We start from the raw sequence: 57671 nt of genomic DNA, 5'->3' as shown, positions 1-57671 counted from the left end.
ACATCCTTCCGAGGACAGGCACTGTGTATTAGCGCACTTGAATTAATTCTGAATTTTTATCTAAGACGTACTCGGAAAATAGCCTAACAATATCTAGCCACTTCAATTTTGAATTTCTTAGCAAGCCGTAATAGAGCTTGTAACCATCAAATAAATAGTAGTTTTGATAATTTTCCCATTCCAGAAAAGACAAAACCACCCGAAGGTGGTCTGTCGCCCAAAAAGCAATCGGATATACCGAACGGTTATTGGGTGAGTCGTGACGTGATTATACGTCTTTTGAAGACCGATTAATTCACCCAAAAATTGAATGGATTAGGCAATCATCGAGTTCAGCAATAGATCTTCAAGATGCTGCGATTCTTAATCAATACCTAATCCTTGGGATTGATCGATTAAGTCCTGCAAGGCTCGATCTTGAAACTCACTCATTCTCAGTTTGTCCGTCACGAACTCCTCATGGCTTTCTCTTTGATTGGAGGCAACGATTTCTACTGCTAGAGCATGTTCTAAATTTTTATTTATCAATTCGTTTACCCCCCCACCCCTCAAGATCATCAATTACAGGCTATTGACTACTTTAGCCTCAGCTCTAAACTGGCATTCCCCCGATTCAGTAGACACTTTTCATAACGCACTTTGACGTTGTTCGAACGCCATTGGGCTTAATTGGGCAAGATGCTTGTGACGTCTCACCCGGTTATAGAACTCTTCGATGTATTCAAAGATTTCTGATTTTGCTACCGATCTACTTGGATAGATCTTTTTCTTAATAAGCTCGCTCTTTAAACTGCTAAAAAACGATTCTGCTACGGCATTGTCCCAACAGTTACCTCGCCGACTCATGCTGGGGCTTAAGCGATTCTCTTTGCACCACCGAGCAAACTCATCACTTCCGAACTGACTGCCTTGATCTGAGTGGATGATGGGGCTGTTCTTGGGCTTTCTGCGCCATACGGCCATGGTCAAGGCGTCGAGCACCAGACGAGTTTCCATGCGGGCTTGCATGCTCCAGCCAACCACTAATCTGGAGTGCAGATCAATCACAACCGCTAAGTAAAGCCAGCCTTCATAGGTACGGATATGGGTGATATCAGTCACCCAAGCCTGATCAGGAGCATCGTAGGTAAATTGACGCTGCAATTGATTGGGTGACACCAAGGCGGGTCGACCTACGCGGTAGCGGGGACGCTTATAACCCCGAATTGAACAGAGTTGTGAAGCCTTCATAAGTCTTGCTACTCGATTCTCACCACAGATAATCCCTGCTTCTTTAAGATCGTGATAAATCCGTGGGCTGCCATAAATCCCCATACTTTGATCATAGTAGTAACGGATCTGTTCTGCTAGCTTAGCGTTCTCAAGAGCGCGAGGTGATTGAGGTTCCTTTAACCAAGCGTAATAGCCACTGCGGTGCACCTTCAATACTCGACACATGCTGCTGAGTCGAAACTCACTCCGATGCTCTTTGATAAACGCGTACTTCACTCGGACACTTTGGCAAAGTACGCGGCGGCCTTTTTTAGGATATCGCGCTCTTCGGTAGTTCGTCTGAGTTCTGCTTTGAGCTTATTCATCTCAGCTTGCAGAGCTTTGACATCTTCCAACGGCGGCTCATCTGGACCTTTGAGCTTGCGGGTCCAGGTATAAAGTAAACCTACAGGAACGCCTAAACGACTGGAAACCTCTGTGGCTGAATGACCTTTTTCAATAATTTGTTTGACAGCTTCTAATTTGAACTCAGCTGTGTATTTGGTTCTCTTCATAAACACTCCTTCGATTCATTGTTGACAATATTAACTGTCTACTGAATCGGGGAAATGCCAAACCTTACCTGATTTGAATCAAATAAGGGGAATAACTCTAATTAAGATATGGTTATCCTCATGACTACAAAGTGGCCGTCGACCAGAAAAAAGAGCTATCTTAAATTTTTAATTTGGCTGACGGAAGCTCAATCCATCTATATAGATAGTTAGATGCAATCACACTTGTAATTACTACGAGAATCATCAAACTAATGGCCATCATGGCGTGAGCATGAACATACAAACCGGTGGCAATGTAAATTGTGTTTGCCAGCAAGATAAAAGCAAAGTGAATCAAGAAGGCACAATAGGATCTAGGGCTTGCCCAGGCAATTGCTTGTAAGGTAATTTTCTTGAAGATTGAGTCATCCGCCCGTATTGCTGGATAAGTTGTATTACCCCAAATGTATAAAACTAAAGCCACACACCATGCCAAGACATTGCGAGCCCACAACTCTTGAAAAGAAGAAACTGCAATCACTACTCCCAGCCCAAATAATAATAATTTAGCCAAATTCTTAACCTGATGATCTGAGTAGTTTTTTGCCAGATAGGCCAGCATTCCAAGACTGTAAGCCCCCAAGAAATAAATAAAGTAAGCCTCATACTGACTAGAGCGATTGAAATACAGTAATGAACTAATAGAAACAATACTGAGCAACCAAACTAAGGCTTGATAAGAACTGAAAGACATTAGCAAGATGGCCAATACAGAATAGAGTTGCCAATCAATCGCCACATACCAAACACCTGCAGAAATAGAATCTAAACCTAAAATCCCCTGCAAGAAAAATAGATGCGCTACAAATTGCGCCAGTGTCTCTTGCTCGCCCACGAATTCATCATTGACCCAAAAGCGAGCAATCCAAGCACATGCGATCGTGAAAACTAGCGCCACCGAATAGGGGGCAAACAGACGTAAGTAGCGATTGATAATGATGCGTAAAGCAAGATTGGCATTAAATTGATTATTAGGCAATTGCATCAGTGATTGGGTAGCGAGATAGCCTGCCATTACTAAAAAAATTTGTACTGCATAGCGGCCGTACTCATACAAATACTCCATGAGCATTGGTAAAGCCAATTTTGCATCTACCGCTATCTGCCCATAACTCGATAGGTGATGCAGAATGATCAGTAAAGCTGCACTCACTTTTAGTAAATCAATCAGAAAAAGTGAATTATCTTTTTTCAATGAAGTAACTCAATCAATCTGACTCATTCAATTGGGTTAGATGGTAAATAGTAGATAGCCGATCGTAAAAGTCACTGATTTATTTTGACTTTGACTTGGTCTTGTTCATTAAAGAAGCAAGCAATGGATTAGTGCTAGCCAGCTCTTTTTTAGTCTTGGCAACATCTTCAGCCACCCCTGGTTTAGGAACCTTAGCAGCATTTTTCATGCGCTGAGCTGTGGTGAGGGCTAGGTTCTTATAGAGATCAGTCTTTTTCATTGCCATGGCAGGAACCCCTTAAAACTATTCCAAATTAATTAGTCAAAGAACGCGCAGCCAATCCCAAGAACAGTAAAGACCATCCTTGCAATAAGAGCTCAATAGCAATGAGTAAACCAGGCAACCACAGACTACTCTCTGGATAACCACTCATGATGAGTACGCCCATCAAAATAGAGATAGCAGATGAGAGTACCAACCAAATCCACTCATTAAAGTGGCGGTGCTGAAACGCTGAAATCAAACGCAGCACACCAGTTACAAAGAAGATCGCTGCCAACCATAGAGTGATTGCTTCTAATGCCGGAATTGGAAAAGCCCAAGTATATAAACCAGCCGCAATGTATAAAACAGCCAATACCACCTGAATCGATACACTCCTCCAACCAGTGGATTTAAGGGCATGAGCAAACTGCAATACACCACCCAAAATCAAGAATGCACCCAGCACATTAATCGAAATAAATGAAAATAAACTTTGACCCGCAATACCAATCATTCCCAGCACAATAAACAAAATCCCCATACCAATCAGAGTGCCCGGCACTTTAGCGGCCGCCCCTAAAACAGCAGCTCGGATTTCTTTTATTTGGGCAGTAGACAACTCAGTCATGTAGGCAGCTTTCTAAAGGTGAAAAATAGAGAATGCAGATAAAGGAAAGTTCAAATACAAATAAAGACTAACCACTCTATTATCTCAGGGTTTAATTGCTAATATCTGAATATCTTTTTAAGAGTTTCCCAGAGCCCAAAAGCTTATAAAGTGAATATGCAATAACAATGGCATAGGTGCTAAAGTACATAATTGACCACCGATACAAACTCACTTGAGGCACCCGTCACAAATAGTCATTCACCAAGCGCCACTAACAATCTACCCAAATGACCGATCTTCTTAATCAATCCTGGTTTATTGCTTTAATGGCAATCACCCTCATTGGGGCAGTACTATCAGCCGTTCATCATGCTGAGGTGATTGCCCATAAAACGGGTGAGCCTTATGGAACTCTAGTACTTGCGATTAGCGTGACCATTATTGAAGCTTCACTCATTATCGCGATGATGTTTGCTGGCCACGAGGGTGCGCAGTTTATTGCCCGAGATGCAGTCTTTGCTACGGTCATGATTGTCATGAATGGCGTTATCGGCTTATGCATCTTTATGGGTGGCTTTAAACATCATGAGATGTCCTTTCGTAATGAAGGCACTAATTCTGCGTTGGCAGTACTTACCGCACTAGCCACTTTCATCCTCGTCATGCCCATGGTCACTGTAAGCACCCCTGGGCCAGACTTTACTAGAGGCCAACTAGCATTTGCTGGCATTGCCTCCTTTGCTTTATATGGTGCCTTTCTATTCTTCCAAACAGTGAGCCATCGTGATTACTATCTCCCAAAGGCTGAAGATCAAAAAACTGATAGCGGCGTCCATGCAGAAAAGCCTAGCAATCTTAAGACTGCTGCAAGCCTTCTGTTATTGCTCATTTCTCTAGCTGCCGTAGTAGGACTTGCTGAAGCCCTAAACCCCGCCATTGAAGCAGGAGTCAAAGCTGCCGGCGCACCCAAAACAGTGGTTGGTATTGCGATTGCCATGTTGGTACTGCTACCAGAAGGCTTTGCCGCGGTAAGAGCCGCTAGGGCCAATCGCTTACAAAGCAGTTTGAACTTGGCGCTAGGTTCTGCCTTAGCTAGTATTGGATTGACTATTCCGACGGTAGCAGCCTTTGCCATTCTTTTTGATCTGCCACTCAGTTTAGGAATTAGCAGTCTAAATATGACCCTGATGTATCTATCGTTCTTTATTGGGGCATTAACTCTGGCGATTGGTAGAACCACCCTCCTGCAAGGCGTTGTGCATTTGATTATCTTTTTTGAGTTTTTGTTCTTGAGTTTGGTGCCTTAGCAAATAGATAGCGATTGGAATAAGGCCACAAATTTAGAATTGACACACTTTATAGAGTATCTGTTAATTGAAACAAATAGGCTCTCAGCCTATATGACGCATTATAACTTATTGGAAAAAAGTTAAAGCTTATAACCTGCCTCAACGGCATCCTTATAAAACATCTTTACCGTATCCAAAGAATACTCATCCAAGTCGTATCCAACTAGTGATAACTTTTTAAGAATATCATTAGTAACGGTAATGACATGACAACCGATATCATCTGCCTGAAAAATATTCAATAACTCTCTTGGGCTAGCCCAAATTAGTTCTGCAGCAGGAACCGCCTTTAGCATTTCAACCGCCCTAGCCATTACCGGCACTGGATCAACCCCCGTATCCGCTACACGACCAGCAAATACAGAGACATAACTCGAGATATTTGGATTTAATGAGGCTACAACGTCACGCACCTGATCAAGCGTCATCAAGGCGGTTACATTTAATTTAACCTTTTGATCTGCGAGCTTTTTTACTAGCGCATAACAAGTCTCTTGTTTGGTATTAGTCACCGGAATCTTGACGTATACGTTTTCACCCCAGCTAGCAATCTCTAAAGCCTGACGCTCCATCTCCGCAAAATCGTCCGAAAAAACCTCAAAAGAGAGTGGCTTATCCTTAATCGAGGTTAGGATGTCTTTGCAAAAAGCTCGGTAATCCATTATCCCAGCCTTCTTCATTAAAGTAGGATTAGTGGTTAATCCTTTAATAAAAGGTTTTGCGTACATCTCAAGCATGCCAACTTTATCAGCGCCATCCGCAAAAATCTTAACTTTTAAATCTTCTACTTTTTTCATTTAAAACTCTCCACAGATAATTTGTTGCGCCTCTAATAATGAAGAGACGATAAAGTCAGGTGATTCAGGCTGTTTTTCAGCATAACGATAATTAATAAAAAAGGTTTTGCAGCCAGCAAATTGACCAGCTTCAATATCGCGCCAGCGATCACCCACCATAAAGCTTTTTGATAAATTAATTTGATATTCTCTGGCAGCATCAATCAATGCCCCCGGCAAAGGCTTTCGGCACCGACAACCATCCGCATGGTCGTGATAGCAAGTCTTGATATCATCCAATGGTAATTGTGAAAGTAAGTAATTATTTATTTTCTCAACATCTGATTTTTGAGTTACTCCACGAGCCACATCAGGTTGATTGGTTACCACTATCAAAAGGTAATTTTCTTCATGCAATTTTTGAAGGGCTTGAGATACTCCCGGCAAAATTACTAACTCACTAATATTTGCTGGCGGATAAGGGGTGCCATTACGAACCACCGCCTGATTGATAACACCATCGCGATCTAAGAAAACTGCTCGTCTCACTGAAAGTATTTCTCGAGCTATTTACTCGTAGACTCCCACTTAGTTTGATTGGCCTTAAGCTTTGGATGAGAAACCAGTAAGTGCCAAACTACACCCTGAAATGCCTCTGAGTGAGGAGTGATATTGTCAGAATTGACTGTTGGGACAATAACGCAAGCGTCTGCAACTTGCGCTGTATATCCACCATCACGACCGACAACACCAATTACTTTTGACCCAACCTCTTTTGCCAACTTTAGTGCTTCTACTAAATTCGGACTAATATTTTTTTCTAAATTGCCGCCGCCAACTGAAAAAATAAATATCATATCTTTCGATGAAAGCTTGCTTGTTTTTAACCACTCAACAAAAATGGTTGCCCAACCCTCATCATTAGTGCGAGCAGTTAATTCAGAAACATTATCTATTGGAGCATAAGATTCAATGCCTACGATTTTGCGAAAATCATTTACCGCATGAGAACAATTTCCGGCGCTACCACCAACCCCCAAGAAAAAAATTCTTCCACCATCGGCCTTAACCTGGGCTAATAAATCAGCCATTTTCTCAATCGCATCTACATCTATCTTTTGAATGATTTCAATTGATTCATTTAGATGTTTTTGGGCGTAACTCATAAACCGTCCTTTATTTTTTTCGCATTAAGTAGTTTTGGGTATCGGCAATACCCTGATGTGAGCCTATCTCATAAAAACGCTCAAAGACTTCATAGCCTGCAAGCTGTTTTTGTAAGGACAATTCATTATAAACTCTCGAAAGATCTAAAGCCTGTCCAGAGGGATAATTATTCAGAGCTTTAGACTCAAGCACCCCCAGCCCATAATCAATATAGTGCATCTGAGTTGTAACCACTTCCTTGTTGTATTCAATAAGCTCTTCATTCTCGAACCACACGTTACTACGATCCCACAGATTTTGGTTTCTTAAAACCGTCATTAGCGCAAGCCGACCGCTACCAAGAAAAGCGGTTTGCACCCGTGCAAAATCAATTGGAAGATAAGAGTCGCCATACAAAACAAAGAATTGCTCTCCCAGCATCGGTAACGCCTGTTTTAAAGCTCCTCCGGTACCAAGTAATTTAGGCCCATCAGGTGAATATTGCACATGAATCCCCCAGCGTGATCCATCTCCCACAATCTCTTGGATCATCTCCCCCAAATAGCCAATACATAAAACGACAGAAGTAATGCCCTGAGTGCGAAGATATTCAAGCTGATGGTCTATAAAAGGCTTCCCTGCAACCTCAATTAGGGCTTTGGGAATAGTTTGGGTGATAGGACGCAGTCGCGTAGCCAAGCCCCCGGCTAGAATTGCAACAGGAAACATCAAGACGACATCATCACTTTAGCGCCTTCAAAGTCAAATTTAAATCGTACCTCTTCAAGGCCGGCGCCATTCATTGCCTGACGCAACTGACTTCGATTTTTTGCCATAAACATTAAAAAACCGCCCCCACCTGCTCCTACTAATTTTCCGCCAATAGCGCCATTATTCATAGCTAGCTGATACCAATCATCTATTTGGGGATTGCTCATACCTCCTGAGCGACGCTTTTTGTGCTCCCAATGTTCATGCATCAACTCTCCAAATAAAGCTATATTCCCATTTTCTAAAGCAGCTTTACTACGCAGGCCAAGATCTTTGACGTAATGTAAGTTAGCAATCATATCTGCATCATTTTGCTGAGACTTTACCTTTTGATCTCGCAAAATACCGCTTGCACTTCTAGAAAAACCTGTAAAAAAGAGTAGCAAGTTGTCTTCCAACTCAAACATCGTCTGCATACTAATTTTTAGCGGTTCGGCAGTAACTTTTCCATCTTTATGAAAAGTAAAACATGTTAATCCGCCTATGGCCGCAATATATTGATCTTGCTTGCCAATAGGCTCACCCAACCGATCAATTTCAATATGACAAGCCAACTCTGCCAATTCATCTTGATGAATATGGCGCTTGCGGTGGGTGTATAAGGCCTTAAGCAAGGCAGTGGTGAAGCTACCTGAAGATCCCAAACCTGTTCCAGCAGGTATATCAGCTAAGGTTGTTATCTCCACTTGAGGCGTACGAAAACCCATTAAATTCAATGCCTCTCGAATAATAGGATGTTGCACCTGCTCAACTTTTTCAACCTGCTCTAACTGCGAGTACTTGAGATAGATTCCCTCTGTAAAAGGACGCATTACTGTGACATAAACGTACTTATCAATAGCTGCTGCTATTAAAAAACCTTCATGCTCTTCATAATAAGAGGCTAGATCTGTGCCGCCACCGCCCAAGGTAATACGAAGAGGACTACGCGAGATGATCATAACCAGAATCCTTATAAATTTGATCGATAATCTTTAATGCCTGATATGCATCATGTAGACCGGCAGCGGGTTCTCGATTTTCATGAATATCCTGATAAAACTCTGCCATCTCTAGAGCCCATGAATCATCAGCCATTGGATATTCCCAGGAAATAGTTTCGGGAGGGCCCATTTGAGGCAGCATCTTATAGTAAGTTAACTTTTCCAATCCGTAGCTTCCGCCTAATCCCGACAAATCCAACTTACCATCTTTTCCATAAATCTCCATAGAGAATAGATTTTTCCACTCTGTACAGGAAGCGTGCAGAAAAGCAACCTGCTGCTTAGCCGTCTTCAGCAACATAAAACCGTTATCGTCAACTGGCATATCCCAATAATATGTGTGAGCAAAACCCTGAACCTCAGAAAAATCACCAATAAACCACCGTGATAGGTCAATCAAGTGAGGACCTTGATCAATAAGCTCACCACCACCAGATAATTGCGGGTTCGCTCGCCACTCCTTATCGTATCCCAATCTAGCACCATGTCCATATCGAGCGCGGATAAACATCAAATCCCCTAACACGCCAGAGTCAACAATCGATTTGGCCTTCTGCAAACTTCGGTGATAGCGATGATTGAAACCAACGCGGACTTTGATGTTGTTGGTTTTAGCTGCCGCGATTACTGGTTCTAGTTCACTGGCTGAACGAGCAGCAGGTTTTTCTACAAGCACATGTTTACCGGCAGCAATAGCAGCCAATGTAATTTCGGCAAGCGAATCATGTAAGGTAGCAATAATGACAATATCTATTTGAGGGAGCGCTAAGAGCTCACGCCAACTTGAAAAAGCTTGCGCCCTAAACGGTAGAGCCAATTGCTCTGCTCGGGGTAAATTGACGTCAGCGCACGCCACTAAATTTCCACCAGGGCCTAAATTAGACGCCCTCTTTTGACCAATCAAGCCACAACCAATAATGCCAACACCCAACACTTTGCATACCTTATCTTTGATTTCTATTTGATTCGCGCTCATACATCACCCCATTCCATTCCACGATCGCGACCAGAAATTCTCCTCAGAGTATACGTATCGCTTGCTGCCAGTTGCTCAATATGTTTTGGCCACTCTTGCCATTTATCCCATACTGCGCTTACTAACTTGCCAGTAATCCCCAGGCTGGCATCACTTGCCAAAAATAACACCAAATCTGCAACCTTATTCATCGAGGCACCGCCTTGAGCAAAAACGTTCTCCGCAATCTCAAACTCGCGAGGGCCGGCAACCGATTTTCCAGAGACAACAACTTCTTCCAGAAGACTGGTCTTCATCGCACCTGGGGCAACGCAATTAACCCGAATCTGTCGAGATTCCACCTCCTGTGCCAGTGTTTCAGAAAAACGCACTAAGGCGGCCTTGGCACTTGCATACGCTGTAAAGTTGGCTCTAGGGCCAGTAGCGCCGCCGCCAGATAAATTGATGATGGTGCCACTACCAGACTCACCAATGAAGTCAAGTAAACCATGGCATAAAGCCACAGGGGACATTAGGTTAACCTGTATTGCTTTATTCCAAAGAGTGAGATCGTTTTCTACCAGAGGGCCAATAGGCCCATGAATGGCTGCATTGTTAATTAATGCGTCCAGGCGTGGCAACTGATCTTTAATTTTTTCAACCAATAAGCTTACCTCTACTGGTTGAGCAAGGTCACATGGAAATATGGTGGCCTTTTGATTCGGTCTTTCGGGTAAGTTCTTGCAAACCCCCAATAAATCATCTTGGTTGCGAGCGACTAACGCAATATTCCAACCCGCACTCCAAAATGCGTTTGCCAGATGCGCCCCAAGCCCTCGCGAACTCCCTGTAATGACTGCCCAAGAATTACCCATTAGCGCGCCTTAAATACCCATTCATTTTCACGTAGATATTGCACAGTCTTAATCACGCCCTCATTAATAGTAAATCGAGGCTTCCAACCTAATGCTTGAATCTTCTGGGTATCTAGAAAAATAAATGGATTATCACCAATCCAACCACGATCACCGCCCGCATAATCCAATCTAGGCTTCACGCCTAATTCATCACAAATCCACCCAATCGAATCATTGACCTCACAATAGCCATCTACGCCCAAGTTAAAGATATTGACTTTTTCTGTAGCCCGATCCATTGCCAACAAAATTGCATCAATACAATCTTGAACATACAAATAAGATTTACGCTGTTTCCCATTGCCTAATACTGGCAGACAAGTCGGGTCAGCTTTGAGCTTTTGATAGAAATCAAAAACATGCCCATGTGTATAGCGCTCCCCTAAGATGGAGACAAAACGAAAGATCCAGGATTGGAAACCAAAACCCTCGCAATAGGCGGAAATTAGCCCTTCGCAGGCGGCCTTTGAGGCTCCGTACAACGATGTTTGAATTGGAAAAGGACCGTTTTCAGGAGTGGGCACAACCGGAGCCTCTCCGTAGACCGATCCAGTAGATGAAAAAGCAATTCTTTTGATGCCATTTGCACGCATAGCTTCAAGTACGTTGTATGTAGCGATGGTGTTTTGCTCAAGATCGCGACGGGGATAATCGGTACCAAAACGAACGTCAGCGTTGGCGGCCAAATGAAACACTGCCTCACCACCAGTAAATGCATCTTTCAATGCATCTAAGTCTAAAAGATCAGTTTTAAACAGTGTGAAATTTGGATTCAGTAAAGCGCCTTCAAGAAAACGGCGCTGACCCGTGGAAAAGTTATCCACCCCTATGACCGAATGACCATCTGATAGCAGGCGATCAACCAATGTACTACCAATAAATCCAGCACATCCTGTAACTATGAATTTCATGAGCAGACCTTAATAGTGCAAAAAATACAATCAAATACCAGTAAGCATTATGTTGAAATGCATTGGGTAAATACAACCGAGATTAATTGAGTTAATTATCTCAAACTCTATAAATTTGGTGAAAGATGTTAATTGATAACTTCGTCGACTAATCGCCCTTAATCCAAGCATCTGCAAAAATGTGTGCTAAGGGGTATTAGCGTTCTTACCTCTTCTTTACTTATAAAAATTCATCGATTTTTTAGTGCCATTTTTAGTCTAAAAATGATGAGTTTTCTTACGCCTTAAGGCGACAATAAACTAGTGAAAAATAGAAATTATTGAACAACAAGAACAGGCTTTGCGGCAACCTAATTAAGAATGAGTCCGTTTTGTAAAAACGGTATTTACCTGAAATTTTGCCTCAATTATCCTTTTCTAGCGCTTGATATTTTTGGGCGCTAACTTCACCGAAATATCAATTACTTCTTGCTTTTTGCGCCACTCAATTTGCCGACGCAGCTCATCTAAAGTTTTAAAGTACGAGCGATCTAAATCATCCGCCACCCTTTGCGAGCGATTGAGATTTAAATATTCCACCAATCTCTTATCCCGAATTTGCTGGCGCACTTTGAGTAAGCACTCTTGATTCTGAATCGCCCAAATCTCACCTTGCAATTGTTCCATCAATTTATCGGCCATATCTTCAATGGGCCGTGTTTCCGCTCCATGGTGGTAACGTGTACCAACCATTCCTGGGATAGTTAAATCTTTAACACCAAGCGAACTTAATAAATCTTGCAAGCGCTTAAATATTACTGGCGAGTCTTTTTTGAATGATTGCATTTCATCTAAATCGAAACGACATTTTTTAAGCACAGCTAGAGCCCAATATCCGCCCTGAGTTTGCTCTAAATTTAATGATGAAATGAGTTCTGGATTATTCACCCATTCCTGAGCTGCAATTGGATAATCATCAAAACCCACAGCACTGAACTCAGAATGCTTCGGGAAACGATTCAATAGATCATGAATGTAGCGTGACTCTAACTTTTCAAGGCGGAGTTTCTTCCAAATAATCACCGTTAATGAATGTACTGATGCTCTCTCGGAAATTCCAACCGGAACAAACTCATCAATAAAAAGTTGTTCTAGCTCGTGAAACTCTTGCTCGCTCTCGCCTGGTAATAAAGCTTGCACTGCATAAGCACCGGTCTTGATAGCGTTACGAGATGCTGTCAGCTTACCCTCGGCTGTTTTAGGCCCACCTGAGCGAGCCTTGCGCTGAGTTTTTGGTAAAGCTGGCATTTTATTTTTTTGACGAAACTAGACGAACGCCAGGTCGATCTTCAGGGGTGCCGATGAACTCCACACCTCCAGCTTCAAGCGCAGCTTTTAACGCCTGAAGCACTTTAATGCTAGCACTCTCCAAAAGCCCATCGCAGGCCTCCACCCTTCTGATTGTGGAAATAGCAACTCCAGCCTCCTCCGCTAGACGGGTCCCAGACCAATCCAACAGGGCTTTTCCTGCTCTTACTTGCGCTCCAGTTATCATATATGAAATTATTTGTACTATATAAAGTACTAATTAGTTTTTTTAAAGGATATTAAGGCCATGTGTAAGCATACCGCAAAAGAATTGCTAAACAGAACCATTATCAAAATCGAGGGTGCCTATGCGCCATCCACAATTAGAGCCTACAGAGCTAACTTTGAGAGATTTATTCAATTTTGCGAAAAGCACAGTATCGACGCACTCCCGGCAAACCCTCTAGATGTCGCCCTATATATAGCCCATCTAACAAAGAGTGGCCTGAAATCATCTGGCATCCGAATTGCAGTGGCTAGTATTTCTAGCATTCACAAACTTAATCACCTTAGTGACCCAACTAAACATCCCGACGTCAAAATTGAATTGAGACGTATGCACCGCACACTTGGAAGATCATCCAAACAAGCCTTCGGAATTACAGCTCCAATACTAGACAAATTACTTAGTGCAACAAGTAATAATTTAAGAGGAGTTCGAGACCAAGCTCTATTGTTGCTTGCTTATGACAGTATGTGCCGACGTAGCGAGCTTGTCTCATTAAGAATCATAGACATACACATAGATGAACTAGAAAATTATAAGCAAACGAAATTGCGACTACGTAAAAGCAAAACTGATCAAGAACTCCAAGGTAGGTGGATATTTTTAACAGAAAGATCTGCTGCGGCTCTTTCTCTATGGCTAAACCAAGCGAAGCTAAAAGATGACTTTCTGTTTAGGGGGATTAATAATGCAATTGACATCACCCAAGAATTAAAGAGCAGTCAGATAAACCGCATTTATAAACGTTTAGCAAAAGACGCGAAACTTCCTAAACATATAATTGATCATATCAGCGGACATTCTATGCGCGTTGGAGCGGCACAGGATCTCTTAAAATCAGGAGCCAGCATGACCATGATTATGAATAACGGGCGTTGGTCTAAGATAGATACGGTGATGCGATATTTAGAGCAGGCAAATTAAATTGATAGTGAATTTAATTTGGCGGGAATACCCCAAAACTCAAAGGGCTCGTATTCAGGCAAAGGAAAATGCCCTAAATTTAAATGAATATCAGAACCGCGCTCTTGGCACCTCCTTCGCACCAAGTCAAGCACAGAAATTGGCGACCCACTTGAACAATTGATAACACCATTAATCGTAGGATTTTCTAGGGCAGTGCATATTCTTTCAGAAATAGCCTCTATTGGCAAATAATCCCTAAGCTGAGTTCCTATCGACATATCAAAAGACTGTCTTTTTTCATCAATAGCCATATCCAGTTGAGACAAGAGACTTTTAGGATTTTGCCCCTCTCCATACATATAGAAGAGCCGCATCCATTGCAAGGTAAAACCATATTCCTTCTGGTAAAACTGCAAGGATTTTCGTAATGAATCCTTTGCAAAACCATATGGAGTAATAGGATTCGTACCCATATCTTCCGTAAGAGCGCCGGATTGCAAACCATACTCGAGGCATGTGCCAGCTACCACCAGATGAGATATACCTGATTCAATGGAGGCCTTAAGAAAAACTAGATCCGATTTAAGATTCTGAAAAATATGGAAGTTACCTTGGTAATTAGGTAGCCCAGGCCATGCAAGATGAATTAATGCATCACCGCCATCCAGCCCTTCAATCGCAGGACCATAATTAAGGTGCAAATCGGCCTGAATAAAGTCGACTACATCAAACCACTCAAATTCCTTGGCACGATTTAGATTCCGAGCAACTGCGATAACTTGATGCCCATTTTGCAGCAATTTTCTTACCAAGTGCTGACCAATGAAACCAGTAGCACCCGTAACTATAACCTTCAATTCAAAACCTTTAACTCGGGCACCGCCACAACAAACTTACCACCCCAAATCGCGATATTTTCTTGCTCTTCGACCTCTTTTGCAATATTCCAAGGAAAAATCACCACCCAATCTGGCTTACGATTAGCAAGCGCTGAAGGATGGAGAATTGGCAAATGACTGCCCGGCATATATTTATTTTGCTTAGATGGTGCAGCGTCACAAACAAAGTCAATTAAGTCATTCTTAATGCCAGCATAATTCATCAAAGTATTTCCTTTTGCTGCTGCGCCATAACCTGCTATTGATTTCCCCAATCGTTTTTGATCGATCAAAAATGAAAGGAAATCATTTTTCACTTTATTCGCCTTAGCTTGAAATTCTTGATACACGCCCAAAGACTTCAAGCCAAACTTTTCCTCATAGGCAAGCAAATCAATCACCGCGTTTGTAGTTGGCCTTACATCATTAGCGTGACATCCATAAATACGCAGACTACCGCCATGAGTTGATAATTCCTCAACATCAAATATTCTTAAGCTAACCGAAGAAAAAATTTCCACTACAGTACTTAATGAGAGGTAAGAAAAGTGCTCATGATAAACAGTATCAAATTGATTATTTTCGATTAAACGCATTAAATGCGGAAATTCGAGATTAATAACTCCACCCTCCTTTAAGGCAATTTTTAAACCTTCAGTAAAGTCATTAATATCCGGAACATGCGCATAAACATTGTTGCCACAAATTAAATCAGCCCTCTTGCTTGATGAGGCCAATTCTCTTGCAACATCAGCGCCAAAGAACTTTCGTAGTACAGGCACCCCAATTTTTTCAGCAGCATCGGCAGTGCTATCCGTAGGTTCAATTCCCAAACAAGGTACCCCAGATTTCACGAAATTTTTCAATAAATAACCATCATTTGATGCGATTTCAATTACAAAACTATTCCTAGATAACTTTAGATCATTACTAATTTTCTCCACATATCTCGCTGAATGATCAAGCCAACTTTTAGATGTTGACGAAAAGTAAGCATAATCTTTCGAAAATAATTCGCTCGCCCGTGAATAATCCTCAGTCTGCACAAGCCAACAACTATCGCAAACATATAGCTTTAGGGGAAATATTTTTTCAGGGGCATGCAAATCATCCTCACTAAGATAATCATTTGATGGAGGGGCAAATCCTAAATCTAAAAATACGTGCTGTAAGTTATTTTTGCAATGTCGGCATTTCATCATTAAATTCCTTTAAATTCATAATCCCTCAACATAGTATGGGCAGAATCTCGAATCGAAATGGCACTTATGTGTAGCGGCCAATTTATACCCAAAGATGGATCAACTGGATTGAGTGCGCCCTCTGCATCCGGAACGTGAGGGGATGAATGCAAGTATAATAACTCACATTTATCAGACAAAGTCTGAAATCCGTGAGCAAATCCTTCGGGTATAAAGAGTGCTCTATTATTTTTTGCAGAGAGTTCTACAGCACACCATTTTAGAAAATTAGGGGAATAGGATCGAATATCAACAACCACATCCCAAATACTACCCCGCAAGCAATTAACAAGCTTCATTTCTGAATGAGGGGGATACTGAAAGTGCAGCCCCCTTACTGTGCCAGATTTTTCTGTGAACGTTTGATTAATTTGAGAAACAGGTTTTCGCCAACCAAGTTCTGCTAGCTCAACTTCACAGAAAATTCGGCATAAAAATCCTCGTTCATCGCCAATAGGCTTTCTTTCAATTATTTTGGGCCCGGGTAGAGGTAAATCATGTATTGAAAAACGAATCAAAGAAAATCCTTACTCAGATTATTGGTCCAACGTAAATTTTGATCTAGCATCCCATGCTGCATATGCTTTCGTAAAGTGTTAAGTCGCATATACGGGGAGTCACGAAAATTTTTATTAGAAAATAACATCCGATCAAAACCAGATCTAAGTCGCTCAATAGAATCCTCAAGACTTACTACTGGCAAATATTCGGCAGCAAGCGATTGAAATAGAGAAAAATCAACCATATATGAGCGTAAATCAGGAGGGGCATCAGCATTGATGCTTACCTCAACCCCCGGAATAAGCTTTGAAACCGTCATTGCCAAATCTTTTACCTGGTAATTATTTTCATTTCGTCCAGCATTAACAGCTAAATATCGACCCCCTTGATGCTCAGAACGATGAATTGCCCAGTCTATTGCGCGAGACATATCCTCAACGTCAATCAGCGGCCTCCAAGGTGATCCATCACTCAAAACAGTGATTTTTTGGGAGGTTACAGCGCATGCAACAAAGTCATTGAGCACCAAATCCAATCTGAGACGATCCGACATTCCACAAGCCGTGGCAAAACGCAAACAAGTTACAACCATCTGCTTTAAATTGAGTTGTTTGATATCAGATTCTGTCCCAATTTTTGATTTTGCGTAAGCAGTTAGTGGATTTGTGGGATCAGATTCAGATCGAGGACCACCTGCAGATTGGCCATACATTGAGCAGCTGGATGCAAATACAAAATTCTTAACGCCGGCCTCAATTGCTAGCTTTACTAAACGCAAACTTGACTTGTGATTTATTTGATTTGTAATTGCTTCAAATTCATTTCCCATCGGATCATTCGAGACGGCCGCCAAGTGAACCACTGCATCCACGCCATTTAGGTGACTTATGCCAATATCTCGAATATCCCCCATAAACTGACACTCATAGAACAATTCCGGCAAATACTCTGTACCAGTTAAGCAGTGCCCAAAAAAACCCGTGTCATACCCCACCAAAGTAATTCTCGGATAATTTTTCTTTAAATATTTTGCCAATACTGGACCGATGTAGCCCATGTTTCCTGTAATCAAAATGCGCATTCTGACTTTCTCTGTTAGTTATAAAACGAGTCTTATACAGCCCAAGTTTTCCACGGCGCAGCATCCCTCAACCACAATTCTTCTAGGTGATTTTTATCCCGCAAAGTATCCATTGGCTGCCAAAAACCATCGTGATGAAATGCCATTAATTGATCATTTTTTGAAAGATTTAATAGTGGATCCACCTCCCACGTTGTTAAATCACCATCGATATAATCAATACACCGTGGAGAGAGCACAAAAAATCCGCCATTAATCAAACCTCCATCACCACGAGGTTTTTCAGCAAATCCTGTGACTTGATTGCCTTCGAGCTGTAAAGCCCCGTACCTTCCTGGAGGCGATACAGCTGTTACTGTGGCCAACCTTCCATGCTGACGATGAAAGTCAAGTAAAGCTGCAATATTTATGTCACTAACCCCATCACCGTAAGTAAAACAAAATTCTTTTTCATCCTTAATATATTCAGAGACTCGTTTTAAACGCCCTCCAGTTAATGTTTTCTCACCCGTATCAACCAGGGTCACTCTCCAAGGTTCAGCATGTCGCCGGTGAACCTCCATCTGGTTGCGACTGATATCAAATGTGACATCGGACATATGAATAAAATAATTAGAAAAATATTCTTTGATTACGTAACCCTTATAGCCGAGGCAAATAATAAAATCATTAATTCCATAATGAGAATACATTTTCATTATGTGCCAAAGAATAGGTTTTCCACCAATCTCAATCATAGGTTTTGGCCTTAAATGAGATTCCTCACTTATCCTAGTACCTAAGCCACCGGCTAAAATCACAGCTTTCATAACATTAAACACCAATAAATTAAGGCTTAAAATAATCCATCAAAAAGGATAACCCAATAATGCCCAATAATCTAGCCAATCAAAATACATACACAGCTGCAGCAGTACTTTTTGAAACAAATAGACCTCTTCAAATTCTGAGCAATCTTAGATTACCAGATCTTAAATCCGGCCAAGTTCTAGTTAAGCTATTTTATAGCGGCGTGTGTCATAGCCAAATTATGGAGACTCGGGGGCGACGAGGCGAGGATGCATGGTTGCCACATCTTTTAGGTCACGAAGGGTCAGGACAGGTAATTGCCATTGGAGATGACGTAACAAAAGTAAAATGTGGGCAGGATGTTATCCTAACTTGGATTAAATGTAATGGAATCGATGCTGGAGGAGCGCAATATACACATGGGCCATCCTGCGTAATTAATGCAGGCGCAGTAACCACATTTAATCAATACGCAGTTGTTTCTGAAAATAGACTAGTACCATCACCCGAAGGCCTGCCACTTGACATAGCAGCTCTTTATGGCTGCGCGATCCCAACAGGGGCCGGGATCATAATCAATGAGTTAAAGCCCGAAAATAAAAAAGATTTTGTTTTTGTAGGTATCGGGGGCATAGGATTAAGCGCTTTAATGACTTCGTGCATTTACTCACCTAACTTAATCATCGCCGTAGATATTTCTCAAGAGAAACTGAATTTAGCAAAAGCACTTGGCGCAACCCATACCGTAAATGCCTCCTTGGTTGATCCAAATGAGGCAATTAAAGGAATTGCACCCAATGGTGTTGACTATGGAATAGACGCCTCAGGAACTACAAAAGGGATTGAACTCGCATTCAATTCAATAAAGCGGAATGGAGGAATTTGCACTTTCGCATCCCATCCAAGGCATGGCGACATGATTACCCTTGATCCATACGAGCTTATTTGCGGCAAACAACTTCGCGGAAGCTGGGGTGGCAGCGTTGAGCCCGATAGAGATATTCCATTATTTTCTAAGTTATTTAAAGAAAATAACATCCCTATAGAAAAATTAATCTCTAGAAGATATTCATTAAATGAGATTAATCAAGCATTGGATGACTTAGAAAGCGGAGCAGCGACCCGCCCTTTAATCTATTTTTAGGAATACGTCAAAGAAATAAATGGTTATGTTTTTGAACAAACGCCTTGCCAATAGAGCCCCCGGCACCATACCCATAATTATTTTTTTTAAATAGGGTGGAATAAAGTCTTTTTAATCTCTCTTCTAATTCTGTCGATTCTACAAAATCAAAAATTCGTTCATGCATCTCCTTGACTAAGTCTAAAATTTCATCCGGTGTATTCGCAACAGGCATTACGCCTGCGTCCTCGTACTGAATGGGATCTCGATAGTCAGCCATCTGTTGTGAAAATATATATGGGTACTTCAAATAATTTCCAGATGAAATTTCTCTTAGCAACTTAGGGATACTAAGATCAAATGGTGAATACCCGAGTGTAGATACTGGGATCATATTCGCCAAGGCGCATGGTACCCCGAAAATACTAGAAAGAATCCAAATACCAGAAGAGTTGCCCACGAAATACTTAGCTCCAGCAGCCAAAACTACGTCGCCTCTGGGTGATCGCAGATAAGAGTGGGCATAATCAACCACCCCCTTGATTTCAGGGCCTTGAGACATAGATGGGTCACCCATTCGGACACACCATCCGCCACTCTCAATCACATACTGCATTGCTGGAACCATATCCTCAATAGCCGTATTGCGATGCGAATGAATAATTTCATCTATAGGAGAATATCCTGCCTCGCGATTATGAAAGCATACATACCAACCACCCTCAGGAATGCCAAGTTCCCTCAATAATTCTTCTAAATAATTTCTATCAGATTCCCTTAAAGACAATACGGGCTTCTGAACGCCCCACGCAGAATTAATTTGATAGTATCTAGCGGCTCCACTATTAGTCAAAATAAAGTCATCTATGCAGTAGACCATAAAGTATCTAAGACTAAGAATCCTCAAGAAGCCACATAAAGCAGGATTCACAAATATTTGGAAATGCTCTTGCCAATAGGACAGAAGATGGCAATTAGCCACTCTTTTTTTGGGGGCCAAAAAGAACCACCTCCTCTTAGGCAATAACCCCAGCAACTTCATTTTCTTAAAGCAATCAAATTCTGCTGCAAGATGTCCAATTCTGTCGGTGAAGACTGTTACACGCCTAAAACCAATTAAATGTCCAGAGATAGCTATAGGGGAGAGCAAAGCCCAAAAAATATTTATAAAAATTATTTTCAATCCCTTTAGAATGAACAGATAAAATCCATAGGATCGATATTTCATTAAGGCAATTTGAAAGTAAGAGTAGTAAACATTTCTCATTAATTAGAATCCACACCAGTTCCACGAAAACTGTTAATTTTATTTGCGAACATTTCCCATTTACTTTTATCAAGCTTCAACAGCTCTCATTATATAAAAATGAATAAAACCCCAGAATTAATATCCGATATTGACAGGGCAGTATTAGAAATACGGTCAAAAATAACCTCTGACGCGAAAATTTCCTTAGTGACTGGCAACTTTAACGTTATTCACCCAGGACACCTAAGGCTCTTAAATTTTGCAGCGGACTGCTCAGACTTTCTTGTGGTCGGGATACATGAAGATGGACATGATGGCGTGTTTATCCCCATAAATCTACGCCTAGAGGGAATGCGGGCCTTATCATCTGTCGTAAATCAAGTAATTCCTATTAATAATAATATTACAGAACTAGTCCAAAAACTAAAACCGAATTTTATAATTAAAGGCAAAGAGCACGAAAATAAATTTAATGAGGAATTCGAAGCTGCTAATACTTATGGCGGAAAATTACTTTTTTGCTCTGGAGAGATGCGGTTTTCATCACTTGATCTTTTGCGGAAAGAATTGCGAAAATCAAGTAACTCGAACATTGAAAAACCTTCGGACTTTCCTGAGAGGCACGGATTTACTCCATCAAACCTATCGAGATACGTTGAGAATTTTCAGGCATTGAAAGTAATTGTAATTGGGGACTTAATAATTGATGAATATATCTCTTGCGATACACTTGGACTCTCTCAAGAAGACCCTACTATCGTAGTCACCCCCCTCAAAAGGGATCTTTTTATTGGAGGCGCAGGAATTGTAGCTGCACACGCTCAGAGCTTGGGCGCGGAAGTTGAATTATTTAGCATTACCGGCGACGATGATGCCGCCAAGTTTGCCAACAAAGTATTGCAATCAATGAAAGTCTCTCCCAATTTATTTATTGACTCTAGCAGGCCAACGACTCTCAAGCAGCGATACAGAGTACAAAATAAAACTCTTCTTAGAGTAAGCCATCTCAAGCAGCACGATATAGCCACATCCTTATCTACTAAAATCTTTGACAAGATTAAGATAGCCATGAGAAATGCTGACTTACTTGTCTTCTCAGACTTCAATTATGGCTGCTTACCTCAGGGCCTTGTAAATTCAATAGTAAATGAAGGCCAATCTTTGGGCTTATTTATGGTTGCAGATAGCCAATCCTCATCGCAAATGGGGGATATTTCTAGATTTCAAAACATGCAACTCATCACGCCAACAGAGCATGAAGCTCGCCTAGCTCTTCATGGATCAAAGATTGGCCTTACAGTGCTAGCCGAAAAACTTCATGAAAAAACAAACGCAAGACATTTAGTTATAACTCTTGGTGCCGAGGGGCTGCTAATTCACTCCCCAGAAAGCGCAAGCAAGAATTTAAAAACAGACCTATTGCCAGCATTTAACTCTAGTCCTAAAGATGTTTCTGGGGCCGGAGACTCTTTCCTAATTTGCAGCTCTATGGCTCTATCGCTAGGGGCAAATATTTGGGAAAGCGCATATCTTGGGTCGATAGCCTCTGCATGCCAAGTATCGAGAGTTGGAAACACGCCCCTAAGAAATGATGAAATTCTTAATGAGTTAACCCAAAAATGAATGCACTCCTTTTAGCTGGCGGATTTGGGAGTCGCCTCAAGCCAATAACAAATACAATACCCAAATGCATGGTGCCAATCAATGGGCGACCACTGATAGATTACTGGCTCGAAATTCTTTTTGAATACCCCGAAAACCCAATTAACAGGGCCTTAATTAATACCCACTACTTACCAGAAATTGTTACTACATATATTCAAAACTGTAAATGGCGCTCGCTTATTTCAATCTCATATGAAGAGAGATTGCTTGGAACGGCAGGGACTATATCAAAAAATAGGGATTTTTTTGAAGGGAAATCATTTCTTGTGGCCCATGCAGATAATTTATCAAAATTTAATCTTGACTCATTTATTCACGCTCATGCTGCAAGGATGCCTAAAGTAGAAATTACGGCAATGTCTTTCATCACTGATGCGCCACATTCATGTGGAATCCTAGAGATTGATGAAAATAATCTTATTACATCTTATACAGAAAAGCCCGAACACCCATCAAGCAATCTTGCAAATGGCGCTGTCTACATATTCGAACCCTCAGTAATCGCATTTATCGACTCATTTCAAAAACATGAAGTCGACATTGGAAGGGATATATTGCCCCACTATGCCGGAAAGATGCAGGCTTACCACAATAGCATTTATCACAGAGATATCGGCACACCCGAAAGCTTAAGACTGGCAAGAAGAGACTTCAACTCTAATCTTTAAACTCCACCACCATCTTCCTGTCATATAACCACACTTCACCGCCTTGGGTTGCACCCCTCAAAGGCCGATTTTTTAATTCTTTGCCGTACCCTAAAAATATTCTCTTATCTTCTACATTGGTAAAATTAAAACCAAAACTCTTATAATCCTCGTCGGTAGGAATCCCAATGAAATATTTTTGTAAAATATTATGCACATAATCATCTAGCTCCATGTTCATGAATTGCTTGCAGGCATTGTATGAATAAAGCCATCCCCCAGTAAATTTCATAAGAAATTGACAGTAATAATGTAGCTGGCCCTCCGACATCTCCTGAAATGAGTTTTGGTTAATTGACAAATCAAAACTCATATTTCTTCTTAAGTTTTCAATCTTAAAGTTTGGGATTAGAATGAACTTGTACTCTTCAGAGATCTTAACCAAATCAATATCGACATCATCAACGGTTGGTATATAGATTTTATCTGCATCGTTATTTATACTTAAAAATGTGGCCGACCAAAACAATGTTTCTGGATAATCAATGCATATAAATGTTGTATTGTTATCCATAATTCTTGATAGTTGGTAGATAAGCTGACCATATCCCGGCCCAATTTCTAAAACATATTTTCTTTTTTTACCTTCATTTAGAAGGCCCAAAGAATGTAAATTGTGGATGCACGCCTGCTCTTTAACAATATCAGAGTTTACAAGCTTTCCTTTGTATCTAATGCCAATTTGCGAAACCACTTCGTTAGTCTCGGGCTCACTGCACCAAAATTTTTCAGGGAGCACAGAAATGTATTTTTCATACTTTTGAATTATTGGGATTTCAAGTGCCTCGGCATCCGTTAAAGCCAAATGGCCACTATAAAAATCTTTGTTCCACGGATTTCCAATAAAAAACCCCATGCCAATATGACATCTAATTTTTTCAAGCTCATTAGCAGGAAGATCTCTAATATAGCTGAGGAACTTGTTTATATTTTTCCAAAATTCGCTTGGTAAGAAAATGTTGCCTACATCACTCTCGTCCCTGAATTTAATTAAGGAAGTTATATTTTTTCTTATTTGCTCTATTTTTTTTATATTTTTTGACATTAATTTTTATCTAACCATTTTTTTAAAATTAGAGAGACAATCATTCTTAATCGATGAACGGTATTATGAATGAATGTCATAGTATTAAGTTTAAATTTTCTTTTAAATTCTTGAATTTTATATAAATACTTATTTCTAATATTGAAGATTAATGATGGACTCTTCCAAATAAAATATGCCAAAATAAATCTATAGCATTGGATATTCGAACGCATAAATTTATAAATATTTGGGGATAATGCCGATAAAATAACTGGATAGTTCAAAAAGTCAGTTTTTAAATCCTTGTTATTTTTTTCATTTAGCACCCTAAATAACTCTTTATAAACCTCATTCTGTCTGTTTAAGTTATTTATACCTTGTGCGGAATACGATGTTTTCAGAACCCTCAATGCTGCAAGAGGTTCTGGAATTACACAAAGCCCCCGCCTCAAAGCAATAGCCTGATTAGCAAACCAGTCCGCATGCCACTCCAATTTTTTGTTATAACCGCCCATCCGCATGATTTCATCCCTTCTTACAAGGGCGCCATTTGTAGAAAGCCATACTATTTCCTCCTTTAACCACTCTTTATAGCGCCATGGCGAAAAATATGCCGGCATTCTTCCATAGTTAAAAACCTCGGCAACTTCTTTCTGTGGATGAAATTTACCAAAATCTTCATAAAACAAAGCATATTCAGATTGCACGACACCCACCCCAGGGAAATTCTTAATCATTTCCTCTGACTTCCTCAAAAATTCAGGCGCCATTCGATCATCGGCTGCTACCCAATTTATATAATCTCCTCGAGCCAGGCCCAATGCCAATTCTATACTTTCCAATTGCCCTTTATTTATATTATTTTTAACTAAGGTAATAAATTTGTACCTTTTGCAGTATTCTTCCAAAATGGAAATACTTTCATCTGTTGAGCCATCATCTACTATGATTAATTCATTTGGGAGGCGGGACTGGGAGCAAATCGCGGAGAGCGATTCCCTCAAATACTTAGCATGATTATAGTTAGCCATTATCACGCTGATGGTTGGGCTTTTTATATGACCCTCAATAAGTGCACCGTCTTTGCCGGATAAATTTTGCTGCTCAATGCGTTTATTTTTTATATAAGCTTTCGCCAATTTATCAGCATGAAGCGGGATTAGGGCATTTGTACAGTATTGAGAAAAATTAAAAATATAAGGCCAGCTAAATATGGGATATCTCACAAAAGTATTTAACACTTCACGATCTAGAGGGGTGAAGAGTACGGGGTGACGTGAGAACACAAACGCAATATCCCAATAAGTGGGTTTGGCTAAAACTTTTAGCAAATTTTTAACCACCGCCTGTTGGGCTTTCTGATTACTATAAGCTAGAGCAGAGTGTGATAGAGCGCTGCGCGCTGAAATCACCCCCAACATTTCAGGAATAACGCATACACCATATCTAAGAGCAATTACTACATTCACAAACCAATCTGAGTACCATCTAAGCACCTCTTGAAATCCCCCACACTTAATGAGGCATTTTGTACGGTATAAAACAGCATTTGATGACATCCAGACATTTCCACCACCAAGCTGAGCTCTAAAAAGAGTGGGGGATAAATATCTTGGATACTTTCTTAAATCAAATGCTCCATTAGTTGAGGGATCTAAACTTAAATCATTAATAGTCCCAGTAGACGGATCATAGATTGCGTAACTAGAAAATGAAAGTCCAGCATTAGGGTATTCATCCAGAGTACCGATAGATCTTTCTAAAAAATTAGGCATCAAAAAATCATTCCCAGATATGACAGCCAAGTATTCAGTATCTACATAGTAAAAAGCCTTCTTTAGTGATGCGAAAATACCCAGATTCTCCAAATTGCGTAACGGATGAATAAAGGGGTATAGATCAGCATACTCTTCAATGATTTGTGGCGTCAAATCAGTGGAACCATCATCAACAAGAATTAGCTTATGAGGCAAAACTGATTGTGTTACAACCGCTTCAAGCGCCCTCCTCAAGGTTGAGCTTTCATTGAAGATGGGGATTATGATAGTAGCTGATCTCATTTAAGATAATAATTCGGAAGTGCAAAATAAGCCTGTAAATTCTATATCAGCCTAGAATCCAATACTAATTTATTCTGACGTGAATTTAGAAAACATTCTCGTGAAAAATTAGTTATATTTTTCGAAAATTTTATAAATAGTCTTAGTAGCAACCGAAACTGAAATGTTATCTTTTCTTATTTTTTCTAAAACTATATTGTTGAATTCTACATTAATGTTTTCATTTATAAAAAATCTTTTACTCGTGGCCCTCGGCATTTGGCTCATACAATTTGTAATAATTTTCTCAATTTTTTCACCAAACAGCGATATCAATTTCCGCGCTCGAACTCTAAATAAGTAAGATTTTTCATCGAATTCATTATTTAATGCGGAAAACGCTCTGCCAATAATCTCTTTATCATCACAAAGATTTATTTGAGCATTGATGGCAGTCTGCAAAACACCAACGCCCAATGATCCAAATATATATTTGGCATGTATTAAATCGACTATATTTTTTAGTTTTATTAAGTCATATTTAGTTTCAATACTTTCTTCAATTAATGAAACTAAGTTATTGCGATAATTTATATAGGCAGAAAAATAATCATTAATATCTGCCGACACCCACTCGACTGGATGCCATTGTCGAGGCACATCAACTGATGAAGTTCTACATCGACCTGCGTAAATAATTGGCAACCGCTTTACCTTACCCTTTATGACGCCATACGAACTTTGCATAAGCTCAAAGAATAAAGGGCTCTCGTTTTTGGAAGCCTCTATGAGTGCATCAATTTGAATATCGGTCCTAAACACTGAGTAGAAATTTGACTGGTATTCAGTGAAAAGAGTGTCAAGCCTTAGTAATAAATTTAACTCATCAATTGATTTATTATTATAAATAATATCATCAACTAGATATTTTCCATTACCGCCATCAAAACCAAAATAATATCCTTGGGCGCTGATATAGTCAGGGTTAACTTCTAAAAAATTAACGCACTTTAATAGCGCATCCAACACAACTATATCGTCATCGGCACAAAATACACAGTATCTAGTATGGACCCTTTTGAGCCCATCGACCAATTTCTCCTTAAATTTAATATCTTTGCTATACCTGACGTGTTCAAATGCATTGTTTATATTTTTAACATTAATTTCATAATTTTTATCATCACTTGAATCTAGTATAAGTACTGCAATAGAAAACTCTCCATGTAAATAGCGAATTAAATTCGCCAACATTTTTGGCCTGTTATAAGTAGGAACTACAATGGTCAACAAATCACTATTTTTATACAAAACTAAATCCTTTGATATATTACTTTCCATAAGTAACCCTAAATATAAGTATGAGACGCCCTTTAATTAATCAATTGAGCGCTTTCGATAAGTCCCCCACTTCATTATTGGGCGGATTGGTACATCATCCCAGCTACCCTTGAACTCTAAACGCATAACGCCTGTATCGAAGACCGAAAAATCAGAACAGCTATGTGTTTGAAAATAAAATTCGTTTTCTACTATCAATATTCCATTTACAGAATACATATTATCATTTAAAAAGTTAGGCGGAATTCTACATTCAGACCTATAAATACCAGGGGTTAGGGGCTGATCACTAATTTCGCCCTCATCTATACAAGCAGAAATATAGTTAGGCGTGGCCAGAAAAGGAACGCCCATATTGTCAAGCAAATGAATAGCGACATTTATTTTTGAGGTTTCGAAAACCTCATACTCAAGCTCAACCATAATATCTTTATCTATATCTACAGTTCTTTTAACAACACCATCTTGAAGAACTCTTATGCCTTTCATCTGTACTTTTTGCAATGGGATATCGGGAGATTTAGTCTCTTGAATAGCTTCAGAGCATGAGACTTGAGTTAATTCTTCATTATTATTTTCACCATAATCAATGCTTGATTCGATAACATTTGCATGTATTTGATCAATTGTGTGTTCGTTATATTCTCGATATACATCCGCTATTCTTCCATCGGCAACCAATTCACCATTCTCAAGGAAAATGGCACGACTACACATTGATTTAATTGATGATGCACTATGACTAACGATTACAACTGTTCTACCAGATTTAATCATCTGATTAAGCTTCTCATATGATTTTTTTTGAAAAGCAGCATCACCAACTGCAAAGACTTCATCAAGAAATAAAACATCGGGATTAAGATTGATTGCAACAGAAAATGCCAGCCTTACGAACATTCCACTTGAATAGTGCTTCACAGGCATCTTTAAAAATTTTTCAATGCCAGCGAACTCCACAATCTCTTCATATCGCTCGCGAACCTCTGCGCGAGTCATCCCAATAACGGCACCATTTAAATATATATTTTCATGACCACTAAGCTCAGGATGGAATCCAGTTCCTATCTCCAAGAGCGATCCGACTCGCCCCCAAATTTTTGCCTCTCCTTTTGTCGGCCTAATTACTCTAGATAAAATTTTTAGAAGAGTGCTTTTGCCTGCTCCATTTGCACCTATAAGCCCTACAACCTCTCCTTTTTTAATTTCAAATGAAATATCAGATAAAGCCCAGAAGTCTCCAACATCAACATTAAAATCATCACCCTCAATAAGTAAACTATTATTTCGCGAGGAAAATAAATTTCCCGCCAGATCTCTAAGGGATCCCGATACAGATAGCTTACCTAGCTTATAACTTTTCCATATCCCTTCAACTTTAATTGCAATATCACCCATGGTGTTTTATAAATTATCCGCAAAATCATCGGCGCACTTTTTAAAAAAAATTAAGCCTGAAAAGAAAATTACAAATATTGTTAGAAGTGAAGATAATTCATGGTTTAATGCCCCAAAATTCACGCCAAAAAGGGCCCAACGAAACCCATCGATCACCACTAGCATTGGATTAAAGCTCAATATATTCCTTAAGTTTTCTGGCCAGAAACTCGAAGAGTAAATAATTGGACTTAAAAAAAATAATATAGATAGAAAAAATGGAACCACAATCGCAAAGTCCCTATACCTCACATTCAATGCCGATGTCCATAACACAATTCCAGATGCGCCCATTAATAAAATCAGAATAAATATTGGCAGAGTTATTAAATTTATTGAAATAAACTCAGGCGTTACCAAGAAATAACTAATTAGCAGAAATAGAATTAATATTAGAAAATCACACGCACCAATAATTACCAAAGCTAAAGGGATAATAATTCTTGGAAAAAATACTCTAGATATTAGCCCTTGCTCAGACAAGATGCACCCAGTTCCCTCGCCTATAATACGCGAAAAAATTAACCAGGGTATGTATGCACTAAGTATAAATAGCGAATATGGCACTCCTGACGGTGAGAGACCCGGCATAGCCTTAAAAACCGTGGCAAGTATAACCATCATAACTAATGGCTGAAGAATCATCCAACCTAAACCTACTGATGTCTGTTTATATCTAACCGTCAACTGTCGTAGAACTAGCGCGCGTAATAATTCCTTATGGGCAAGCAAGTCCTTCATGTCTATTTTTTGCATGTGCTGACTTATATTAATAAAATCATCTTCTTTCAATTTAATACCTTTATATTTTTATTTCCATGTAAGCGATGATTTTTTGACTTTATATACCTACTACTTTAGACATTACTTATAGAATAAAACTTTAAAGCTGTTTCTCCACCACTCAAAACTCACCCCGCCGCATCAATGATAATTTTTTCTGCACTCAATGGCTCAACCTCAAGAATCAATTTTCCAGATTTAAATGAATTTATTTTGCGTCTCTCAGAGCCAATATCATCTATAAAACAATATTTCGGCTGAATTAATTTACTATTTGCGCCGATTTTTTTTGCTAGCTCTAAGGCGGCATCATAATAATTAATTCGCTTTGAACCTTCAAGAACGTACAACCCATATTTTTTTTCCACAACCACTTCAAGCAAAAAATTTGCACAAAATTTCAAGGTTATTGGTGAAAAATATTTATCCAAAAAGGGAGTAATAACTCTATTATTCTGCAGATCCAAAGCCCAATTAACAAATAAATCAAATTTTGAGGGGATAACTTTGCTCATTCTTACAACACAAGAGGCGTACAAATATTTATGTAAATAAATCTCTACTTCAGCTTTTTGAATACTGTATTGTTTGTGAAGCATGGATTTGTCGGAAACCAAATCGCTTGATAGATACACAACATGTATACCCGCTAAAATCAACTTGTCTATCAGTTTTTTTGTTGCCGTAACATTTATAATTCTCGAAATGTCTGGCTCTTTTTCGCAATTCTCAACGTTTGTCATTCCAGCACAGATAACAGCGGATGTTATTCCGCTGGGAGGCGCCCAGTGGTCCAAATTATCAAGTAAATTTAGGTGGATCTTATGCGGGCTTAAAGGTCTCCTACTGGTACCAATTACATCTATTCCACAATTAGATAACTCTTGATACAAAGCTGCACCAATTAAACTATCTGCACCTACAACTAAAATCTCACTCATCAATTTTTACCACGAGTCAATGAGACTGAAAGAGGCTCAACTATCATGTTACACAAAAATTCATCTCGCCTTAAAAAAGGTTCTCCATCTTCAATAGGGAATCCATATTTAACCTGGGGTGCAACGCGAAAATCATCAGGTATATGAACATCGCACAATACCGGCCCACTCAAATTAAACACATTAGTTAGCACTTCTGAAATTGATGATTGTGTTTCAATTTGAAACGAATTAATTCCGTAAGCTTCGGCAACTCTGGGAAAGTTTGGCATTGACAGTCCACCAGTTATTGAAGAGCCGACATACTCGGAATTAAGCCATTGATCCTGAGTCTGCTTGATCATGCTATAACCAAAATTATTTATTACAAATATTTTGATGTTTAATTTATGATGGGCAATAGTAGCGAGCTCTTGTATATTTAGTTGGATTGAGCCATCTCCGACAATGCAAATAATTTTCTTATCTGGATGAACAAAAGCGCAAGCTATTGCAGCGGGCAATGCATATCCCATGGGGGTATTATTGAAAGCATGAAAGAATCTTTGTCCGTCTTTAAATTTAAAGCTTTGCATTGCCCAAGCCAATGCACATCCAGTATCAGATACAATTTGATCGCCAGACTCCGCATGCTCCGAGAGTGATTTCATAAAATCGTATGGATTTACACTTAAATGCTCCTTGCTTTCAATACCTGGCGGATATTTATCTTTCCAAGATTTTATTGTCGCCCTCCATAAATCAATATTTGGAAGATCATTCTTATCCAAGATATTTAAAAATAGCTCTATGAATTTACGTATATCCAAGCAAAAAGCCTCTTCCACCCTTATGCCGATCTTTTCGAATTTATTTATTTCATGTGGATCTATATCAACCACAAATTTCAACGCATCTCTTGCAAATGTTTGAGGTGGACTACCAGTTGCATGAGTATCCAATCTGGATCCTAGGACTAATATAAAGTCAGCATTTTGAACGGTGTAATTGCCCGCTCTAGTGCCATGAGTTCCAAATGTGCCTACTACTCTTTCATCATTTGGATCAAATAAATCGACTGCAGCCCAAGTAGGGAGAATTGGAAAATTTAACTCCGAGAGAAATTCAGCTAGCACCTCTTCAGCATGACTGAGTCTTGCACCCCAACCCACTATCACTACCGGCCTTTTAGATCTTGTAATTTCCTTAATTAATTTAAACAAGCCAACTTTATGCGTGTTTATTATCGGAGGAGTGTTTGAATCTGGTATCTCGAAAGACTTCAAATTCATTGGGTCAATTTCAACTCTTTGCAAATTGTCAGGTATATCAATCAATACTGGACCTGGCCGATCCATTAAGGCGATATATCTGCACTTTTCCAGCTCATGCCTAATCAAATTAGCATCAGTTAACTTAACTACATACTTAGTTATTGGCCTACATATCTCAACAATATTCGTTTCTTGAAATCCAATTTGTCTAACGCCAGTGCCTTCATTTGACCTAAAAGTTGAGACCTGTCCGGTTATGTAAATTGTAGGCACGGAGTCAAAAAAAGAACAGCAGATTCCAGTTATTAAATTTGTAGCCCCTGGCCCACTTGTTGCAATTGCAGCACCTAGATTTTTTGAGACCCTAGAATATGCATCCGCACACATTGCCGCAGACTGTTCATGATGCGTAAAAACCATCTCAATGTCCGCTCTTTTTCTAATCGCATGAATTAAATGCAAAGAAGCTCCCCCGGTCATACCAAATACATGTTTGATGTTGTTTTGAGCTAAAAATAATGCTACGTAATCTGCAATGGTTATCACAAGTATCTCTTATGTTCTCGTTTTATGAATCGCCCTTTATGGGCCATTCGTTATGAGAACGTCTTAATTTATACATATGCTTATTTTCTTCGAGCACCTTTTCCAAATCCTTATTACCCCATTGATCATTAGGAATACTGAAATTTCTGCCCCCAACAACATCTTTTTTTTGGTGTTCTGCCCAGTCGAAAAAATTTAGTATTTTTTTCATCTCAGTAAATCTATTTTTTTTAAAAACTTCTGCTGTTCGCTGGTAAACGGGCCCTCCTTTTACTTCAGAGTTAAGAACTTCATTATGAATTTTCGTTTTTACCCACCCAGGACCAAAAATAAGCACCCGCAGATCAGGAATTTCTGCGTCCAAAATTTCAGCAAACTTTATTAATGCTATTTTGGATGTGGTGTAAGCTGAAGAACTAATTGGGGTCGACTGCACGCCGCCACCTGCGCTAAACATAATTAAAGCCCCCATGTCATTAGATGGCTCTTTTTTTCTAATCGACAGCAAGGAATGAACCATTCTTAAGGGATTCGTGAAATTTAAATCAATGCAGCTGCGCCAGATGTCTATGCTTACATTTTCAAAATTCGCAATTGGCGTCATAGTTCCCGGTAGAACTAATAATGTACTCCAGTCCTGGATGCAAGCTAACATCTCGCTCGTGACCGCATCAATTGACTTAATATCTAATAAATTGCATTGAAATAATTTAGCGCCTCTTTTTTCAAGCTCTTTAATAGATTGACTGTATGTTCTATAGGTTCCAGCAACATCAAATCCCTTATCGATCCAGTAATTAGCTGCTGCAGCTCCAATATCACTAGAAATTGATAAGATTAACTTTGTCATAAGAGGGTCCAATAAATATATAAGATCTACTAACTCACTCTTTTCAGCCAAGCACTAGGCCATGCAGTCAAGTTTTGAGAAAGATTGCTCTCATTAAATTTCCATGCGGGCTCTTCGATGATAAATTGTGGATTAGATTTTGAAAAATCTTCAGCTGCATTAGCTGGATTATCTTGAATCCACCCCGGTTTTCCTCTGGGAACATCTGCCACCTCTCGCATAATTCCATCTGTTGAAACTATGTAAGAATCAACCGAAACAAGTGGAGAATAAGCAATCAACTCCTTCATAACATGAGCGTAACTATGATCAGAATCTAGAATTACAAGTACCTTAGACCCTGGAGGAGTCTCCTTAGAAACACGCGATAGAGTCTCAGATGAAACAGAATCTCCTTCTATGAGCGTGATCATAGGCGACAATTCATGTGACTCAATAGCATCACGATTTGGCTTTCTAATTTCTACATCAACCCCAATAACCTTCTTGCCATAACCCATACATTTCATAAGGGATGCATAAAAGATAAGCGATCCACCATGAGCTACCCCAGTCTCTACGATTACATCGGGCCTTAAATTATAAATAACCTCCTGTAAGCGCAACATGTCCTCTGGATGTTGTATTACTGGGCGACCCATCCATGTAAATGTATAAGGATATTTTTGATTCCAACTAGTCTTCATCCATAACTTTGCAATTAGCCGATAAGCCTCTAAACTATAAAGATCTAATTTGACATCTCCATCTTTGCTAAATAGCTCCAGAGTTTTTGTCACATCATCAATTACTATTTTCATACTCTCAATTCCTTTAACTAAATATTTTTATTAGAACGGTCCAGTAAAGGCACTATAAGGAACATCTCGATGCTCACTATTTTTATTTAAATTTAATTTTGAATAATCAAACTTAAAGTCACATAACCTTTCTACTGACTTAATGATGCTCTCAAAATCTGGATAATAATTTTCAGCTAGTGCTGGACTTGTTGGACACGGATAATTTGGTAATCCAATACGAGAAGGGCTTTTCTTTAAATCGGAAAAGGCTAATTCTGAGATGGTAGCAATTATTTCCGCAGAAATTCCAAACTCAATTCCTCCGGTATCAGCAACCAATAATCTTCCCGTCTTTTTTACTGAACTCAGAACACAGTCCACATCCCAGGGCTTAATACTTCGCAAATCGACCACCTCAACTGAGACGCCCATTTGACTTAAATATTCACCAGCTTTAAGGGACTCCAAGGTCATATAGGATGAACTAACTATAGTTACATCAGAACCCTCTTTTACAACTCTAGCTTTACCAATCGGAACAAGGTATTGATCTTCAGGCACAGCATCAGGTATAGCATAAAGCCAGCGATGCTCCAAAATAATTACTGGATTATTGTCCGCAATTGCCGACATCATTAGACCTTTTGCATCATACGCCGTTGTAGGCATGAGCACCTTCAACCCCGGTATGTGCGCAAACCATGCTTGCAAACTTTGGCTGTGCTGGGGACCCTGACCCCATCCGCGGCCGATGATCATTCTAATTACCAGCGGAACATTAACTTGGCCGCCAAACATAAAATGCCACTTAGCGGCTTGATTGACCATCTGCTCAATCGCAACCAAGGTGAAATCGACGCGCTGATGGCTTAGAATAGGACGCATACCTGAAATCGCCATCCCAAGCGCAACTCCAGTCATCGCATTCTCCGATAGAGGCATGTCTTGAACTCGAGCCTCACCATACTTCTCTTGAAGCCCAAGAGTAGTACCAAAAATACCTTTAGGATCAGGCACGCCAAGTCCAACCAGAAAGACCGAAGGATCATCCATCATTGCTTGATCAGTGGCCTCCCTAATTGCTTCAAAATACTTTAAATATCTCATTCTCTGAAGGCCTACATTTATTGCGAATATACTTCTGCACTGAAATCAACCACCTGTGGCCAAGGAGAATTTTTTGCAAAATTAATTGCATCTTCAGCCTCTTTATAAGACTTATCCGTTAACTCACCTAACATCTCTTCTGTTAAAACGCCTTGAGATAATAAAAATTTTTGATACAGAGAAATGGGGTCTTTCTCCTTCCAGACTAAAAATTCAGATTCACTTCTATAACCAATATCATTATCGTAATTTGGCCCGCAATGCTCTAACCAGCGATATGTTGTTAACTCAAGCAGAGAAGGGCCCACGCCAGAACGAGCTCGATCAACAGCAGCTTTAGAAGCTTCATAAACTAACTCAACATTATTGCCATCGATTTTTTTAGCCGGCATAGCGTGCGATTTGGCGATATCCACTATGCGTGACTCAGATTTTTGCCTAACATCAAGCGGAGAATACACAGAATAGGCATTATTCTCCACAATAAATACTATTGGCAAATCCTTTAATGATGAATAATTTAGGCTCTCGTAAAATGCGCCTGTCTCTGTTGCGCCATCACCCAAAAATACCATGACCACTTTATTATCTTTCTTTAACTTGCTTGCCATAGCAACACCCGTCGCTATAGGTATGGTACTTCCGACAATTGGAACTGCCCCCAAAAAGCCAGCCTCTAGATCTATTAAATGCATAGATCCGCCTCGGCCGTTTGCACAACCTCCGGACTTTCCGTAGATTTCTGCCATCATGGCATTTAAGTTGCCGCCTTTTGCTAAGTAATGCCCATGTGATCGATGCCCTGAAAATGCATAATCAGTTTTATTTAAAGCTGCGCACGCACCAACTTCGGAGGCTTCCTGTCCGATAACAAGATGCACAGGACATCTCATTTGTTGCTCAGAATAGCAAGAAGCTATAGTCAGCTCTACAGCGCGAATTCTTAATATATTCGCAAAGAGCTTGAGTCGAAAATTGTTATCAATATCCATTAAAAACCTTGATTACGGTATGAACCAATAATAGTCGCCTGTGTAACCAGCTTCTTTAAAGAATTTTATCCACTCATCAACTGACATAATAGTTTTAGCTGTGAGGTTCCACGCGTACATTCTCTCTTTTTCTTCCTCGTTCCTATAAGCATCAACGGTTATGAACGCTCCCAACCTAGATACCCTCTCAATCTCCTGTAGAGCCTTGAGGCAGTCATCTCGATCTAAATTATGTATAGTATTAATTGAAATAACTACATCAAAAGAATTATTTTCAAAGGGTAAATTTGTTGCATTAGCAACCTCAACAAAAGGCTTCATATCAGCCATAGCGTTCTCAATGGCATAGCCTGAAACATCGACGCCTCGGACATTGATTCCAGGAATCAACTCAGATAGATCGTGCATCATAAAACCCTTGGCACAACCAACATCAAGCACAGAGCTATTAGAGGTCAGACTCCAATGTTGCTGAAAAGTGGGAATTACGGGCTGCCAAAATCTAGGGGAATAAGAAAAACCACCATACCCCGTAGATCTATCGCCATCAAAAAATTCCTCACCAAACTGCCTAGCTATGGATCGGTCTAACTCTGTTTTTTCTTGTCCACGGCTAGCAACATCTCGCTTTGCTTTTGGATAATTCGCCAAAAGATCAATTTCTTTTCCCATCTTCGCCTCAAATATTTAGTTACACTTTATGTATATAGTTCATTGGCTCATCACGCAGGATCTCTATATTCTTTCGAACCCATTTAATACATTCGTCAATACCTTGCTCCAAGGTAATCTTATCTGACCAACCTAATTCAGATCGAACCTTTGTGCTATCCAGATGGTAGGCTGAATCTTTTCCGAGTCTTTCGCCAACAATTTGAACATGATCCTCATAACGGGCTCCCAGCTTTTTACAAATTTTAGCGACCAGATCTTTAATAGAAATTACCTCATTAGTCGAAATATGATAAGTTTCTCCATTAATGCCATGTTGGGCAATTTTCCATGTAGCATCTGATACATCATGCATGTGAATAAATGAGCGAGTAGATTCACCGCCGCCATGCAACTGCAACCTCTTGCCAAGCAAGATAAACAGAATTGTTCTTGGAATAATTCTATACAACTGCTGTCCAGGACCATAAACATTTGCAGCCCGAGTAGTCACTACCGGAAAGTCATAAGCGGCTCGAAAGGTTCGTAGACTCATATCGGCCGCCGCTCGGGAAACGGCATATGGGGTGCTGGGATTAAATGGAAAATCTTCTTTTACGAATCCCTCACAACTGCCGTATACCTCAGGAGTGGAAATATGTACATAACGCTTTAAAAAATCCAATTTACGTAAAGCATCGTGAAGTTTTACTGTTGAAACAGCATTGGTCATAAACCAATCTTCTGGGCTATTCCAGCTTTCCCCTACCATGCTTTGGGCTGCGAAATTAATTACATACTCTGGTTTCTCTGCATGAACAAGATCAGCGATTTTATTCAAATCTTTGTTCAAATCTAATTTATGAAAATCAAAATTTTGATGATCGCGCCACTTATAAGGCAACATTGCATCGATAGGCTCTAACGATCGACTGGTGCCAATTACTCTCTGCCCTTGCTCCAATAGATAATCCACAAAGCTAGCGCCAGAAAATGAATTACTACCCACAACTAATACTGGTGGCATAACTACTATCCTTAAATATTAGAATGAGTTGATTGAGAATAAAGATATTGCATCAGCATGTGGCCAACAATAAGTTGCATATCTTCTGCTATTTGCATATCGTCAATAGGAAAATGAATAGAGATATCCGCAAGAGCTTTTGCTTTACCCCCACTAAAGCCCAATATGGCACAAGTCTTAATGCCCATCGATTTAGCTTGGTCTAGGACCTTCACAATATTAGGGGAGTTTCCACTGCCTGATAGACAGATAATTAGGTCTCCGGCTTGCCCTAGGACAGCAAGCTGTTCGGAAAAAATTACGTCATATCCAACATCATTTGCTAAACAAGTCATCACAGCAGGGTTAGAGGTCAAAGCTTGCACCTTCAAACCCTTTCCAGTTTCTTTGGCAATACCATACAAATAATCATTTGCCAGGTGAATAGCATTACCCGCACTTCCGCCGTTTCCACAAAGAAAAACTTGACGCCCTTCTTTCCAACGTCGCTCAACTTCTTGCGCTAATGGAGCAATATTTTCCCATGGATAAGAATTCAAAACCGCAGATAAGCGGTTTGCATAATCTTTAAATAAGGTGGGCATATTAAGCAATGAATTGAATTACAAAGCTAAGTTGGCTTTTTCCATCCACCTTAGATTATAAAAACGATCTTCATCTTTTAATTCGCCCTTTTGATAAGCATCAATAATTTCTCGAACCGCATGCTCAACGGATTTCTTAGGTCTAAAACCGGTGGCTAGCAACTTATCGGAATTCACGCGATATGAGCGTGGATCATTAGACTCGGTTACAACAATTTCTACTGGAATGTATTTGGTAACTGTCCTAGCAATGTCTAAGATTGAAATATTTTCAAAGCCTGCATTAAATACTCCCGTCACACGTGGATTATCCAACAGGAATACATACAAGTCAGCAATATCATCAATATGAATATTAGGGCGCGTTTGATCACCGCCAAAAACCGTTATTTTATTTTTTGATAATGCCTGCATTGTCAAAAGATTTACTGAAACATCAAGACGCATCCGTGGAGATAGGCCGCACACTGTGGCTGGTCGAACAATTTGAACCACCATATCCTCGGCATAGCTCAATAAGACGCGCTCGGAAACCATTTTAGTTTTGTTGTACTCAGAAATTGGTTTTAATTCTAAGTCTTCAGTTACCTGATCCTCTTCTTTAACCCCATAGACGCTTCCAGATGATGCGTAAATAAAATGCTTAATGCCTCTACGCTTAGCCTGATCAGCTAATTGCATGGTAGCAAGCGCACTTACCTCCCAAGTTAGCTTTGGATTCAAATCGCCACACGGATCATTAGCAATCGAAGAAAGATGAATGATTGCATCAACTCCATCAAACGGAATACTTTCAATATTACGCACATCCCCTTTAATGCAACTTAAATTTGCATGTGGTTGATGGTAACTTCCAAACCATTGGGTATCCAATGCAACAACCTGATGACCTTTGGCCAACAATTTTGGCACTAATACATGGCCTTTATATCCACAACTTCCAGTAACTAATATTTTCATGTTGATTATTTGATTATTTGATTATTTGATTATATCTTCCGAAATAATGCAGCAATCATCAGACTTACCGTTCCACGCCATGTTTGTCGATACAACCCAGCAACCTCTAACAGCCGAAATCGATCCTTTAAATCCGCCTGACGCATTTTGCGAAATAGATCTAAAGTTTCTTTACTTCCATGGGTCAAAAATGGTCTTGCGTGCATTAAAACATCAATATTCATGTCACTCCATTTGCGAAATTGACCACCAAAAACCATTCTCATCCGCTTTAATCGGGCGAAAAAGGAATTATTACCCCCTACTAGTGCGTTTTTATGCTGACGATACAGCACTTGCGGCACTGGGTCATAAAAAATAATGCCCCCTACAGCGGTCGACAATTGGTAAAGTAGCCAATCATGGGAAGGGTGATTTACCACCCCTACCGCTTCTAGAAGCTTCTTGGCAATAGGATTAAATACCATCGTGTTTCCACCTGCGATACTCTGAATCAAGGCGTTACGAAAAGTTGGCGGAAAGGAAAAAAGAGGCGATAAGCCAACTTTATTAAGCCCCTCATCCACGTAAGCCGTTCTCCCGCAATATACATAAGGCACATTTACATCTTGATTGGCAATGATACTTGCAAGCGCAACTTCTAATTTAGCTGGCAACCACACATCATCCTGATCGCAAAATGCGTAGTAGTCGGCCTTAATTTCTGGGTCGCACGCAAGAGAAAGAAAGTTCTGACAAAACCCTTTTTTTGGGCCACTGCGAATGGTTAATTTTCCAGAAGGCCACTTGGCCTGATATTGCTGCAATATTTCTAAGGTTTGGTCGGTAGAGCCATCATCACTGGCAAACACAACCCAATTTTGATGGGTCTGACTTTCTAAAGAATCGAGCTGCTCAGCCAAAAACCGTGCTCCGTTATAAGTGCATAGCAATATAGCCACTAAGGAAGCATCAGAAACAGGACTCAAAATAGGATTTTTCTCAATTAAATCAGTCATTTGTGACAATTTCTACCCAATTTTGACCAATTTATTGACAACAAAACCACTCCCAAGAGACCTAACCCTATTTATATATACCAATTATAACGATAGGGGGGTAATTTAGGGCTTATTCGGACAAATTCGCTCTAATTCCCTCTAATTTAGAGAACAGGGATGCTAATACCGTTTATCAAAAATGCCTATATATGAGGTTGATAGCCGCTAACGATAGCTTTTAGCTTTACTTGAATCGCATTTATGGAATTTAGCGTTAGGGAACTCGTTAATTCGGCCAATAATGGCTCTAAATCACTTAAGGAGAGAAAATCTTCATGAGCCTTCAATATCCTAGGATGACTAGTAGGCTGGGGATTATCCCCAATCAAAAGCTCTTCATATAGCTTTTCTCCAGGGCGAAGTCCCGTGATTTCAATCTCAATGTCACCTTCTGGATTTTCTATATCCCTCACCTCTAAACCCGAGAGCTCAACCATGTGTCGAGCAAGATCGGCAATTTTCACAGGTTCGCCCATATCTAATACATAGACATCTCCTCCGTTTGCCATTGCTCCAGCTTGAATTACCAATTGAGCTGCTTCTGGAATGGTCATGAAGTATCTGGTGACTTCAGGGTGAGTGAGGGTAATTGGTCCGCCATCAGCAATCTGCCTTCGAAAAAGCGGTACCACTGAGCCAGATGAGTCAAGCACATTTCCAAAACGGACCATAGAAAAGATCGTATTTTTCCCTAGGGTCTCATCTGCAGCTAACGCTTGAAGCACCATTTCCGCAAGCCTTTTGCTGGCACCCATAATATTGGTGGGTCGAACTGCTTTATCGGTGCTAATGAGAATAAAACGTGGTACACCCAATTGCGCTGCAACCGTTGCAATGGCCAGAGTTCCAAATGCATTATTGAGTATTCCTTCTGCAAAATTCGCCTCAACCAAAGGCACATGCTTATAAGCTGCAGCATGAAAAATAATCGTAGGCTTATATTGCTCTACAACTTTGCGCATTAGCTGCTCATTGCGAACGGATGCCAAGATTGGAACGATGGTGACAGTAACTGCACCCTCAAACACTAATTCTTCTGCGCTTTTTTGGAGCTCTTGCTCAATTCTATAAAGGGCATACTCACTCTGATCAACAAGAACAAGCTTGCAAGGGTATTGTGCTAATATTTGTCGGCACAGCTCACTACCAATTGAGCCACCAGCCCCGGTCACCAAGACAACCTGCTGATATATATTTTCCTTCAGCAAATGAGGGTCTGGATTGACTGGATCGCGCCCCAATAAATCTTCAATATCCAACTCTCGAATGTCAGATGCTGTCACCTTACCCCTGGCCAGATCTGTGACACTAGGAAGTGTTCTAACCGACACTTTTGACTTGGCAATCGAAGTAAGAATTTCATTACGACGCTGGCGTTTAATGGATGGCAACGCCAATAGAACATCACTAATCGACAGCGACGAAACTAAATTTGGTAACTCTGATGGCTTATAGATAGTTAACCCGTTTAGAGATTGGCCCCACAAGACTGCATCATCATCTAAAAATCCCACAACGCGCATTTGATGACTATTGCGTAATGCAGCAGCAAGTTGACGTCCAGTTGAGCCAGCTCCATAAATTAACACCCTTGGGACCGCTCCTAATTTCAATTGTTGGCGATAAGAGCTACCAAGCCAGTAGCTAGCAAACGCTCGTGAAGCACCCACCAATAGCAATAACAAAATTGGCTGGATAATGCCAATTGTTCTCGGAATACCAGAAAATCCAAACGTGGTTATTAATGCAGCATAGATGAAGCCATACGCTGCACAAGCCTTAGCGACTGTCATTAAGGCAGGCCATCCTGAATAGCGAAAAATAGCGCGATATAAACCAAACGCAATAAATATGGGGAGTGCAAGCGCCAGTGATACATACACCGCCAAGGCTGGGTCTCCAGATAAAGCAACCCATTGCCCAAGGCGTAGGTAGTAAGCAAGCCACACCGCCAAAATACAAAAACTAATATCCAAAATCAAAACGATAAATCGCTTTGCAATTCTGGGCAGCCTTAAGACTGGCATTACTAACTGGGGCAAAAGCACAAGTATTCCTAATCAGTCATAGTTAATGAGAGACACCCTCACTACGAACTACCTTTAAAAAGGTAAGCCACAGTATGTAGAGATCAAAACCGAAGGACTGTCGCTCTAAGTATTCTGCATCGAACTGTATTTTCTGAGCAAGTGATATCTCATCGCGACCATTAACCTGAGCCCACCCAGTCAGACCCGGTCTTAATGAATCAATCCCAAGTGCAACCCTTTCTCGTATGAGATCATCCTGATTAAATAGTGCGGGCCTTGGACCAACAAAGCTCATATCCCCAATCAAAATACTCCATAACTGAGGAAGCTCATCAAGACTGCTACGTCGAAGAATAGAGCCGCCAGGAATCAAATAATTTTCTGCTTGAGCCGCCAATATATCGCTACCAACGACTGGTGTATTCATTTTCATAGACCGAAATTTGGGCATAGAAAATATCGCCCCATTCCTTCCAACCCTTGGAGACCAATACAGAGCAGGGCCCTTTGATAATTGAGGAATAATGATCCAAATCAATGCGATAGGCACTATAAAAACAAAAATACACAATAGGGCTAAAACAACATCAAAGACCCTTTTTATGAGACTTAGTGGCTGATGATTTCTTTCAATCAATTCTAAGATGCGACGATCTTTTTTTTCAACATCAAACTCTCGTTCTGCAATGCATCGACTTTGAGCACCCATAGCATGTATCGATGCAGGATCATGAATAAACTTTTTAAATGCTTTTGCAAGCACATGAGGATCAAAAGGTGGAATTAAATAACCATTCAGCCCATCAATTACAGTATCCCTACATCCAGGAACATCGGTCGTAATAACTGGGCGACCCATTGCCATCGCTTCTTGTGTACTTCTTGGAACTCCCTCTCGGTACGAAGGCAATACAAAAACGCTGGCTCTTGCCATCCAATCCTTAACATCTACATGACCAGGCCACTCAATGAAACCCTCATTAACCCAAGACTCTATTTGGCTTTGATTGAGACTACCAGGATTGCTATCTAATCCTCCAAGCACGACAAAACGAGCATCTAGTCCATCATTGCGGATTATTTTAATTGCATCAATAAATTCATAAATGCCCTTTTCTCTCAAAAGCCTACCCACAAAAAGAAAGGTGATGGGACACTCCACTAAGGGCTGAGGCGACCAATCTTGCAAATCAACACCAATACCTCCAAGATTAACAATCTTATCTGGACTTATTAACTGCTTATTTTCGAATAATTCAATATCATCTTTATTTAAGAAAATAACGACTGTAGATAAATAAAGTCCAAATTTATAGAATGCATTTAAAAACGGCTTTAAGGCTCGACGAAATAAGGATGAATGATCTTGAGAGTCAGTAAAAAAATACCCCAAGCCCTCAATCATACTTATTCGATAATGCACTCCTGCAATCCATGCAGCTATTGAACCGTATATAACTGGCTTTATAGCAAAAGCAAAGCTTACATTTGGCCTTAGTTTTCGCAAGATGAATACAAGCTTAATAACATCAACAATATCCCGAAAGGGATTAATCCCAGTTCTCGACAGCGAATAATGTATTGGCTCCGCACCTAAGCTCTTTATGGTTTCTATATCTGCATCTGCATAATTAGGGGCCAATGCATAAACTCGATAGCCTTCTTTGACCAGCAATTTAATCAAACTAGATCGAAAGTTCAGCAAAGAAAAAGCTTGATGCGAAATAATTGCAATGACTTTCATTTAGCTTGTCGACCCAAAAAATTGCTCACTGACAGTCTCATTATCTTAATAAATGTTATGAAAGAAGCAATCAGCCATTTTGAGCCATACCCCATCAAGAAATGCCGAAACTGAGAAGAGCCTTGAGAAGAGTATGACAATCTAGAGCCTCTAGCCTCCCCACCAGTAATACGATACCCGATGCACACGTCCTTAAGATTTGCAAATCTATTATTCGGGTTAGCGCTCAAACGCAACCAAAGATCATAATCCTCTGCTTGTAATCCGCCTAGGTATCCACCCGCCTCTATTAATGCCTGTTTACGAATCATTGCAGTTGGGTGACAGATTGGATTTTTATAAATGAGCGCATTTCTGATTTGCTCATCTCCTGTTAGCGGAAAAATTGTTTTCTGAACCAATCCATTTTCATCGATCAAGTCAAATGCAGAGCCAAGCACGGTGCTGTCTGGGTGATTTATAAAAAATTGGTATTGCTTTTCTAATCTAGTACTGTAAGCGATATCATCGGCGTCCATTCTTGCTATGAATTCACCTTTCGCAAAATGAACCCCTAAAGAAAGACTGAAAGTTAAATGACATATAGGTGTAGAAAAAATTTTCACCCTTGAATCAGACCCGTACCATTCGGCAACAGAGGCAACCACCTTGCTGGCACTCACCCCATTGGCAACCACAATCAACTCAAAATCAGTGAAGGTTTGATCTAAACAAGACTGCAAAGCTACTTTTAGCTTCAGATTTGAGTGGTGTGCACACACCAACCATGAAATCTTAGGAGATCCCGCAGCTTCAATCGCCACTTTGTAATTGACATGCGCAATGGTCATAAACCTATATACCCTGCCAATTTAAAGGGAATCGATCTCTTTCATTTATCACCCCACCTTTAAACCAATTCTTTGGATAAATGACTAATTGATTGCTTAATTGTCCATTTTGGCCGCCCAGCCAAGCTCCCCACCAACTGAATGAACTATTGGCAATAATGTGATGTTTGCAAGCGCTCATCAAGATAAGGTCTTGCCAAGCGTCAGTCGATCCATTGTGATCAACGTAATTCACCTTATTCTCAAGGCCAAGATTGCCTTTACACCAGTCTATATCATCAGAGAAAACGAAGTACGTAGCATCCGAGAACTGTTTAATCATCATATCAATTGCTTGATGATAGTAGTCTGTTGAAAGGGCTCCATGAAAATGAATAGCGGAGGGTAAGCTTACATAATCTCCCCTTCTCACATGTATAGCAACCGATGGGGAGCTTAAGTCAATTATCTTTTTAATCGCCAAACTCTTGGGTGACAAAGAATTTTTAGGTGTGAAGTCATTTCGTATAGTCTCTTTTATTGCTTCAAAATATCGATAACTTTGCCAGTAACCAATTAGATAGGAATTATCTGGAGCAGCCAAAAAATTCGCATCATATTGTTGCTCCTTCTCAACAAATGCAGTCCATGATGTTAGTAAACCAAATAACCAGCCAAAGTGTTTCGCCAATCGTGAAAAAGGGAAAGAATCTCTCGATGAGGTCACAATCGGGCAATTAAATACACTTAACTCATACTCTCTTGCAGTGATCGACTTACTTTTATTGTTAAGCGCAGAGCGATCAATCATAATTTCAGTAGCATGCCTTATTGCAAGCGATCTTGCAGCAGCATATTGAAATAGCTGATTTCCCAACCCTCCCTCTAGACGCACACCAATCATATGTAAGCTTTCAATCGCCTCTATTACCTTTTCTTGACAAAATCTATAAAAAACTTAGCAGTCTTTTTAAAGGTTGGCCTATAAAAAAATGCATCAAATATTATTTTTATAGGAGAGGATCCGAATGTGTGTTGCGCAGTATTTTTCCTTTCGTCTTTGTGCAAAATAAATAGGTATTGATATGCTCTTGCGCTAGGTGTAAAAGCTAATTTAAGTAACTGAAAAAATGATGCTTTTAAGATATTCCTTGAGAATTCAGCTCGATAAAAACTTCTGTTGAGAAAGGTGATGCTTTCACATGACAAAGGAATGGAGGCAAAAAGTGCTTTAGCGCTATCAATCGTAAAAAATCGCAAATGGGTTTTTTCTAGCAATCCTGAATCGACATAAGTGAATGCTCCGTTTAGCAAAGCGAGTCGCTGACCCCCAAATGCAATATTAGGCAACGAAACAAATAGCTTTGTAGATGTCGGTAAGTGATCACATATTTCAGTCAAAAATTCTACTGGGTCTACGGTATGCTCAACCACATCAGCCAATACAACATAATCGTAACGACTCTGATGTATTACATCCAAATACTCAGAAGAGAATCCAACAAAAATTGACCTATAGTGCGGTCTAGCCAAACTAGCAGCAAACTCATTTGGCTCAATGCCATCAATGTGCACTAATTTATTACTTTTTTTAATGACCTGCGCTAACAGTCCATTTCCAGCACCAATATCTAATACGCTAGCACCCTCCGGAATAAGGCGCGCAATATGGTTGAGGGGGCTAGCATCATCCTCAAGAATCCGCTCTATAGCATCACTACTTACAGCATAAGTATTCTCAGGTCTTTTAAACAATGCAGCGCCTATGAAAAAAAAGATTAAAACTTACAATAGCCAAATTTTACTCTTACGCCAATAAAGTCATGCTTTTAAATAAATGCTCTTAATTTTTGGACTAGTCTAGTCATTAAATTCGGCATTTTTAAAAAGAGACCCCACGAACTTAATCGAGTTTTCCAATTATGAGGCCGACAGGGCAAAACAGGTAAAGACGCTAAATCATCAAGATTTCCCAGCATCCTATCGGACGCTTGATAATTACAAGTCCATATAGTTTGTAAAGCCCTCTCCAGTATGTGAGCCTCACCGGGTAATGCTGTATAAGAAATTAAATAGCGTAAATTTTTATAGAATTGCTTGGGAAACTTCAAGATGTTTTCTCTCGGAACAATGTAATTGGCTCCAGGCGCAAATTCCACATACCTAGGAATAACTGGGCTAACAAAACAAAAATTTAGGAAATCATCGAGGCTATGGAAGAATTTCACAGGATGGGATCCGAGATACCAGCTATTGTTAATTTCTACATAAGATGTGTCGGATAAAAAACCACTTACAGGCCAAACTGGATTGTGCCTTGTAGTTTCAATTATTGGCGTAAAGAATTTATTGTTTGCAATCCTATCAAAATACTCTTCAGAAATATGGCGCGGAAATATATTTCCCTTTAAAAAAAAGGTACAGTCCGGCAAACAATCGTAGTGATCAACAATAAATGTGAAGTAATCATATAAGTTGTACCCTAAGTTAGGGCTGGATACAATTTTTTCTTGATGAACGCCAGATAATAAAGCGTAATTAACCTCACCGCGCTCATAGATAAGATAGTTGGATGTTTTGCCTTCAATCCAACTAAGATCATTTGCATAACTCGAAACAACAAGAAAATTGGATGCTATTTTTTTCATGTCTAAGCTCCAATAAAAACTAACGGAAGTATTTCAGAAATAAAATTAATTTACTCATTATGCTTAGATGATTGGCATATTTTTTCCCCAAATATCTAAATTCAGCAGCCTTCATTGCCCTGGTCACGATTGAGTTGGAAACTTGATGCGCTCCTGTTCTATTTACCACATTGACTTCATCCAAAGTAACCGGGCACCCATAGGCCAAATAGAGTTGGTAATAGTAATCACAGTCCATCAACCAAGTTAAGTTTTCATCAAAAATAGGATTTGAGTTGCTATTCTTAATTGTTAACACTGAGGGTGAACTTATTGTATTTATACCAAGTAAAATTCTTTCGCTAAATTTTGGGATAAATTTTCTATAGCAATTCAGGCCATCATAGGTATGTTCACTTGCCGTAACCATCCAAAAGTCTTTATCCAAATTAAATTTAGTAACAATATCTTCAAGCGATTTATTTGAATACAAGTAATCATCTTGAAATAAGATCTTTATGATTTTTCCGTTTGCATTTTTGATTGCGTTATTAAGATTTGCTGATATTCCAAATGAGTGATGATTTTTTATGTACTTAATTGCAAGATTATTTTTAAACTCTTCGCACAATAATTCAATCTGCCGATCCTTTGAGTTATCGGAAATAATGACATCAAAATTCTTAAAAGATTGGGTAGAAAGTACTTTTAAGCCATCCCTTAAATAGCCCCTTCCCTGCCCATTCATTTCATAAGTAGGTATGCAAACACTAATGTAGGGAATTTTTGTTGATGTATCCATTAATGATGGCAAGCCTGTCGATTTGAAATTAGACTCTTACTAGGATCCGAATGATAATGATTGTCAATTAAAGAGATGACTCCACTTATCTTTATTGGCAACTAAATATTCCGGTAAATCCCTTTCATCTCGCCAAAAAATGAGGCGTTTTCCAGCGTAGTGTTTATTTTTTCCAACTGTAGCCATCAAATTTGCAATAAATTTTTTATACTCGGGATGATTTTCTTCTGATAACTTTCTTTTTGCCCCCTCAACACCACCCATGTAAGTGAAGTGCCACCCTCCCTGATAAATTTTTTTCGCGGGAGTTTTTCTTTTATTTCGGAGGTCATTAAGACAACTATCCCTCAGTGTCTTATATTTGACTACAATCGTTCCTGTCCAGCCATCAATGCCTTCGTTACTCCTATTATTAAGATAGTAGTAATAGGAGAGCTGTACTGGTCTAACAATTGGGGACTCGGTAAAGGTGGTCAACTCCTTCAGTTGGGCTGGATTCCAGATCTCATCAAGATCGGATAGAAAAACTACATCATCATCACTTAAATTAACCAGGGCCTTTTTTGCGCTCTCTTTGAGACAAAATTCTCTGACCCAATGCTCTCCGCCATCCCCAATATTAGAATTTGTCGCGGCTAAGCTCAGTAATTCTTTGTCAGCTAAGTAGTCCTCAACTAAGTAATAGATGATTTTATGATTCCATTTAGAGAATCTTTCAAAGTTATTTTTATAGTGAGATTCTTTTGAAACGCCGCCAAAAGTTGTTGAGAATTCAACCAAGACAAAATAGTCGACAAATGGATCTAGTATGTTTAATCGAATTTCAAGTAAGTCAAGCTCATTGAAAAAATAAAAAACATCATAAACTTTTATAGTCTTTTTATATTCAAGCAACTCTAAATTTGTAACCCATTTTTTTCGTCCTTTATGCTCTTGATACAAATTGAATGGATGCATAAAAAGATTAAAAATATGCTGAATTAAACCCCTACTCTCTCTCACAAACTTTTTGAGCCAAACAGGAGATAAACCTCTCAATAAGGAATAGACGTCTTTATTGTTGTTTTTTTCAGGAGCAACGATTTCTTCGCGTCGACTCATATGATTCCTTTTATATTCTTGCAACTCTGTCAAACACTCCTCATAGCCAAAAAGCATTCCATTTCGGTCTAAGTAGTGCCACCCTGAAGTGATGTTATATCCCAGGCTCCAGTAGCCATCCGAATGATTATGACGAGCCCAATATTTTGGAGCAATACAAAATTTTAGATTTTCATTCAACCACGCAGGAAACCAGCCAAAACTAGAGTTTGACAAAATTAAATAATGTGCATTTTTAATAATTGAAAAATCTTTTCCAATACTAAAGTGAAATACAGCATAGTTTGGAAAAACTTTTTTTGCAGTCAAAACATCATCAGTGATAACAATAAAACGAAAGAATCTATTTATCTCTAGCATTTTTTTGATTGCGTTATTCCAATAACTTTTAATCAAAAAAAACTCTGGAACCCTAGAATATTCTCCCCCTCTAAAATTAATAATGCAGGTGTTCTCATCTGCATAGTCATAACAGTCATACTCACTCTTCACCTTCAACCAATGCTTAATTTCATTGCGTCTGTGTAAAAAATATTGCTCACCTTGTAGCAATCCATCAACTTTTGTACCATCAGCAATATTGATGAGATCGGGGTCATACCACCTTACGTCAGAGCCACTTTGTGGGTCCTTGCACTCTTTCTCTCGATAATAGTGCTTGATGCCATTTGGTAAAATGGTCGGTGGCCCACCCTCTGGCCCCTCTCCCGATGTCACCTCACATCCATAATCAATATTTTCAAAGAAATCGCGCCCCTTAAATCGTTCGGGATGCATCATCCCAAACTCAAATCCTTTATCTAGGGCAATAGTACGGGTGGTAATGTAACAAGCAAGCTGATTTCCCAGTCCCTGTCCTTTATAAAATTCCGTAACGATCATAAAAAATTTTGACTTTTATCTTAAAAGGAATATTAAAGAAGCTAGGATCTGCATCAAGCAAGTAGGGTGTGTTTTTGCAAAACTCCACCCTCAAGTCTATAGAGCTCATCACAGCAATTAAGCGCTGAATTTCGATGGGCAATAATTAAAATTGTTATCTCAGAATTTAAATTACTGATGCTTTCCATTACATCCCTCTCGGTTGCCAAATCAAGGGCGCTAGTCGCCTCATCCAAAATGATGACATCTGCTTTTTTATACAAAGCCCTTGCGATACCAATTCTTTGCCTTTGTCCGCCTGAAAGATTAACGCCTCGCTCGCCTACCATAGATTCATATTTTTTATCCATCAGATCGATTGAGGCAGAAATTTGAGCCTCTCTTGCGGCCCAAACCACCCTTTCATAATCAATCCGATCCTTGCTGATACCAAATGCAATATTTTCTGCGATAGTTGCATCTGTTAGATATATAGATTGCGGTACATGTGCAATTCGATGTTGCCATTGGGCAAGATTTTGCGATGTCACACTAACACTATCAACAATTATTTCTCCCTGACTCGGAATTAAGAGACCCATCAGAATGTCGACTAAGGTACTTTTTCCTGAGCCAGTCGTGCCGATTAGACCGACCCTAGCACCCTTTTTAATCTCCAGATTTACATCCTTGAGCACTAAAGGGGAATCATTGGAGTATCCAAATGATATTTTGTTTAGTCTAATCTCCGAGGAAAATGGAAGTTGTTCGCTTTCACCAAAATTATCTTTGTTGCAGATTGAGGGCTGATCAAGCAATTCCAGAGCATCAAGGAGAGAGGGCCTTTGCGTAACAAGATCTGACCACGCACTAAACATTTGCTGAAGAACTGGTAGCATGCGCTGGGCACTTAAGGCCAAAACACCCAAAATAGGAATAGCGCCCACTAATCCATTGGTACTGCTTGACAACTCAAATGCCATAAATGCAAAGAGAATGATTCCTAGAGATTCAATAGCAAATTTTGGACTGCCACTAATAAATTGATTCAGACCTTGAGATTTACGCCAAGGTATAACCATGTTTTTATAAATATCAACATAAAACTTTTGGCTCCCATCGAGCAAAATATCCCGAATACCCCCCAAACTTTCCTGCAAACTCTGAATACTAAATCTTGAGTATTTAGCAATTTTTGCGCCATTTTCCGATAGGCGCTTTCTTGTTAATTTAATAATTGGGTAGTAAATGGCGCCAAAACCTATAAAGGCCTGAGTGGTAATTAAGGGCTGAAAAGCGAATAATGTGCCAACAATAATTCCCAGCAGAATAGTAGAGCTAATGATTGTGATGGAGCATCTAACACACTCAATTAGCGAAATGGTTTTGTTGGTTACACCATCTACTATCTGACTACTGTTCCTAGAAATGTGTACCGCATAAGGTTGCATCAGCGTTTTTTGATAAATACTCACACTCAGATCACCGCCTACTGCATAGGTAAGCCTTGAACTTATGTAGAGCAAACTTAGTCGCAACATCCCAGAAACTGTAGTTGCCACACAAAAAAACACTGTAAATGGCAACAGCATCTGATCTGGCGACTGAATTTCCAACGCCGAAATAATGGGCTTAACCCAAGGATTGGCATACACTAAATCTGGCTCAGTCAGAACACTCAAGAATGGCAATAAGGAGCCAATTGAAGCCACCTCAGAAAGCGCGCAAACCACCATTAAAAGGGTCAAAAGCCCTAATTGAATCCTTCTTTTCTTGCTCAAGGAGTAGTAAAGCCGGATTAAAGGTTCTAGTGTCTTCAAAGTAATTATGCGCCTAGTTTATGCAAGTAACTATTTCTTTACCGGCCTATAAAGGCACATTTCTTGTAACGTTCTTGTAGCAACCCAAGCTAAATCTTGATTTGCTTTTTTTACATCCGCATAACAACTTGCAATGTCTCCAGGGCGCCTTGGGGCGAACTGAAAGTTAATCTTTTTCCCGCTGCCCTCCTCTGAGGCATGAATCATCTCAAGAACACTATGCCCCACCCCAGTACCCAGGTTAATGACATGCCATCCATACCGATTGCTTAAAAACAGTAATGCGGCAAGATGGCCCTCGGCCAAATCCATGACGTGAATGTAATCCCTCACCCCAGTTCCATCGATCGTAGGGTAATCTTTGCCGTACACATTAAGAACCGGCAAATCGCCTGCAATTACTTTAAGAATAAAAGGCATTAAATTATTGGGGATTCCTTGAGGATCCTCTCGAATAAGACCGGAATCATGGGCGCCCACTGGATTGAAATATCTCAAACAAATAATTTTCCACTCTGCATCAGAAATGGCTACATCCTTAAGCATTTCTTCAATGTGCAGCTTGCTTCTCCCATAAGGATTGGTGGCGCTAGTAGGATGATTTTCATCAATCGGTAAATACTGCGGATCGCCATAAACGGTAGCGCTGGAGCTAAAGACTAGCGCTTTAACACCAGTAGACTTCATTGCCTCTAAAAGACTAATCGTCCCTTGAGCATTATTTGCGTAATACTCAATAGGCATTTGAACAGACTCACCAACTGCTTTAAGACCAGCAAAGTGAATAACTGCATTAATTTGATGATCCTTCAATATCTTTATAACCAGAGGTGTATTTCTAATATCTCCATCAATGCAGATCAACTCTTTACCCAATATCTGCTGCAAACTAGTGAGAACACTTTTTTTACTATTGCAAAAATTATCTAAGACAACAACCTCATGACCAGCCTCGGAGAGAACCACGGCCGTATGACTGCCGATATAACCCGCGCCACCAGTAAGAAGAATATTCATGAATTTTGCGCCCTTAACATATCAGCATATGCAAGGGTGAGGCCCTCGGTTAAACCTACCTCTGGCCCCCAGCCCAACTTATTTATGCGCGAGGAATCCATTAATTTCCTTGGAGCACCGTCAGGCTTACTTGAATCGGTAATTATTTTTCCTCGGTAACCCACTGCCTTAGAAACTGCTTGAGCTAATTCGGCAATCGTAACATCAGAACCAAATCCCACATTAATATGGCTTTGCATCGGCTGGGTATGCTGATCATAAATAGCCTTATCTAAATCCATCACAAAAACTGAAGCTGCTGCCATGTCATCGACATAGAGAAACTCACGCCTTGGTGTTCCCGTTCCCCAAATCAATACTTCAGGAGCATTGGTCACTTTGGCTTCATGAAAGCGCCTAATTAATGCTGGAATAACGTGGCTATTTTCAGGGTGATAGTTATCGCCAGGGCCATACAAATTGGTGGGCATGACCGAGCGATAGTCAATGCCGTGCGAGGCCCCATACTGACGGTTGTAACTCTCGCATAACTTGATGCCTGCTATCTTAGCTATGGCATAGGGCTCGTTGGTAGGCTCCAGCAAACCAGTCAACAGCGCATCTTCAGCCATAGGCTGCGGAGCAAGCTTAGGATAGATACAACTAGAACCTAAAAATAGCAGCCTCTTAACGCCGTTTTCAAAAGCTTGATGGATCACATTAGCCTCCATCATCAGATTTTGATAGATGAATTCCGCTGGAAAAGTATTATTTGCAAAAATACCCCCCACCTTTGCAGCTGCCAAATACACTTGGGCTGGTTTTTCTTGCTCAAAGAAAGTTCTTACGGCAGCTTGATTGGTGAGATCTAATTCAGCATGTGTTTTAGTAACAATATTATTAAAGCCCTGAGATTGAAGATTTCGCACGATGGCCGAGCCCACCATACCGCGGTGGCCTGCCACATAAATCTTTTGCTGAGGATTATTGCTCACGTATTCGCTTTTCTAATTCGCTTAAATAGTAGCTAGTAATGATTAATTTTCTTTACCAACTGAAACGCTATGGCCATGCTTTAGCAATAATGCATGCTGCTTAGCCTGATCTAAGTCATTAGCCACCATCTCTACAATCATCTGATCAAGCGTAATTTCGGGCACCCAACCCAATTTTGCTTTGGCTTTTGCTGGGTCGCCCAAGAGAGTCTCAACTTCGGTGGGTCGATAGTAGCGCGGATCGATTTGCACAATCACATCACCCACTTTTAAAGCGGGAGCTTTATCACCCTCGATGGCAACAACAATTGCTTTTTCATTCTCGGCAACGCCCTCAAATTTAAGAGTGATACCTAATTGTTTTGCACTGCGGGTAATAAATTCACGAACGGTGAACTGCACACCTGTCGCAATTACAAAATCTTCTGGCGTATCTTGTTGAAGCATCAACCACTGCATACGGACATAATCTTTGGCATGACCCCAGTCACGCAAAGCGTCAATGTTACCCATGTACAAACACTTCTCTAAGCCTTGAGCGATATTGGCTAAACCACGGGTAACCTTACGAGTAACAAAAGTTTCGCCACGACGCTTAGATTCATGGTTAAACAAAATGCCATTGCAGGCATATATGCCATAGGCTTCACGGTAATTAACCGTAATCCAGTAAGCATACATCTTAGCTACCGCATAAGGACTTCTTGGGTAAAAAGGGGTAGTCTCTTTTTGCGGGATCTCTTGTACCAAGCCATAGAGCTCAGAAGTCGATGCTTGATAAAAACGGGTTTTCTTCTCCAGACCTAAAATACGAATGGCCTCAAGCATGCGCAGTGGGCCAATCGCATCCACATCAGCAGTGTACTCAGGCGACTCAAACGATACAGCCACATGGGATTGAGCGCCTAAGTTATAGATCTCATCAGGCTGACATTCTTGAATAATGCGCACTAAGTTACTGGTGTCAGTTAAATCACCATAATGCAAAATCAAATCTTGATTATCGATATGGGGATCTTGATAGATGTGGTCTATGCGATCCGTATTGAATGAAGAAGCGCGGCGCTTAATGCCATGAACAATGTAGCCCTTTTCCAGCAAAAACTCGGCTAGATAAGAGCCATCTTGCCCTGTAATGCCCGTAATGAGGGCGACTTTTTGTTTAGTGTTTGTTGTCGTTGTCATGTCTATATCTTGAATAATTATCTTGGGATATTAACTGCGTCCATAGGTGTCCTCAAAACGCACGATATCATCTTCCCCCAAATAGTTTCCTGATTGCACCTCAATAATCTCAAGGGGCTCTGTACCGCGATTAGCAAGGCGATGGGTCTGACCCTGGGGGATAAAGGTGCTTTGATTTTCTTTAAGCGTAATCACTTGATCACCGTTGGTAATTTCAGCCTCACCCTTAACCACAATCCAGTGCTCAGCGCGATGATGGTGCATTTGTAGAGAAAGACTTGCTCCTGGCTTTACCTGAATACGTTTCACCTTAAAGCGCTCACCCTCATCAACGCTGTCGTACCAGCCCCAAGGCCTTGCTACCTTGCGATGGAGATTCTTTTCTTCTCGTTTTTGCGATTCAAGTTGGGAGACGATATTTTTAACATCTTGACTGTTTTTTCTATCGGCTACTAATACGGCATCAGCCGTTTCGACAATAATGAGATTTTCAACACCAACTGCACTTACCAAGCGACTGCTTGCATACACTAATGAATCTTTAGTATTTGTCAGCAAGGTATCGCCACTGGTAACATTGCCATCGCGATCTTGCTTGCCAACCTGCCAAACGGCATCCCAGGCGCCCAAATCACTCCACCCTGCATCGAGCTCTACCATCTTGATCTTGTGTTGGCTTTTAGGACATTTCTCAATAACTGCATAGTCAATCGACTCACTTGGAATTGCCTTAAATGCCTCTTTATCTGGTCGAATAAATCCGATACCGCTCATAGCATCCGCAATATCTTCCGACTTAGTCTCCCAAGCTTTTTGGGATGCCTGGTAAATATCGGCACGAAACTCTTTTAAGGCAGCCAACCAAGTGCTGGCTCTCAGAACAAACATACCGCTATTCCATAAGTAACTTCCGTCCGCAAGATAGGAGCTAGCAGTCTCACGATCAGGCTTCTCAACAAAACGATCAACTACGTAGGCATTATGTTGATCTTTACTACCTGCTCGCTGAATATACCCATAGCCCGTTTCTGGTGCTGTCGGAGTAATACCCAAAATGGCGATATTACATTCGCCTGCTTGAACGCTAGCAATGCAATCTTGCAGTGCTTTGGTAAACGCAGTTGGATTTTGAATCGTTTGATCGGCTGGTGTAATCACCAAGATAGGATCTTGATTGCTTGATAGTTGCTTTGCGCAAAAAGCGGCCATGCTTAATGCAGGAGCAGTATTCCTACCCACAGGCTCCAACAACAAGGTTGCATCAAAATCCTTAGTAGCATTCTTTAGCTCTCGCAATTGATCTAGCACTAAAAATCGATGATCCTCATTGGTTACGACTAAAGTCTTGCCTAGTGTGATATCGGCATTACCTACGGAGTGAATGCGATTGACCGCCTGCTGAAAAAGACTTTGGGATGACTCATCACCCGATAGCACCAAGAATTGCTTTGGAAAGCCAGAACGAGATAATGGCCAAAGCCGAGTTCCGGAACCTCCACAAAGAATTACGGGAATCACTAGAGTCATGGGTATAGTTTGGGCTTTAAGCTTTATAACAGTAAGGCTTGATTTTAAAGGCTTTATTGATACCCTTTGGCAAAATCGTAGAATTTATTAAAATTATTGACGAGCACAATTACGCTCGGTCAAATCAAAATAAAAACTAGTCTTTAATAAAATAGGAGCTAATCATGAGTAACATCCCTAAAATCAATCTGCGCAACTCGCTCACTGAGTGCGGCCAATCCATTCGCAAAGAAAATGCGGGCAAATACCATAATTACGGCATTATGGATTGCAAAGCCTCGATTGCCGCAGGCAAAATCAAGTAAAACAACAAAAAGGGGGTATTAATACCCCCTTACCTTTTAACCCCCACAAAATATTCTTTTTTTGAACCCTAAGAGGGTGAACTGACCCACAAAAGTTGGACATCCAATCCAACTCAAAGGGGTCAGCTTCA

At 40.1% G+C, this 57671-nt stretch carries 55 protein-coding genes; 6 read left to right on the top strand and 49 right to left on the bottom strand.

Annotated features, from left to right (window positions below; all coding sequences use genetic code 11):
- Positions 1–627 precede the first annotated feature (627 nt).
- The 4 genes from A2X74_RS05725 to A2X74_RS05710 all read right to left on the bottom strand — a co-directional run bounded on the left by A2X74_RS05725 (position 628) and on the right by A2X74_RS05710 (position 3875).
- Positions 628–1766, bottom strand: a protein-coding gene (locus A2X74_RS05725) for an IS3 family transposase (RefSeq protein ID WP_293624335.1) whose coding sequence is annotated in 2 segments (ribosomal slippage) — positions 628–1526 and positions 1526–1766 — 1140 coding nt in all. Because the reading frame shifts where the segments join, the coding sequence is not laid out codon by codon here.
- Between the two features lie 160 nt (positions 1767–1926).
- The gene (locus tag A2X74_RS05720) at positions 1927–3003 is read right to left on the bottom strand and encodes an acyltransferase (protein ID WP_293624333.1); all 1077 of its coding nucleotides are present in this window, start codon (positions 3001–3003) and stop codon (positions 1927–1929) included.
- Positions 3004–3082: 79 nt separating this feature from the next.
- Entirely contained in the window at positions 3083–3268 is a 186-nt protein-coding gene (locus A2X74_RS05715) for a hypothetical protein (RefSeq protein ID WP_293624331.1), read from the bottom strand.
- 28 nt (positions 3269–3296) lie between these two features.
- On the bottom strand, positions 3297–3875 hold the full coding sequence (locus A2X74_RS05710; RefSeq protein WP_293624329.1) for a DUF308 domain-containing protein: 579 nt from the start codon (positions 3873–3875) through the stop codon (positions 3297–3299).
- A 269-nt stretch (positions 3876–4144) separates the two neighbouring features.
- Here A2X74_RS05710 and A2X74_RS05705 point away from each other — a divergent pair, with 269 nt between their 5' ends.
- The gene (locus tag A2X74_RS05705; protein WP_293624327.1) at positions 4145–5164 is read left to right on the top strand and encodes an ionic transporter y4hA; all 1020 of its coding nucleotides are present in this window, start codon (positions 4145–4147) and stop codon (positions 5162–5164) included.
- 122 nt (positions 5165–5286) lie between these two features.
- Here the strand turns inward: A2X74_RS05705 and A2X74_RS05700 are convergent, their stop codons facing one another.
- The 10 genes from A2X74_RS05700 to A2X74_RS05655 form a co-directional block, all read right to left on the bottom strand.
- Positions 5287–6003, bottom strand: coding sequence for a transaldolase (locus tag A2X74_RS05700; RefSeq protein WP_293624325.1), 717 nt, complete (start codon positions 6001–6003; stop codon positions 5287–5289).
- Complete coding sequence (locus A2X74_RS05695; RefSeq protein ID WP_293624323.1) at positions 6004–6531, bottom strand: HAD family hydrolase; 528 nt, start codon at positions 6529–6531, stop codon at positions 6004–6006.
- A gap of 17 nt (positions 6532–6548) precedes the next feature.
- The gene (locus A2X74_RS05690; RefSeq protein WP_293624321.1) at positions 6549–7148 is read right to left on the bottom strand and encodes an SIS domain-containing protein; all 600 of its coding nucleotides are present in this window, start codon (positions 7146–7148) and stop codon (positions 6549–6551) included.
- Positions 7149–7158: 10 nt separating this feature from the next.
- Complete coding sequence (locus A2X74_RS05685; protein WP_293624465.1) at positions 7159–7857, bottom strand: nucleotidyltransferase family protein; 699 nt, start codon at positions 7855–7857, stop codon at positions 7159–7161.
- On the bottom strand, positions 7857–8840 hold the full coding sequence (locus A2X74_RS05680) for a GHMP kinase (RefSeq protein WP_293624319.1): 984 nt from the start codon (positions 8838–8840) through the stop codon (positions 7857–7859). Before A2X74_RS05680 ends, A2X74_RS05685 begins: the two co-directional genes overlap by 1 nt.
- On the bottom strand, positions 8824–9858 hold the full coding sequence (locus A2X74_RS05675) for a Gfo/Idh/MocA family oxidoreductase (RefSeq protein WP_293624317.1): 1035 nt from the start codon (positions 9856–9858) through the stop codon (positions 8824–8826). The genes A2X74_RS05680 and A2X74_RS05675 overlap by 17 nt, the downstream gene beginning before the upstream one ends.
- Positions 9855–10712 carry an SDR family oxidoreductase gene (locus A2X74_RS05670; RefSeq protein WP_293624315.1) on the bottom strand — a complete coding sequence of 286 codons (858 nt, stop codon included), beginning with the start codon at positions 10710–10712 and terminating at the stop codon, positions 9855–9857. Before A2X74_RS05670 ends, A2X74_RS05675 begins: the two co-directional genes overlap by 4 nt.
- Positions 10712–11665, bottom strand: coding sequence for an NAD-dependent epimerase/dehydratase family protein (locus A2X74_RS05665; RefSeq protein ID WP_293624313.1), 954 nt, complete (start codon positions 11663–11665; stop codon positions 10712–10714). Before A2X74_RS05665 ends, A2X74_RS05670 begins: the two co-directional genes overlap by 1 nt.
- A 417-nt stretch (positions 11666–12082) precedes the next feature.
- Positions 12083–12952, bottom strand: a complete 870-nt coding sequence (locus tag A2X74_RS05660) for a hypothetical protein (RefSeq protein ID WP_293624311.1) — start codon at positions 12950–12952, stop codon at positions 12083–12085.
- A gap of 1 nt (position 12953) precedes the next feature.
- On the bottom strand, positions 12954–13199 hold the full coding sequence (locus A2X74_RS05655; RefSeq protein ID WP_293624309.1) for a hypothetical protein: 246 nt from the start codon (positions 13197–13199) through the stop codon (positions 12954–12956).
- Positions 13200–13259: 60 nt separating this feature from the next.
- Here A2X74_RS05655 and A2X74_RS05650 point away from each other — a divergent pair, with 60 nt between their 5' ends.
- Positions 13260–14162 carry a tyrosine-type recombinase/integrase gene (locus A2X74_RS05650; RefSeq protein ID WP_293624307.1) on the top strand — a complete coding sequence of 301 codons (903 nt, stop codon included), beginning with the start codon at positions 13260–13262 and terminating at the stop codon, positions 14160–14162.
- On the opposite strand, the gene A2X74_RS05645 is transcribed toward A2X74_RS05650, so the two are convergent.
- The 5 genes from A2X74_RS05645 to rfbF are packed head-to-tail and all read right to left on the bottom strand — an operon-like array spanning position 14159 to position 18654.
- Positions 14159–15001, bottom strand: coding sequence for an NAD(P)-dependent oxidoreductase (locus tag A2X74_RS05645; protein ID WP_293624305.1), 843 nt, complete (start codon positions 14999–15001; stop codon positions 14159–14161). The two genes, A2X74_RS05650 and A2X74_RS05645, sit on opposite strands and share 4 nt — an antisense overlap.
- Positions 14998–16221 (bottom strand): class I SAM-dependent methyltransferase, encoded by a 1224-nt coding sequence (locus tag A2X74_RS05640; protein ID WP_293624303.1) that lies wholly within the window; start codon positions 16219–16221, stop codon positions 14998–15000. Before A2X74_RS05640 ends, A2X74_RS05645 begins: the two co-directional genes overlap by 4 nt.
- 2 nt (positions 16222–16223) lie before the next feature.
- Positions 16224–16781: a dTDP-4-dehydrorhamnose 3,5-epimerase family protein gene (locus A2X74_RS05635; protein ID WP_363925330.1), complete on the bottom strand. Its 558-nt coding sequence runs from the start codon at positions 16779–16781 to the stop codon at positions 16224–16226.
- Positions 16778–17845 carry an SDR family oxidoreductase gene (locus A2X74_RS05630; protein ID WP_293624301.1) on the bottom strand — a complete coding sequence of 356 codons (1068 nt, stop codon included), beginning with the start codon at positions 17843–17845 and terminating at the stop codon, positions 16778–16780. Before A2X74_RS05630 ends, A2X74_RS05635 begins: the two co-directional genes overlap by 4 nt.
- A 32-nt stretch (positions 17846–17877) precedes the next feature.
- Positions 17878–18654 (bottom strand): glucose-1-phosphate cytidylyltransferase, encoded by a 777-nt coding sequence (gene rfbF, locus A2X74_RS05625; protein ID WP_293624299.1) that lies wholly within the window; start codon positions 18652–18654, stop codon positions 17878–17880.
- A gap of 59 nt (positions 18655–18713) precedes the next feature.
- On the opposite strand from rfbF, the gene A2X74_RS05620 reads away from it, so the two are divergent.
- Entirely contained in the window at positions 18714–19778 is a 1065-nt protein-coding gene (locus A2X74_RS05620; protein WP_293624297.1) for a zinc-binding dehydrogenase, read from the top strand.
- Between the two features lie 7 nt (positions 19779–19785).
- Here A2X74_RS05620 and A2X74_RS05615 read toward each other — a convergent pair whose 3' ends face one another.
- Complete coding sequence (locus A2X74_RS05615) at positions 19786–21024, bottom strand: TIGR04372 family glycosyltransferase (RefSeq protein WP_293624295.1); 1239 nt, start codon at positions 21022–21024, stop codon at positions 19786–19788.
- A 99-nt stretch (positions 21025–21123) separates the two neighbouring features.
- Between A2X74_RS05615 and A2X74_RS05610 the strand changes: the two genes are divergently transcribed.
- Together A2X74_RS05610 and A2X74_RS05605 are read left to right on the top strand one after the other, a co-directional pair.
- Positions 21124–22629, top strand: a complete 1506-nt coding sequence (locus tag A2X74_RS05610) for a PfkB family carbohydrate kinase (RefSeq protein ID WP_293624293.1) — start codon at positions 21124–21126, stop codon at positions 22627–22629.
- Positions 22626–23339 carry a nucleotidyltransferase family protein gene (locus A2X74_RS05605; RefSeq protein ID WP_293624291.1) on the top strand — a complete coding sequence of 238 codons (714 nt, stop codon included), beginning with the start codon at positions 22626–22628 and terminating at the stop codon, positions 23337–23339. The genes A2X74_RS05610 and A2X74_RS05605 overlap by 4 nt, the downstream gene beginning before the upstream one ends.
- On the opposite strand, the gene A2X74_RS05600 is transcribed toward A2X74_RS05605, so the two are convergent.
- The 29 genes from A2X74_RS05600 to A2X74_RS05455 all read right to left on the bottom strand — a co-directional run bounded on the left by A2X74_RS05600 (position 23329) and on the right by A2X74_RS05455 (position 57235).
- Positions 23329–24423, bottom strand: coding sequence for a putative sugar O-methyltransferase (locus tag A2X74_RS05600; protein WP_293624289.1), 1095 nt, complete (start codon positions 24421–24423; stop codon positions 23329–23331). The two genes, A2X74_RS05605 and A2X74_RS05600, sit on opposite strands and share 11 nt — an antisense overlap.
- Positions 24423–26465: a glycosyltransferase gene (locus A2X74_RS05595; protein ID WP_293624287.1), complete on the bottom strand. Its 2043-nt coding sequence runs from the start codon at positions 26463–26465 to the stop codon at positions 24423–24425. The genes A2X74_RS05600 and A2X74_RS05595 overlap by 1 nt, the downstream gene beginning before the upstream one ends.
- 108 nt (positions 26466–26573) lie before the next feature.
- Complete coding sequence (locus tag A2X74_RS05590; protein WP_293624285.1) at positions 26574–27785, bottom strand: TIGR00180 family glycosyltransferase; 1212 nt, start codon at positions 27783–27785, stop codon at positions 26574–26576.
- Positions 27786–27821: 36 nt separating this feature from the next.
- Complete coding sequence (locus A2X74_RS05585) at positions 27822–29183, bottom strand: polysaccharide ABC transporter ATP-binding protein (protein WP_293624284.1); 1362 nt, start codon at positions 29181–29183, stop codon at positions 27822–27824.
- 6 nt (positions 29184–29189) lie between these two features.
- Entirely contained in the window at positions 29190–30014 is an 825-nt protein-coding gene (locus A2X74_RS05580; protein WP_293624283.1) for an ABC transporter permease, read from the bottom strand.
- Positions 30015–30133: 119 nt separating this feature from the next.
- Positions 30134–30946 carry a sugar nucleotide-binding protein gene (locus tag A2X74_RS05575; RefSeq protein ID WP_293624282.1) on the bottom strand — a complete coding sequence of 271 codons (813 nt, stop codon included), beginning with the start codon at positions 30944–30946 and terminating at the stop codon, positions 30134–30136.
- Positions 30946–32745: a thiamine pyrophosphate-binding protein gene (locus A2X74_RS05570; RefSeq protein ID WP_293624281.1), complete on the bottom strand. Its 1800-nt coding sequence runs from the start codon at positions 32743–32745 to the stop codon at positions 30946–30948. Before A2X74_RS05570 ends, A2X74_RS05575 begins: the two co-directional genes overlap by 1 nt.
- Positions 32746–32767: 22 nt before the next feature.
- Entirely contained in the window at positions 32768–33595 is an 828-nt protein-coding gene (locus A2X74_RS05565) for an SDR family NAD(P)-dependent oxidoreductase (RefSeq protein WP_293624280.1), read from the bottom strand.
- A 29-nt stretch (positions 33596–33624) separates the two neighbouring features.
- Positions 33625–34395, bottom strand: coding sequence for a CmcI family methyltransferase (locus A2X74_RS05560; RefSeq protein ID WP_293624279.1), 771 nt, complete (start codon positions 34393–34395; stop codon positions 33625–33627).
- Positions 34396–34425: 30 nt separating this feature from the next.
- Entirely contained in the window at positions 34426–35484 is a 1059-nt protein-coding gene (locus A2X74_RS05555) for an alpha-ketoacid dehydrogenase subunit beta (protein ID WP_293624278.1), read from the bottom strand.
- A 17-nt stretch (positions 35485–35501) separates the two neighbouring features.
- Positions 35502–36476 carry a thiamine pyrophosphate-dependent dehydrogenase E1 component subunit alpha gene (locus A2X74_RS05550; RefSeq protein WP_293624277.1) on the bottom strand — a complete coding sequence of 325 codons (975 nt, stop codon included), beginning with the start codon at positions 36474–36476 and terminating at the stop codon, positions 35502–35504.
- A gap of 12 nt (positions 36477–36488) precedes the next feature.
- A complete protein-coding gene (locus tag A2X74_RS05545) occupies positions 36489–37148 on the bottom strand; it encodes a class I SAM-dependent methyltransferase (protein ID WP_293624276.1) in 660 nt (219 codons plus the stop codon).
- A 19-nt stretch (positions 37149–37167) separates the two neighbouring features.
- Entirely contained in the window at positions 37168–38154 is a 987-nt protein-coding gene (locus A2X74_RS05540) for a GDP-mannose 4,6-dehydratase (protein WP_293624275.1), read from the bottom strand.
- 11 nt (positions 38155–38165) lie between these two features.
- Positions 38166–38738: an SIS domain-containing protein gene (locus A2X74_RS05535; protein WP_293624274.1), complete on the bottom strand. Its 573-nt coding sequence runs from the start codon at positions 38736–38738 to the stop codon at positions 38166–38168.
- An 18-nt stretch (positions 38739–38756) separates the two neighbouring features.
- Positions 38757–39698, bottom strand: coding sequence for an SDR family oxidoreductase (locus A2X74_RS05530; RefSeq protein ID WP_293624273.1), 942 nt, complete (start codon positions 39696–39698; stop codon positions 38757–38759).
- 29 nt (positions 39699–39727) lie between these two features.
- The gene (locus tag A2X74_RS05525; RefSeq protein WP_293624272.1) at positions 39728–40696 is read right to left on the bottom strand and encodes a glycosyltransferase family 2 protein; all 969 of its coding nucleotides are present in this window, start codon (positions 40694–40696) and stop codon (positions 39728–39730) included.
- 185 nt (positions 40697–40881) lie between these two features.
- The gene (locus A2X74_RS05520; RefSeq protein ID WP_293624271.1) at positions 40882–42786 is read right to left on the bottom strand and encodes a nucleoside-diphosphate sugar epimerase/dehydratase; all 1905 of its coding nucleotides are present in this window, start codon (positions 42784–42786) and stop codon (positions 40882–40884) included.
- A 22-nt stretch (positions 42787–42808) separates the two neighbouring features.
- Positions 42809–44512, bottom strand: coding sequence for a sugar transferase (locus A2X74_RS10995; protein WP_363925328.1), 1704 nt, complete (start codon positions 44510–44512; stop codon positions 42809–42811).
- Complete coding sequence (locus tag A2X74_RS05505) at positions 44509–45342, bottom strand: glycosyltransferase (protein WP_293624270.1); 834 nt, start codon at positions 45340–45342, stop codon at positions 44509–44511. Before A2X74_RS05505 ends, A2X74_RS10995 begins: the two co-directional genes overlap by 4 nt.
- Before the next feature lie 4 nt (positions 45343–45346).
- Positions 45347–46225 carry an alpha-1,2-fucosyltransferase gene (locus A2X74_RS05500; RefSeq protein ID WP_293624269.1) on the bottom strand — a complete coding sequence of 293 codons (879 nt, stop codon included), beginning with the start codon at positions 46223–46225 and terminating at the stop codon, positions 45347–45349.
- Positions 46226–46248: 23 nt separating this feature from the next.
- Positions 46249–47076 (bottom strand): class I SAM-dependent methyltransferase, encoded by an 828-nt coding sequence (locus A2X74_RS05495; protein WP_293624268.1) that lies wholly within the window; start codon positions 47074–47076, stop codon positions 46249–46251.
- Positions 47077–47150: 74 nt separating this feature from the next.
- A complete protein-coding gene (locus tag A2X74_RS05490) occupies positions 47151–47969 on the bottom strand; it encodes a DUF3431 domain-containing protein (RefSeq protein ID WP_293624267.1) in 819 nt (272 codons plus the stop codon).
- A gap of 19 nt (positions 47970–47988) precedes the next feature.
- A complete protein-coding gene (locus A2X74_RS05485; protein ID WP_293624266.1) occupies positions 47989–48750 on the bottom strand; it encodes a glycosyltransferase in 762 nt (253 codons plus the stop codon).
- Positions 48751–48813: 63 nt separating this feature from the next.
- Entirely contained in the window at positions 48814–50733 is a 1920-nt protein-coding gene (locus A2X74_RS05480) for a hypothetical protein (RefSeq protein ID WP_293624265.1), read from the bottom strand.
- 53 nt (positions 50734–50786) lie between these two features.
- The gene (locus A2X74_RS05475; protein WP_293624459.1) at positions 50787–52304 is read right to left on the bottom strand and encodes an ABC transporter ATP-binding protein; all 1518 of its coding nucleotides are present in this window, start codon (positions 52302–52304) and stop codon (positions 50787–50789) included.
- A gap of 258 nt (positions 52305–52562) precedes the next feature.
- A complete protein-coding gene (galE, locus tag A2X74_RS05470) occupies positions 52563–53549 on the bottom strand; it encodes a UDP-glucose 4-epimerase GalE (protein WP_293624264.1) in 987 nt (328 codons plus the stop codon).
- Positions 53546–54523 carry a GDP-L-fucose synthase gene (locus tag A2X74_RS05465; RefSeq protein WP_293624263.1) on the bottom strand — a complete coding sequence of 326 codons (978 nt, stop codon included), beginning with the start codon at positions 54521–54523 and terminating at the stop codon, positions 53546–53548. Before A2X74_RS05465 ends, galE begins: the two co-directional genes overlap by 4 nt.
- Before the next feature lie 42 nt (positions 54524–54565).
- Positions 54566–55708: a GDP-mannose 4,6-dehydratase gene (gene gmd, locus A2X74_RS05460; RefSeq protein WP_293624262.1), complete on the bottom strand. Its 1143-nt coding sequence runs from the start codon at positions 55706–55708 to the stop codon at positions 54566–54568.
- A 30-nt stretch (positions 55709–55738) separates the two neighbouring features.
- Complete coding sequence (locus A2X74_RS05455) at positions 55739–57235, bottom strand: mannose-1-phosphate guanylyltransferase/mannose-6-phosphate isomerase (RefSeq protein ID WP_293624261.1); 1497 nt, start codon at positions 57233–57235, stop codon at positions 55739–55741.
- A gap of 164 nt (positions 57236–57399) precedes the next feature.
- Here A2X74_RS05455 and A2X74_RS05450 point away from each other — a divergent pair, with 164 nt between their 5' ends.
- Entirely contained in the window at positions 57400–57540 is a 141-nt protein-coding gene (locus A2X74_RS05450; protein ID WP_293624260.1) for a hypothetical protein, read from the top strand.
- Positions 57541–57671: the final 131 nt, after the last annotated feature.

Source organism: Polynucleobacter sp. GWA2_45_21, from assembly GCF_001830325.1.
In the GTDB taxonomy this organism is placed as follows: Bacteria; Pseudomonadota; Gammaproteobacteria; order Burkholderiales; family Burkholderiaceae; genus Polynucleobacter.
This window is presented reverse-complemented; position numbering and strand designations above follow the sequence as displayed.

What these genes read in the sequence shown, in the direction of transcription:
- A2X74_RS05715 (WP_293624331.1), bottom strand. Translation starts at nt 3,268, where the DNA reads ATGGCAATGAAAAAGACTGATCTCTATAAGAACCTAGCCCTCACCACA.
- A2X74_RS05710 (WP_293624329.1), bottom strand. Translation starts at nt 3,875, where the DNA reads ATGACTGAGTTGTCTACTGCCCAAATAAAAGAAATCCGAGCTGCTGTT.
- A2X74_RS05705 (WP_293624327.1), top strand. Translation starts at nt 4,145, where the DNA reads ATGACCGATCTTCTTAATCAATCCTGGTTTATTGCTTTAATGGCAATC.
- A2X74_RS05700 (WP_293624325.1), bottom strand. Translation starts at nt 6,003, where the DNA reads ATGAAAAAAGTAGAAGATTTAAAAGTTAAGATTTTTGCGGATGGCGCT.
- A2X74_RS05690 (WP_293624321.1), bottom strand. Translation starts at nt 7,148, where the DNA reads ATGAGTTACGCCCAAAAACATCTAAATGAATCAATTGAAATCATTCAA.
- A2X74_RS05685 (WP_293624465.1), bottom strand. Translation starts at nt 7,857, where the DNA reads ATGTTTCCTGTTGCAATTCTAGCCGGGGGCTTGGCTACGCGACTGCGT.
- A2X74_RS05680 (WP_293624319.1), bottom strand. Translation starts at nt 8,840, where the DNA reads ATGATCATCTCGCGTAGTCCTCTTCGTATTACCTTGGGCGGTGGCGGC.
- A2X74_RS05675 (WP_293624317.1), bottom strand. Translation starts at nt 9,858, where the DNA reads ATGAGCGCGAATCAAATAGAAATCAAAGATAAGGTATGCAAAGTGTTG.
- A2X74_RS05670 (WP_293624315.1), bottom strand. Translation starts at nt 10,712, where the DNA reads ATGGGTAATTCTTGGGCAGTCATTACAGGGAGTTCGCGAGGGCTTGGG.
- A2X74_RS05665 (WP_293624313.1), bottom strand. Translation starts at nt 11,665, where the DNA reads ATGAAATTCATAGTTACAGGATGTGCTGGATTTATTGGTAGTACATTG.
- A2X74_RS05660 (WP_293624311.1), bottom strand. Translation starts at nt 12,952, where the DNA reads ATGCCAGCTTTACCAAAAACTCAGCGCAAGGCTCGCTCAGGTGGGCCT.
- A2X74_RS05655 (WP_293624309.1), bottom strand. Translation starts at nt 13,199, where the DNA reads ATGATAACTGGAGCGCAAGTAAGAGCAGGAAAAGCCCTGTTGGATTGG.
- A2X74_RS05650 (WP_293624307.1), top strand. Translation starts at nt 13,260, where the DNA reads ATGTGTAAGCATACCGCAAAAGAATTGCTAAACAGAACCATTATCAAA.
- A2X74_RS05640 (WP_293624303.1), bottom strand. Translation starts at nt 16,221, where the DNA reads ATGAAATGCCGACATTGCAAAAATAACTTACAGCACGTATTTTTAGAT.
- A2X74_RS05630 (WP_293624301.1), bottom strand. Translation starts at nt 17,845, where the DNA reads ATGCGCATTTTGATTACAGGAAACATGGGCTACATCGGTCCAGTATTG.
- rfbF (WP_293624299.1), bottom strand. Translation starts at nt 18,654, where the DNA reads ATGAAAGCTGTGATTTTAGCCGGTGGCTTAGGTACTAGGATAAGTGAG.
- A2X74_RS05620 (WP_293624297.1), top strand. Translation starts at nt 18,714, where the DNA reads ATGCCCAATAATCTAGCCAATCAAAATACATACACAGCTGCAGCAGTA.
- A2X74_RS05615 (WP_293624295.1), bottom strand. Translation starts at nt 21,024, where the DNA reads ATGAGAAATGTTTACTACTCTTACTTTCAAATTGCCTTAATGAAATAT.
- A2X74_RS05610 (WP_293624293.1), top strand. Translation starts at nt 21,124, where the DNA reads ATGAATAAAACCCCAGAATTAATATCCGATATTGACAGGGCAGTATTA.
- A2X74_RS05605 (WP_293624291.1), top strand. Translation starts at nt 22,626, where the DNA reads ATGAATGCACTCCTTTTAGCTGGCGGATTTGGGAGTCGCCTCAAGCCA.
- A2X74_RS05600 (WP_293624289.1), bottom strand. Translation starts at nt 24,423, where the DNA reads ATGTCAAAAAATATAAAAAAAATAGAGCAAATAAGAAAAAATATAACT.
- A2X74_RS05595 (WP_293624287.1), bottom strand. Translation starts at nt 26,465, where the DNA reads ATGAGATCAGCTACTATCATAATCCCCATCTTCAATGAAAGCTCAACC.
- A2X74_RS05590 (WP_293624285.1), bottom strand. Translation starts at nt 27,785, where the DNA reads ATGGAAAGTAATATATCAAAGGATTTAGTTTTGTATAAAAATAGTGAT.
- A2X74_RS05585 (WP_293624284.1), bottom strand. Translation starts at nt 29,183, where the DNA reads ATGGGTGATATTGCAATTAAAGTTGAAGGGATATGGAAAAGTTATAAG.
- A2X74_RS05575 (WP_293624282.1), bottom strand. Translation starts at nt 30,946, where the DNA reads ATGAGTGAGATTTTAGTTGTAGGTGCAGATAGTTTAATTGGTGCAGCT.
- A2X74_RS05565 (WP_293624280.1), bottom strand. Translation starts at nt 33,595, where the DNA reads ATGACAAAGTTAATCTTATCAATTTCTAGTGATATTGGAGCTGCAGCA.
- A2X74_RS05560 (WP_293624279.1), bottom strand. Translation starts at nt 34,395, where the DNA reads ATGAAAATAGTAATTGATGATGTGACAAAAACTCTGGAGCTATTTAGC.
- A2X74_RS05555 (WP_293624278.1), bottom strand. Translation starts at nt 35,484, where the DNA reads ATGAGATATTTAAAGTATTTTGAAGCAATTAGGGAGGCCACTGATCAA.
- A2X74_RS05550 (WP_293624277.1), bottom strand. Translation starts at nt 36,476, where the DNA reads ATGGATATTGATAACAATTTTCGACTCAAGCTCTTTGCGAATATATTA.
- A2X74_RS05545 (WP_293624276.1), bottom strand. Translation starts at nt 37,148, where the DNA reads ATGGGAAAAGAAATTGATCTTTTGGCGAATTATCCAAAAGCAAAGCGA.
- A2X74_RS05540 (WP_293624275.1), bottom strand. Translation starts at nt 38,154, where the DNA reads ATGCCACCAGTATTAGTTGTGGGTAGTAATTCATTTTCTGGCGCTAGC.
- A2X74_RS05535 (WP_293624274.1), bottom strand. Translation starts at nt 38,738, where the DNA reads ATGCCCACCTTATTTAAAGATTATGCAAACCGCTTATCTGCGGTTTTG.
- A2X74_RS05530 (WP_293624273.1), bottom strand. Translation starts at nt 39,698, where the DNA reads ATGAAAATATTAGTTACTGGAAGTTGTGGATATAAAGGCCATGTATTA.
- A2X74_RS05525 (WP_293624272.1), bottom strand. Translation starts at nt 40,696, where the DNA reads ATGACTGATTTAATTGAGAAAAATCCTATTTTGAGTCCTGTTTCTGAT.
- A2X74_RS10995 (WP_363925328.1), bottom strand. Translation starts at nt 44,512, where the DNA reads ATGAAAGTCATTGCAATTATTTCGCATCAAGCTTTTTCTTTGCTGAAC.
- A2X74_RS05505 (WP_293624270.1), bottom strand. Translation starts at nt 45,342, where the DNA reads ATGACCATTGCGCATGTCAATTACAAAGTGGCGATTGAAGCTGCGGGA.
- A2X74_RS05500 (WP_293624269.1), bottom strand. Translation starts at nt 46,225, where the DNA reads ATGATTGGTGTGCGTCTAGAGGGAGGGTTGGGAAATCAGCTATTTCAA.
- A2X74_RS05490 (WP_293624267.1), bottom strand. Translation starts at nt 47,969, where the DNA reads ATGAAAAAAATAGCATCCAATTTTCTTGTTGTTTCGAGTTATGCAAAT.
- A2X74_RS05485 (WP_293624266.1), bottom strand. Translation starts at nt 48,750, where the DNA reads ATGGATACATCAACAAAAATTCCCTACATTAGTGTTTGCATACCTACT.
- A2X74_RS05480 (WP_293624265.1), bottom strand. Translation starts at nt 50,733, where the DNA reads ATGATCGTTACGGAATTTTATAAAGGACAGGGACTGGGAAATCAGCTT.
- A2X74_RS05475 (WP_293624459.1), bottom strand. Translation starts at nt 52,304, where the DNA reads ATGCTGTTGCCATTTACAGTGTTTTTTTGTGTGGCAACTACAGTTTCT.
- galE (WP_293624264.1), bottom strand. Translation starts at nt 53,549, where the DNA reads ATGAATATTCTTCTTACTGGTGGCGCGGGTTATATCGGCAGTCATACG.
- gmd (WP_293624262.1), bottom strand. Translation starts at nt 55,708, where the DNA reads ATGACAACGACAACAAACACTAAACAAAAAGTCGCCCTCATTACGGGC.
- A2X74_RS05455 (WP_293624261.1), bottom strand. Translation starts at nt 57,235, where the DNA reads ATGACTCTAGTGATTCCCGTAATTCTTTGTGGAGGTTCCGGAACTCGG.
- A2X74_RS05450 (WP_293624260.1), top strand. Translation starts at nt 57,400, where the DNA reads ATGAGTAACATCCCTAAAATCAATCTGCGCAACTCGCTCACTGAGTGC.